The organism is Streptomyces ureilyticus, assembly GCF_011045025.1.
Taxonomy (GTDB): domain Bacteria; phylum Actinomycetota; class Actinomycetes; order Streptomycetales; family Streptomycetaceae; genus Streptomyces; species Streptomyces ureilyticus.
The window spans coordinates 1-46,876 of the sequence record NZ_JAAKZX010000063.1 but is presented as its reverse complement, the minus strand read 5'-3'; the positions used below and the strand labels follow the sequence as shown (position 1 = coordinate 46,876).

The window sequence follows — 46,876 nt, the reverse complement described above, 5'->3', positions numbered from 1 at the left end:
CCCCATGACCGGCACCACCGCGACCGTGAACGCCGACGAGAAGCTCAGCTGGCTCATCGAGGGCCTGCTGGAACGCACTTCAGGTGCCCGGCACGCGCTCGTGCTCTCCCGCGACGGGCTGAAGCTGTGCCGTACGGGAGGGCTCACCTCGGACCAGGCCGACCAGCTTGCCGCGATCGCCGCCGGGATCCAGTCGCTGACCCACGGGGCGTCCGTGGAGTTCGGGGACGGCAGCGGGGGCATTCGGTCGGCGATGGCCGAGTTCTACGGCGGGGTTCTGTTCATCGTCGAGGCGGGCGCGGGCGTACACCTCGCCGTGGTCACCGACGAGGAGGCGGACGCCGGGGCCGTCGGGCACAACATGAGCGAGTTCGTGGAACAGCTCGGCGGACACCTGAACGCGCTGCCGCGTACGTCATGAGCCGCCCGGGCAGGGACGACGCGCCCGACCGGCTCTACACGCTCACCGGCGGACGCAGCCGGTCCGCGCCCGACACCCCCTTCGACCTGGTCACGCTGATCGTCGCCGAGTGCGATCCGGTGCCGGGCATGCAGTCCGAGTACGCGGAGATCCTGCGGCTGTGCGAGCGGCCGACGGCGGTCGTGGAACTCGCCGCCGTGCTGCGGCTGCCGGTGAGCATCACCCGGATCCTGCTCTCCGACCTCCTCGCCGCGGGCCGCGTCCGGGCCCGTCATCCGCGCCGGGGCGATACGGGCGACGCCCCCGATCCCGACGTACTGGAGCAGGTGCTCGTTGGCCTCCGAAATCTCTGAGACGACTGAAACGGCTACGACGCGACCCGTTGCCCTCGGCGGGCCCAGGTTCCAGGCCGAACCCGCCGCGCTGTACCGGGAGTTGCGGCGTGAGCACGGTGCCGTGGCGCCGGTGGTCCTCGACGGGGACGTACCGGCGTGGCTCGTCCTCGGCTATCGCGAGCTGCACCAGGTCACCGGCGATCCGGTGCTGTTCAGCCGGGACTCCGGCCTGTGGAGCCAGTGGCCGCACATCCCCGACGACTGGCCGCTGCTGCCGATGATCGGCCGTGGGCAGCCGTCGATCCTCTACACGGTCGGCGAGCGGCACCGCGAGCGCGCCGCGATGATCAGCGACGCGCTCGACGCCGTCGACGCCTTCGAACTCCGCGGCCACACCGAGAAGTTCGCCGACGAGCTGATCGACGCGATCTGCGCCAAGGGCGAGACGGACCTCGTCGCGGACTACGCGATGCTGCTGCCCGTGCGCGTACTGGCGACCCTGTACGGGTTCGCCGAGGAGCAGGGCCCGGGTCTGGTCACCGCCCTCAACGACATGATCAACGGGCGCGAGAACGCCCTCGCGGGGCAGCGGCATCTCGCCACATCCATGGCGCGCCTGGTCGCGGACCGGGCGGCGCGGCCCGCGGACGACGTGGTGAGCCGCATGCTCGCCACGGGACATGCAAAAGAAGCCTCCGGCTTCACGTACGAGGAGATCACTCAGGACCTGATGGTGATGATGGCCGCGGGTCATCAGCCGACGGCGGACTGGATCGGCAACTCGTTGCGGCTGATGCTGACGGACGACCGGTTCGCGGCCTCGCTGTTCGGCGGCCAACACAGTGTCGCGGAGGCCATGAACGAGGTGCTGTGGGAGGACACGCCCACGCAGAACGTGGCCGGTCGCTGGGCCTCCCGCGACACCCAGCTCGGCGGTCGCCGGATCCGCGCGGGCGATCTGCTGCTGCTCGGCCTCCAGGCCGCCAACAGCGACCCGCAGGTACGCGTCGACGGCTCCGCCCTCACCGGCGGCAACAGCGCCCACTTCTCCTTCGGCCACGGCGAGCACCGCTGCCCGTTCCCGGCCCGGGAGGTCGCGGAGGTCATCGCGCGTACGGGCATCGAGGTGATCCTCGACCGGCTGCCCGACCTCGACCTGGCCGTACCGGCCGACTCGCTCACGCGCCGCCCGTCGCCGTGGCTGCGGGGGCTGACGGAACTGCCGGTGAGGTTCACACCGAGTCCTGCCCTGGGCGGCGGCGCGCGCTGAACGCCACAGTCCAGCGGCAAGCGCCGTACCTCTGACGGCCACGCAAGCGCCGCACGCCGTACTACGTCCGACCGCCACGCAAGCGCCGTACGACAGACCGCCATACAAGCGCCGTACGACCGACCTTGGAGGCCCCTGCCCATGACCACCGAGACGAGCCCGGCCGCCCCGGCCCGTATCGCCCTCGATCCCTTCGTCACCGATCTCGACGGCGAGAGTGCCCGGCTGCGTGCCGCGGGGCCGCTCGCCGCCGTGGAGTTGCCGGGCGGGGTGCCGGTGTGGGCGGTCACGCATCACGCCGAGGCCAGGCAACTGCTCACCGATCCCCGGCTGGTGAAGGACATCAACGTCTGGGGCGCCTGGCGGCGCGGCGAGATCCCGCCGGACTGGCCGCTGATCGGGCTGGCGAACCCCGGCCGTTCGATGCTCACCGTGGACGGTGCGGAGCATCGCCGGATGCGTACGCTCGTCGCGCAGGCGCTCACGCCTCGGCGCGTGGAGCGGATGCGGGAGCGGATCACCAAGCTGACGTCCGGTCTCCTCGACGCGCTGCCCCAGGGCGCGGGGGCCCCCGAGGTCGTCGACCTGAAGGCGGCGTTCGCGTATCCGCTCCCCATGTACGTCATCGCGGACCTCATGGGTATCGACGAGGCCCAACTCCCCCGCCTCAAGGAGCTGTTCGAGAAATTCTTCTCGACCCAGACGCCGCCCGAGGAGGTCATCGCCACGCTGACCGAGCTGGCGGGGATCATGGCGGAGACGGTCGCGGCGAAGCGCTCCGCTCCCGGCGACGACCTCACCAGCGCGCTGATCCTCGCCTCCGAGGACGGTGACCGTCTCACCGACGAGGAGATCGTCTCGACGCTCCAGTTGATGGTGGCGGCCGGTCACGAGACGACGATCTCCCTCATCGTCAACGCGGTCGTGAACCTGTCCACGCATCCCGAGCAGCGCGAGCTGGTGCTGGCCGGGGCGGCCGGCTGGTCATCGGTGATCGAGGAGACCCTGCGCTGGTCGACGCCCACGTCCCACGTCCTGATCCGGTTCGCGACGGAGGACGTCCCGGTCGGCGACAAGGTGCTCCCGGCAGGGGACGCCCTGATCGTCTCGTACGCCGCGATCGGCCGCGACGAGAAGGCCCATGGCCCGACGGCCGGCGACTTCGACATCACGCGCGTCCCGGAGAACCGCCACATCTCCTTCGGCCACGGCCCTCACGTCTGCCCCGGCGCGGCCCTGTCCCGCCTGGAGGCGGCGGTCGCGCTGCCCGCGCTGTACGAACGCTTCCCGGAGCTGGACCTGGCGGTCCCGGCGTCGGAGCTCCGCCACAAGCCGGTGGTGACGCAGAACGATTTGTTCGAGCTGCCGGTGCGGTTGGGGGTTTGAGGGGATACGGGGCCTGGCCTCGGCGGGCCTTTCCGCCGAGCAGTCCCCGCAGCCCGCGCAGCCCTCCGACGAGGCCGGGGCCTGTTGGCCCGCCTCGGTCACGCGGAGGCCGAGTTCGGCGTCGAGACGCGTCTCCGCCGCCGGGGTGGGGTCGTCACCATTCCGCTCGCGCAACATCGCGCGGGTCCGCTCGGCGCGCTCCGCCCGCTCGGCGGGAGTGAGAGCGCCCCGGCGAACGCCTGATCCTCGGCGGAACCGTAAGCCGCTAAGTGGCTTTACGCTCCTGGCTTAGTCCACTACTCTGTACGTCGAAGTGCAGCATGCTGAACAGTCTCGTCTTGGATGGCCCTCGTGAATCTCCCCCGCGCAGACCGTTCCCCGTCGGCCGACGCGACCGCGGCCGTGGGTGCCGCGACGCAGCCGGAAGCAGTCGCGGCACCCGGAGACGGACCGGGCCCGAGGCGTGGCTGGGGCTCCCTCGGCCCCGTCGGCCTGGTGCTGGCCGGGGGAGTGTCCGTTCAATTCGGTGGGGCGCTTGCCGTGAGTCTGATGTCGCGGGCCGGGGCGCTCGGGGTGGTGAGCCTGCGGCTCGTCATCGCCGCCGTCGTGCTGCTCGTCATCTGCCGGCCGCGGCTGCGCGGGCATTCGCGGGCCGACTGGGGGACCGTCGTCCTCTTCGGGGTCACCTTGGCCGCCATGAACGGGCTCTTCTACCAGGCGGCCGCCCGCATCCCGCTCGGCCCCGCCGTCACCCTCGAAGTGCTCGGCCCCCTCGCGCTCTCCGTCCTGGCCTCACGTCGCGCGATCAACTTCGTCTGGGCCGGCCTCGCCCTCGCCGGTGTCTTCCTGCTCGGCGGCGGGGGCTTCGGCTCGCTCGATCCGGTCGGCGTCGCGTTCGCCCTGTCCGCCGGAGCCATGTGGGCGGCGTACATCATCTTCAGCGCGCGTACGGGCCGCCGGTTCCCGCAGGCCGACGGGCTCGCGCTGGCCATGGTGGTCGGCGCGGTGCTGTTCCTCCCGCTGGGCATCGCCGAGTCGGGAGCGAAGCTCCTGGACCCGACCATCATCGCCCTGGGCGCCGCCGTCGCCGTCCTCTCCTCCGTCCTCCCGTACACCCTCGAACTCCTCGCCCTGCGCCGCCTCCCCGCCTCCACCTTCGCGATCATGATGAGCCTCGAACCGGCCGTCGCCGCGATCGCCGGTTTCCTCGTCCTCAGCCAGACCCTCACCCTGACGGAGTCCCTCGCGATCGGCCTGGTCATCGCGGCGAGCATGGGCGCGGTACGGACGCAGGTCGGGCGGGGGAAGGCCCGGAACGTCGCTTGAGTTGTCACACGAAACCGGCGCCTGCGACGTGTCGGGGCGGCTTCCGCGCCGCTTGACAGGCCGCAGGCCTCGATAGGGGCGCGGGGCAGAACCACCCCTCCCGCGGAGCGCCCCGCTGGGAAAAATTTCCAAGCATGCTTGCTTGTTTTTCCTGCGGCTGCCATGCTCCGGAACACACCACGCCCGTACTCGACGACCTGCGCGAGGAGAGCGACGAACTCGACCGGATCGTAAGGGAGTTGAGCGAGGAGGAGTGGGCGCGTGCGACGCCCGCGCCCGGCTGGAGCGTCGCCCACCAGATCGCACACCTCGCCTGGACCGACCGGGCCGCGCAGCTCGCGGTGCACGACCCGGAGGCCTTCGCGACGGAGGTGCAGAAGGCCTTCGGCTCCTCGGACACCTTCGTGGACGAGGGAGCCGAGGAGGACGCCGGACTCCCGCCCGCCGAGCTCCTGGCCCGCTGGCGGCAGAGCCGCGCGCTCCTCCAGGTCGCGCTGCGAGCGGCACCGCCAGGCGCGCGCTTCGCCTGGTTCGGGCCGCCGATGTCCACCGCCTCCATGGCCACCGGCCGGATCATGGAAACCTGGGCCCACGGGCAGGACATCGCCGACGCGCTCGGCCTCGCACGCACCCCCACCAACCGGCTCCGCCACGTCGTACGCATCGGCGTCCGGGCCCGCGATTTCGCCTTCTCCGTACGGGGGTTGAGCGCGCCGCAAGACGAGTTCCGCGTCGAGCTCGCGGCGCCCTCGGGGGACGACGTCTGGACGTACGGCCCCGAGGACGCACCCCAGCGCGTCACCGGACCCGCGCTCGACTTCTGCCTGCTGGTCACCCGGCGGGCCCACCGCACCGACCTCGACGTGCAGGCCGAAGGGCCGGACGCCGACCGGTGGCTGGACATCGCCCAGGCCTTCGCGGGACCGCCGGGCGCGGGACGCGAGCCGAAGGGGGCCACCGGGTGAGCCCGGAAGGGATCGCGGAAACGAGCCCGAAAAAGGCCCCGCCCCTCCGCATCGGCAACGCCTCCGGCTTCTACGGCGACCGCTTCGACGCGATGCGCGAGATGCTCACCGGCGGCCCCCTGGACGTCCTCACCGGCGACTACCTCGCCGAACTCACCATGCTCATCCTGGGCCGGGATCGCCAGAAAGACCCCCGCGCCGGATACGCCCGCACCTTCCTGCGCCAGCTGGAGGAGTGCCTCGGGCTCGCACACGAGCGAGGCGTACGCATCGTCGCCAACGCCGGTGGCCTCAACCCGGCCGGACTCGCCGACGCCGTAAGGGAGTTGGCCGGGCGTCTCGGCATCCCGTGCCGCGTCGCCCACGTCGAGGGCGACGACCTCACCGCAGCCCACCCGGGCAGCCTCGCCGCGCACGCCTACCTCGGTGGCTTCGGTATCGCCGCCTGTCTGCGCGCGGGCGCGGACATCGTCGTCACCGGCCGCGTCACCGACGCCGCGCTGGTCACCGGGCCCGCCGCCGCCCACTTCGGCTGGCGGCAGGACGACCATGACCGGCTCGCGGGCGCCGTCGTCGCAGGGCACATCCTGGAGTGCGGAACCCAGGCCACCGGCGGCAACTACGCCCACTTCACCGACCACCCCCGGAGCACCTTCCTCCACCCCGGCTTCCCGCTCGCCGAACTCCACGAGGACGGCTCCAGCGTCATCACCAAGCACGACGGCACCGGCGGCGTCGTGGACATCGGCACGGTCACCGCGCAGCTCCTGTACGAGACGGGCGCCGTCCGGTACGCGGGACCGGATGTCACCGCCCGGCTCGACTCCGTACGGCTCACTCAGGAGGGCCCGGATCGCGTACGCGTCGACGTCGTACGCGGCGAGCCCCCGCCGCCCACCCTCAAAGTCGGCCTCAACCGGCTCGGCGGCTTCCGCAACGAAGTCGTCTTCGTCCTCACCGGACTGGAGAACGAGCAGAAGGCGGCCCTCGTACGGGACCAGATGGAAGCCGCGCTTGCGAACGCCAAGTCCCGCCCCAGCGACGTGACTTGGGAGCTGGCCCGCACCGACCGGACCGACGCCCCGACCGAGGAGACCGCGAGCGCGCTGCTCCGGCTCGTGGTGCGGGACGCCGATCCCGAGGTGGTGGGGCGCGCCCTGAGCGGGGCCGCGGTCGAGCTCGCGCTAGCCAGTTACCCGGGATTCCACGTCACGGCGCCACCCGGGAAGGGCAGCCCGTACGGGGTGTTCGAGGCCGCGTACGTCGAGCAGGGCGCCGTCCCGCACACGGCCGTGCTGCCCGACGGCAGCCGCGTACGCATCGATCCGCCGGCCCGGACGCGCGCGCTCGCGGACCTGGACGAACAGCCGGTGCTGCCCGAGCCGCTGCCCGACGGCCGGGTGCGACGGGCGCCGCTCGGGTGCGTCGTCGGCGCCCGTAGCGGCGACAAGGGCGGCGACGCGAACGTCGGCCTCTGGGCGCCCACGCACGACGCGTGGCGCTGGCTCGCGCACACCCTCACCGTCGACCGCTTCCGCGAACTCCTCCCGGAAACCGCCGGCTTGACGGTCGTACGGCACGTACTGCCCAACCTCCGCGCCCTGAACTTCGTCGTCGAGGGACTCCTCGGCGAGGGCGTCGCCTCGCAAGCTCGCTTCGACCCGCAGGCCAAGGCCTTCGGCGAATGGCTCCGCTCCCGTCACCTGGACATCCCGGAGGTACTGCTGTGACCGTCCTGGCGACCGCGCTCGACACCACAGGCCCCGACTACACGGCCCACCGCGAAGCCATGCTCGCCAAGCTCGCCGACCTCGACGCCGAGCACGCGAAGGCCCTCGCGGGCGGCGGCGAGAAGTACGTCACCCGGCACCGCGAACGCGGCAAGCTGCTCGCCCGCGAACGCATCGAGCTGCTCCTCGACCCGGACACGCCGTTCCTGGAACTCAGCCCACTCGCGGGGTGGGGGAGCGAGTACACCGTCGGCGCCTCGCTCGTCACCGGGATCGGCGTCGTCGAGGGCGTGGAGTGCCTGATCACCGCGAACGACCCGACCGTACGCGGCGGAGCCAGCAACCCCTGGAGCCTGAAAAAGGCGCTGCGGGCCAACGACATCGCCCTCGCCAACCGGCTGCCGTGCATCAGCCTGGTCGAGTCCGGTGGCGCCGATCTGCCCTCCCAGAAGGAAATCTTCATCCCTGGGGGCGCGATTTTCCGCGACCTCACCCGGCTGTCCGCCGCCGGGATCCCGACCGTGGCGGTCGTCTTCGGCAACTCGACTGCCGGAGGCGCGTACATCCCCGGTATGTCCGACCACGTGATCATGGTCAAGGAGCGGGCGAAGGTGTTCCTCGGCGGGCCGCCCCTGGTGAAGATGGCCACCGGCGAGGAGAGCGACGACGAGTCCCTGGGCGGCGCCGAGATGCACGCGCGCGTGTCGGGTCTCGCGGACCACTTCGCGGTCGACGAGCCGGACGCGCTCCGCCAGGCACGCCGGGTGATCGCCCGCCTCAACCACCGCAAGGCGTACGGCGATCCTGGGCCCGCCGCGCCCCCCAAGTACGACGCGGACGAGCTCCTGGGCATCGTCCCTGGAGACCTGAAGGTGCCCTTCGACCCGCGCGAGGTCATCGCCCGTATCGTCGACGGCTCCGACTTCGACGCGTTCAAGCCGCTCTACGGGACGAGCCTCACCACCGGGTGGGCCACGCTCCACGGCTATCCGGTGGGTGTGCTGGCCAACGCGCAAGGGGTGCTGTTCAGCGAGGAGTCCCAGAAGGCGGCCCAGTTCATCCAGCTCGCCAACCAGCGCGACATTCCGCTGCTGTTCCTGCACAACACCACCGGCTACATGGTCGGCAAGGAGTACGAACAGGGCGGCATCATCAAGCACGGCGCGATGATGATCAACGCGGTGTCCAACTCGACGGTGCCGCACCTCTCCGTGCTCATGGGGGCCTCGTACGGGGCCGGTCACTACGGGATGTGCGGGCGGGCGTACGACCCGCGTTTCCTGTTCGCCTGGCCCAGCGCCAAGTCGGCCGTCATGGGGCCTCAGCAGCTCGCGGGTGTCCTGTCGATCGTGGCCCGGCAGTCGGCCGCCGCCAAGGGGCAGCCGTACGACGAGGAGGGCGACGCGGCGCTGCGTGCCATGGTGGAGCAGCAGATCGAAGCCGAGTCCCTGCCGATGTTCCTGTCCGGGCGGCTGTACGACGACGGGGTCATCGACCCGCGCGACACCCGCACCGTCCTCGGCCTGTGCCTGTCCGCGATCCACACGGCGCCCTATGAGGGCGTACGCGGTGGCTTCGGCGTCTTCCGGATGTGAGGGAGGGAATCGCGTGATTTCCCGTGTGCTGGTCGCCAATCGGGGCGAGATCGCCTGCCGCGTCTTCCGCACCTGCCGTGAGTTGGGAATCCAAACGGTCGCCGTGTACTCGGACGCCGACGAAAACGCCCTCCACGCGCGCGTGGCCGACGCGGCCGTACGGCTGCCCGGTGCGGCGCCATCGGATACGTACCTCCGCGGCGAACTGATCGTGAAGGCTGCCCTGAACGCGGGCGCGGACGCCGTGCACCCCGGCTACGGCTTCCTCTCCGAGAACGCCGACTTCGCCCGAGCCGTCCTCGACGCGGGCCTCGTCTGGATCGGCCCACCGCCCGAGGCGATCGAGGCGATGGCCTCCAAAACGCGCGCCAAGGAGCTGATGGGGCTCGTCTCGCTGACCGACGCCAAGGACGTCAAGGAGGACGACCTGCCCGTCCTGGTGAAGGCCGCCGCGGGCGGAGGCGGGCGCGGCATGCGTGTCGTGCGCCGACTGGCCGATCTGGGAGACGAGTTGGCGGCAGCGCGGGCCGAGGCCCTGAGCGCCTTCGGAGACGGCGAGGTCTTCGTCGAGCCCTACGTGGAGGGCGGTCGGCATGTCGAGGTGCAGATCCTGGCCGACACGCACGGCACGGTATGGCCGCTCGGCACCCGCGACTGCTCCCTCCAGCGCCGCCACCAGAAGGTGATCGAGGAGGCTCCGGCCCCAGGTTTGACATCCGAACTGACCGACTCCTTGCACGCGATGGCCGTACGAGCGGCCCGTGCCGTCGATTACGTGGGCGCGGGCACGGTGGAATTCCTCGTAGCCGACGGCAAGGCGCACTTCCTGGAAATGAACACCCGGCTGCAGGTCGAGCACCCCGTCACGGAGGCGGTGTTCGGCATCGACCTCGTGGCCCTCCAGCTCCGGATCGCCGAGGGCGCCGCCCTGGACGACAGCCCGCCACTCCCGTCCGGCCACGCGATCGAGGCCCGCCTGTACGCCGAGGACGCGGCGAACGGCTGGACCCCACAGACCGGCACCCTGCACCGCCTCACCCTCCCCGGCATCCGCCTGGACACGGGCTACGAGGACGGCGACACGATCGGCGTCCACTACGACCCGATGCTCGCCAAAGCCGTCGCACACGCCCCCACGCGCGCGGAGGCCCTGCGCAAGCTGGCGGGCGCCCTGGAGAGGGCGACGATCCACGGCCCGGTCACCAACAGAGACCTCCTCGTACGCTCGCTCAGGCACCCGGAGTTCACGTCGGGCCGCATGGACACGGGCTTCTACGACCGGCACCTGGGCGAACTGACCGAGCCCGCATGCGACCCACTCGCCCACCCGTCTCCCACCACCGCCCTCAACGGAGTCGCTGCGCGACCACCTCTAGTTGCCTTGGCCGCCGCCCTCGCCGATGCGCAAGGCCGCTCCCGCTTCGGCGGCTGGCGCAACCTGCCGTCACAGCCGCAGACCAAGCGCTACCTGATGGACGGCACCGAGCACGAGGTCCGCTACCACCACACCCGCGACGGCCTGACCGCCGACGGGGCACGCGTCCTGTACACGGCTGCCGACCTGGTCGTACTCGAAGTGGCCGGCGTACGACGGAACTTCGAGGTCAGCCGCTACGGCGACGAGATGTACGTGAACACCACCGCCCTCAGGGCCCTGCCCCGCTTCCCCGACCCCACGGCCCAGCAGGAGCCAGGCTCCCTGCTGGCACCGATGCCGGGAACGGTCGTACGGGTCGCGGAGGGGCTGGCCGAGGGGTCCTTTGTGCGGGCAGGGGAGCCCCTCATCTGGCTGGAGGCGATGAAGATGGAGCACAAGATCTCGGCCCCGGTCTCGGGCACGCTGAGCGCCCTGCACGCGTCGCCAGGCCAGCAGGTAGAGCCCGGCACCTTGCTAGCGGTGGTCCAGGACAACGAACCCCCTTCCCCCTGAGGAGCCCCATGTCCCCCGTCGTGGAAACCGAAGAACACGCAGCCCTCCGAGCAGCAGTCGCAGCCCTGGGCAAACGCCACGGCCGCAACCACACCCCCGAAGACCTCTGGTCCGAGACAGCCAAACTCGGCTACCTAGGAGTCAACCTTCCCGAGGAATACGGCGGCGGAGGCGGCGGCATATCCGAACTCTCCATAGTCCTGGAGGAGTTGGGAGCCGCAGGCTGCCCCCTCCTCATGATGATCGTGTCGCCGGCGATCTGCGGCACGGTGATCGCCCGCTTCGGCACAACAGAGCAGAAGCAGGAATGGCTACCAGGCCTCGCAGACGGCACCCGCCTCATGGCCTTCGGCATCACCGAACCGGACGCCGGCTCCAACAGCCACCGCCTCACCACCACAGCCCGCCGGGACGGCAACGGCACCGACTGGCGCCTCACCGGCCGCAAAGTCTTCATCTCCGGAGTGGACAAGGCCGACGCCACCCTCATCGTCGGCCGCACGGAGGACGCACGCACCGGCAGGCTCAAGCCCTGCCTGTTCATCGTCCCGCGCGAAGCGGCCGGCTTCGAGCACCGCCGCATCGACATGGAACTCCACACCACGGAGTACCAGTTCGAGCTCACCCTCGACGACGTACGACTGCCCGCGGACGCCCTCGTCGGCGACGAGGACGCCGGCCTGCTTCAGCTCTTCGCCGGGCTCAACCCGGAGCGCATCATGACCGCCGCGTTCGCGATCGGCATGGGCCGCTACGCGCTCTCCAGGGCGATCGAATACGCCCGCGAGCGCACCGTATGGAAGGAACCCATCGGCGCCCACCAGGCCATCGCGCACCCCCTCGCCCAGGCGCACATCGACCTCGAACTCGCCCGCCTGATGATGCAGAAGGCCGCCGCCCTGTACGACGCGGGCGACGACACCGCCGCCGGGGAGGCCGCCAACATGGCGAAATACGCGGCAGGCGAGGCCTGCGTGAAAGCCGTCGACCAGGCCGTGCACACCCTCGGCGGCAACGGCCTGACCAGCGAGTTCGGCCTCGCCTCACTCATCACGGCGTCCCGCGTGGCCCGGATCGCCCCCGTCAGCCGGGAGATGATCCTCAACTACGTCTCCCACCAGACCCTGGGCCTGCCCAAGTCGTACTGACCAGCACCCGCTGTGACAGGTACGCGAGGAGGAACCATGTTCCGCAGCGAACCGAGGGAGTACGCATGACCCTGGTGCGCCGGTCGCACGAGCGCGGCATCACCACCCTCACCCTCGACTCACCGGCCAACCGCAACGCCCTGTCCATCGCCCTCGTGGCCGAACTGGCGGACGCGCTGAAACAGTGCGGCAAGGACGGCGACGTACGCGCCGTCGTCCTCACTCACACCGGGAACACGTTCTGCGCGGGCGCCGACCTTCGCCATCCCCCGCAGCCGATGACGCTGGTCCGGCTGCTGAGGCAGATCATCGAGCTGCGCAAACCCGTCGTGGCCCGGACCACCGGGCACGTACGGGCGGGCGGCCTCGGCCTGCTCGGCGCCTGCGACATCGCGGTCGCCTCCGCCGAGGCCACCTTCGCCTTCACGGAGGTACGCATCGGCGTCGCGCCCGCCGTCATCTCGCTGCCGCTCCTGCCCCGCACCGACCCGCGCGCCCTCAGCCGTTACTGCCTCACCGGCGAGGACTTCGGATCGGCCGAAGCGGCACGCATCGGCCTGCTGACGGCGGCCGGCGGCGACGTCGACGAGGTGCTCGAACCCATCCTCGACGGCCTGCGCAGAGCCTCCCCCCAAGGCCTGCGGGAGACGAAGCGGCTGCTCACGGCTAAGGTGCTGAAGTCCTTCCACCAGGACGCCGGCGAGCTGGCCGGGCTCTCGGCCCGCCTGTTCGCCTCCGCCGACGCCCGCGAGGGCATAACGTCCCTCCTCGAACGACGGGATCCCCCATGGGTGCTGTGAACGCCGGGCTCGCGGACCCCAAGCAGGACCGCGCCCCGAAGCAGGACCGCAGCCGCGCCACCCGGCAGCGGCTGCTGGAAGCCGCCGTGGCCTGCCTCGCCGAACACGGCTGGGCGGGCTCCACGGTCTCCGTCGTCGCCGAATGCGCAGGGGTCTCCCGCGGCGCCGCCCAGCACCACTTCCCGACCCGCGAAGACCTCTTCACGGCAGCCGTCGAGTACGTCGCCGAACAGCGCTCCACCGCCCTGCGCGACCTCTTCCCCGACGGCCCCACGGACCGCCGCGCCGTCGTCCGCGCCCTGGTCGACCTCTACACGGGCCCACTCTTCCGCGCAGCCCTCCACCTCTGGGTCGCCGCCTCCAACGAAGTCCAACTCCGCCCGCGCGTCACGGAGCTGGAGGCCCGCGTAGGCCGCGAGACCCACCACATCGCCGTGGAGGTTCTGGGCGCGGACGAATCCCGCCCCGGCGTCCGCGAAACCGTCCAGGGCTTCCTCGACATGGCCCGAGGCCTCGGCCTCGCCAACCTGCTCACGGACGACGCGACGAGGCGGGAACGGATCGTCGCACAGTGGGCGGAGATCCTGGACGACGTACTGGACTGACCGACCGCGGACGGGACGGGACGGTATCGACCGGTCACGGACTGAGTCGCCTGCTCAGGGACTGAGCCGCTCCACCCGCCACCCGCCCCCGGGCGTCGCGACATACCGCAGCCGGTCGTGCAGCCGGTTCTCCCGCCCCTGCCAGAACTCGACCGCCTGCGGCTCGACACGGAAGCCGCCCCAGTTCGGCGGCACCGGAACCTGCTCGCCCTCCGGGTAACGCGCCGCCAACTCCGCGTACGCCACGTCGAGTTCGACCCGTGAGGCGACCACCGTGGACTGCGCGCTAGCCCATGCGCCGAGCTGGGAGCCGTGCGGGCGGGTCCGGAAGTACGCGGCCGTCTCGTCACGCCCCGTACGCCGTGCGACACCGCTGACGACGACTTGGCGGGCCAGCGCGTGCCACGGGAACAGCAGCGAGACGTACGCGTTCTCCGCCAGGTCGCGCGCTTTACGGGACTCGTAGTTCGTGTAGAAGACGAAACCCCGCTCGTCGAACTGCTTCAGCAGCACCGTCCGCGAACTCGGCCGGCCCGCCGCGTCCACCGTGGACACGACCATGGCATTCGGCTCGTACACCGCGCCCTGCCCCGCGCCCTGCCCCGCGGCCTTCGCCGCCTGCCGGAACCAGCGCGCGAACTGCTCCACCGGGTGCTCGGCCAGCTCGGTCTCGTCGAGTCCTTCGGCCCGGTACTGCTTGCGCATCAAGGCCGGGTCGAGGACGGGGTCATGGTCATGGTCGGTCACGCGGTCATCTTGCCGTATCCCGATCGCCCCAAACAGCGAGGTTCCTGCCGGGCGTGTGCTTCATCACACGTGGCACTGAGTGCCGCGAACTCTCCCCAAAGGTGGCACCGAGGGATATCGTCCTGTGGTCGAAACGGGTGACAGCCCGCCGTAGCGGGCATCACCCGGGTAGCACGTACGTACGGACCGCGAGTCCAGCCGCGACCGCGGAACCGCACGTCGGCACCCGCCCAGCATGAACGTACGCACAAGCCGCAAAGCAACACCTGCACCGCAAACCCCAAACGCAACCCCCACAACGCACCCATCCGTCGCCCACATCATGAGGAGCCGCCTGATGTCCGACTTCGTACCCGGACTCGAGGGAGTCATCGCTTTCGAGACGGAGATCGCCGAACCGGACAAGGAAGGCGGCGCCCTGCGATACCGGGGCGTCGACATCGAGGACCTGGTCGGCCACGTCTCCTTCGGCAACGTCTGGGGCCTCCTCGTCGACGGCGCCTTCAACCCCGGCCTGCCGCCCGCCGAGCCCTTCCCGATCCCCGTCCACTCCGGCGACATCCGCGTGGACGTCCAGTCGGCACTCGCCATGCTGGCCCCGGTCTGGGGCCTGAAACCCCTGCTGGACATCGACGAACAGCAGGCCCGCGAGGACCTCGCCCGCGCCGCCGTCATGGCCCTGTCCTACGTCGCCCAGTCCGCCCGCGGCCCGGGCCTGCCCATGGTCCCGCAGAGCGAGATCGACAAGGCCCAGTCCGTCGTCGAACGCTTCATGATCCGCTGGCGCGGCGAACCCGACCCCAAGCACGTCGCCGCGGTCGACGCGTACTGGACGTCGGCGGCCGAGCACGGCATGAACGCCTCCACCTTCACCGCCCGCGTCATCGCCTCCACCGGCGCAGACGTGGCAGCGGCCCTCTCGGGCGCGGTCGGCGCCATGTCCGGCCCCCTCCACGGCGGCGCCCCCTCCCGCGTACTCGGCATGATCGAAGAGATCGAACGCACCGGGGACGCCGAAGCCTACGTACGCCAGGCCCTCGACAAGGGCGAACGCCTCATGGGCTTCGGCCACCGCGTCTACCGCGCCGAAGACCCCCGAGCCCGAGTCCTCCGCCGCACCGCCCGCGAACTCGGCGCCCCCCGCTTCGAAATCGCCGAAGCCCTCGAAAAGGCCGCCCTCGCGGAACTCCACGCCCGCCGCCCCGACCGAGTCCTGGCGACGAACGTCGAGTTCTGGGCCGCCATCATCCTCGACTTCGCCGAGGTCCCGGCCCACATGTTCACCTCGATGTTCACCTGCGCCCGCACGGCCGGCTGGTCAGCCCACATCCTGGAACAAAAGCGCACGGGCCGCCTCGTACGGCCGTCGGCCCGCTACGTGGGTCCCGGCACGCGCGACCCGCGCGAAATCGAGGGCTACGGGGACATCGCCCACTGAGCGCACGCGTACCTGGAGCGCTGGAACGCAGACGACCCGCGAGCTCTGGTCCCCTCCGAGGAGGGAGCCGGCCGGACTTACCGGCGAGCTCGCGGGTCGGGTGACTGCTTGAGATTGGGCCGGCTGCGCGTGTCTAACCCGCGCTGGTCCGGCACCGCACTGGATGTGGTGACGGGCCGCTAGCCCGCAGCCACCTCGCTTGTCCGGGTTTCATTCATGTACCCGATCACCTCCTTTCGGCGTGGGGCACACATTAGGAACCGCTCGGACTTCGTTCAACCGGTTTTTGGGTACGCCACGAATCTGCGGACTCCGGGAGGCGGGCAGCGCATGCGCGTGGTGACGTGGAATCTGTGGTGGCGGTTCGGGCCGTGGGAGCGGCGGCGGAAGGCGATCTTGGCGGTGCTGCGGGACTTGCGGCCGGATGTGGTCGGGCTGCAGGAGGTGTGGGCCTGCGGCGGGGAGAACCTGGCGGAGTGGCTGGCGGACGAGTTGGGGCTGCACTGGACGTGGGCCGCTTCGGAGGCCCCGGAGTCGTGGCAGCGGAGGCTCGGGGACTCGACGGTCGACTTGGGCAATGCCGTGCTCAGCCGGTGGCCCGTCGTGGACCGGGCGGTGGCGCGGTTACCGAAGCCTGACGGGGAGGACGACGGGCGGCTGGCGCTGTATACGCGTCTGGACGCGCCGGGCCATCCGGTGCCGTTCTTCACGACGCACCTGACCTCCCTCACTCACGCTTCAGCAGTGCGGTGCGAACAGGTCCGTGTTCTCGCCGGCTTCGTCGCGGATCATCGTCACGGGACCGCGTTTCCACCGGTCGTCACCGGCGATTTCAACGCCTGGCCCGACTCGGACGAAATCCGGCTGTTCGGCGGCTACAAAACGGCACCGGCCGTCCCCGGTCAGGTGTTCCTCGACGCCTGGGAGTACGCGGCTCCAGGGGCCCCGGCGGCCACTTGGGTCGCGGCCAATCCCTACATCAAGCCCGGCAATCCCGACGTCCGCCTCGACTACATCCACGTCGGACCGCCGGGCCCGAACGGCCTCGGCCACGTCCGCTCGGTGCACCGCGCGGGCGACGGCCCCGTCGACGGCGTATGGCCGTCCGACCACGCGGCGGTCGTCGCGGACTTGGCGGCGGTCCCGGCCGGCTGACCGGCACAGGGCTTGCGGGACCTGTGAGGTGCATTTCCGGCGTGCAACGATTTTCTTCAATCTTGTGGGAACCCGGTGTGTGCTGCGTCACGTTCGAGTTGAATGATTCCTAGTGAGTGATTCGCAGTGAGGGAACTGACGCGCGGGCGAGCCGCGCAGGACACGCCGACACGGCCTGCAGGGGGTGCCAGGTGAGTGCTTCCCGGCGTAGTGGGACCACGGACGAGCTGGGGCCGCAGGAGCCCGAGCGGGACGGGTCCGATCTGCTTGCCGCTTTGCTGGATGGGATGGACGCGGCGTTGTGCGCTTTTGACGCCGACGGTGTCGTGACCCATTGGAACCGTGAGGCGGAGCGGATTCTCGGGTGGAGCGCGGAGGAAGCGGTCGGGCGGCGCGGGTTCGCCGGGTGGGCCGTGCGGACCGCGGACGCCGAGGAGGTCGAGAGCCGGCTGATGTCGGCGATGCACGCCCCGGGCCGGCAGGTGCACGAGTTCGCGCTGCTCACCAAGGACGGCGGACGGGTCCTCGTACGCACCCAGTCCGCGGCCGTGCGCGGGCCGAACGGGAAGCCCGCAGGGGTCTACTGCGCCTTCAGTGAGGTGCACGCACAGATTGATCTGGAGCGGTCGATCGCCCTGAGCGAGGCGCTGCTCGAGGACGCGTCATGGGGCGTCGTACTCGTCGACGCCGATCTGCGGCCTGCCGTGGTCAACGCGCACGCGGCTCGTGCGCTCGGCATAGGGCGTACGGCCGTACTGGGGCGCCCGCTGGGCGAGTTGCTCGCGCAGGGGGTCGAGGAGCTGGAGAGCGCGCTCACGCATGTGCTCGCCGAGGGGGCGCCGCCCGCGCCCGCCGAGATGTGGGTGACCGTGCGCACGCCGGAGGGCGAGAAGCGGCGGTGCTGGCGGAGCGGCTTCCTGCGGCTGTCCTCGCCGCTCGCGGAAGAGCCCGTACCCCTTGGTGTCGGCTGGCTCTTCCAGGATGTGACCGAGAGCAAGCAGAGCGAGCAGGAGGCCTCGCAGCTGCGGTTCCGGGCCAACCAGCTGCACCGCGCCGCGCGCGCGGCGGCCGAGTGCGAGGAGCCGGCCGAGGCCGCGGTCGTCCACCTGGACTTCTCGCTGGCCGGGTTCGCCGACCACGCGCTGATCGACCGGGTCGCGGGCGGCTCCGTACGGGACGGCGAGGAGCCGGTACGTCTCGTACGGGCCGCTGCCACGCCCTCGGGCGCTCCCGGCCCGAGCCTGCCCGCCGACGGGCGCGCCGGGCTGCCCGCGCGGTACGCCGAAGGGCATCCCGCCTTCCAGTGCGTGGAGCGGATCGGTTCCGTACGGGCCAGTGCGGGCGCGTCGGATCCCGAGCAGATCCGTGAGTGGGCCGTGGCCCGGCAGTGGCCGGCCGACGCGGTGCACGCTCTGTGCGCGGTGCTGCGCAGCAGGGGCCGGACCCTGGGCGTCGTGACGTTCCTGAGGGGCGCCAGCCGTACGCAGTTCGAGCGGACCGACGCGATGTACGCCGAGGATGTCGCGGTACGGATCGCCGCGCTGCTGGACCTGGCGGATGAGCACCTCGCGGAGGGGCGGGAGCGGGGCTGAGCCGCGCCGCCGACACCTCACCGCCGGTACCGGTTCACCGCAGATAGAAGATCCGCTTCACCGCAGATAGAAGATCCGCTTCACCGGAGATAGAAGATCCGGTCCGCGTACTCCTCGAAGACGCGGGCGTTCCATTCGTGGCCCCCGTCCACGTTCCCCGAGCGCAGGAGCGGGGGCTCGATGCCGCGGTCCGCGAGAGCGCCCGCGGTCGTGGCCATGACCGCCTGGAGGAGCGCCGACGTGACGACGCCGGAGGCGGGGGCGAAGGGGGCGGGGACGGTGTCGAGGGTGAGTTCCGCGTCGCCGACCGGGATCTTCGAGTCGAGGACGAGGTCGCAGTGGTCCTTCAGGTACGTACCCGAGGCGTGCCGGGACTTCGTCTCGGAGGCGTACGCGACCGACGTGATCCCGATGACCTTGAGGCCCAGGGCGCGGGCGTGCATGGCCATCTCGATGGGCAGGGCGTTGCGTCCGGAGAGGGAGATGATCACGAGGAGGTCTCCCGCACGGGCGGGGCTGGAGTCGAGGACGGCGGTGGCGAGGCCTTCGACGCGTTCCAGGGCGGAGCCGAGTGTGGCCGGTACGACGTCCACGCCGACGGCGCCCGGTACGGCGAGCAGGTTCATGAGTGCGAGGCCGCCCGCCCGGTAGACGATCTCCTGCGCGGCGAGCGAGGAGTGTCCGGCGCCGAAGGCGAACAGCCGTCCCTCGGCGGCGACCGTGTCGGCGATCAGCGTCCCGGCGGCCGCGATGCCCTCGGCCTCCTCGTCCCGCAACCGCTCCAGCAGCCCGATCGCGGCGTCGAAGAACCGCCCGCCCAGCTCGCTCCCACTGATCGTCACCGGCGAAGCCCCTTCGAAGTCGCGTCGCTGAGCGCGCGCCGGGGGAGCCACTGAACCGCCGCCCCGCCACGGCCGTACTCCCGGTCGTGCCGCGGATCACGTTGCGGTCTGGACCAGTGTGCTGTCAATACGGCGACTGGGGCGGGCGCGGAGGCAGTCTTCTACCCGCCGCGCAGACATCCGTAACCCTCTGCTTTCGCCCGCACGACACGGTTGTCAGCGGGATGAGTCAGAATTGACGTCAGGGCCAGCGCACACGCCGGTGAGCCACTCAGCCTCCGGCAGATCACATCGAGGGGCACGTATGTCCGGACTGATCGACACCACGGAGATGTATCTCCGCACCATCCTCGAGCTGGAGGAGGAAGGTGTGGTCCCCATGCGCGCCCGTATCGCCGAGCGGCTCGACCAGAGCGGGCCGACGGTCAGCCAGACGGTGGCGCGGATGGAGCGCGACGGCCTGGTGGCGGTCGCCAGCGACCGGCATCTGGAGCTCACGGACGAGGGCCGCCGGCTGGCCACGCGCGTGATGCGCAAGCACCGTCTCGCGGAGTGCCTGCTCGTCGACGTGATCGGTCTGGAGTGGGAGCAGGTACACGCCGAGGCCTGCCGCTGGGAGCACGTGATGAGTGAGGCGGTCGAGCGCCGCGTCCTGGAGCTGCTGCGCCACCCGACCGAGTCGCCGTACGGGAATCCGATCCCGGGCCTGGAGGAGCTGGGCGAGAAGGACGGCGCCGACCCGTTCCTGGACGAGGGCATGGTCTCGCTGGCCGACCTCGACCCCGGGACCGAAGGCAAGACGGTCGTCGTACGCCGCATCGGCGAGCCCATCCAGACGGACGCCCAGCTGATGTACACGCTGCGGCGGGCCGGTGTGCAGCCCGGTTCGGTGGTCAGCGTGACGGAGTCCGCGGGCGGCGTCCTGGTGGGCAGCGGCGGCGAGGCGGCCGAGCTGGAGGCGGACACCGCTTCACATGTTTTCGTAGCGAAGCGCTGACGGCGAGTGATCGGGCGGGTTAGGGTTCCAACCTCCTCGCAGGGTCGGCCGAAGGGGCGACTCCGGCGTGGGGAGGTTGCCCTGGGCGTCGATCGGCGGGGGGTGGGGGCCCGTCGGTTCACTCCTGCCACAGTGCTGGCCGGACGCACCACTCTCATCGAAGCCATCGATGACCCGACCTGACACGCACGCCAACTCGCCTTTCTTTGCGGGCAGTTGACTGTTCCTGAACGCAGCGCATTCACGGGTTGCGTGTAAGTCTGTCTCTGGGAGGAGGGGGAGGCATATGCGCCACGGAATGTTCGAGGGCCCCGGCGCCCTGCGGCGCCGGGGCCTGACCTCCCCTGTGCTGACCCGGAGCCCCGAGCTCCCAGGGTCATCCCCTGCGGACCGATTTCCCCGAGCGGCCCGCCTCCCGCAGAAGATCTCCCCTCGGCAGCGGCGATCAATCCCTGAACGAGGTCACTCAAACGAGGGGTGTTAGCGTGCATGGAGCGCATTTTCGAACGCGTATTCGATAGCGTGGTGACGGAACCACCGCACGGGACGCAGGAACAAGCAACGCGCACAACCAGCGAGCACCAGCACCAGGAGCAGCGGAACGACGAGCCAGTACGGGAGCGGCGGCCGACTCGTGTGGGACGAGGAAGCCGAGTGGATCAAGGGGGGTGCCAACGTATGGTGCGGCGCATCGACGTGACCGGAGCAGGCGGCGTAAGCCTCGCCGCCTGGGAGTTCGCCGATCCTCCCAAGACCGGGGAGGTCGACCGGACGCCGGGCGTGCTGTTACTGCACGGCCTGATGGGCCGTGCCTCACACTGGGCGTCCACCGCCCGCTGGCTCTCCGAGCGGCATCGCGCCGTCGCCCTCGACCAGCGCGGCCACGGCCAGAGCGACAAGCCCCCCGAGGGTCCGTACACACGTGAGGCATACGTCGACGACGCCGAGGCCGCGCTCGAACAGCTCGGTCTCGCCCCGGCCGTCCTCATCGGCCACTCCATGGGCGCACTGACCGCCTGGCAGCTCGCCGCGAAGCGCCCCGACCTCGTCCGCGGCCTGATCATCTGCGACATGCGGGCCTCCGCACTCGGCGCGGCCTCACAGCGCGAATGGGAGGCGTGGTTCAAGTCCTGGCCCGTCCCCTTCGCCACCCTCGCCGACGTCCGCAAGTGGTTCGGCGAGGACGACCCCTGGGTGGAGCGCCCCAACCCCTCCCGCGGCGAGTTCTACGCCGAAGTCATGGCCGAGTCCGACGACGGCTGGCGCCCCGTCTTCGACCCCGCCCAGATGCTCAAGTCCCGCGAGACCTGGGTCTACGACGCACACTGGGAGGAACTGGCCCAGGTCCGCTGCCCCGCCCTCGTCGTCCGCGGCCTCGACGGCGAACTTGGCCGCGCCGAGTCCCAGGAGATGGTCCGCGTCCTCCCCCACGGCCAGTACGCGGAGGTCGCCGACGCCGGGCACCTTGTGCACTACGACCAGCCGGACGCTTGGCGAGCGGCGATCGAGCCGTTTTTGGACGGCGTGCTCACCGGGTGAGACGACGGGGGCTCAGGGGTGAGACCTCGGGCTCACCCCTGGACCGTCCCTGCATCACCGATGGACCGTCCCTGCCTCACCCCTGGCGCGCCCCTGCCTCACCCCTTGCTGACCGCCGCCAGAATCTCCGGCAGCCGCGCCGCCGTCCGCGGTGCGGAGAGTCGCAGCCCCAGCAGCGTGAGACCCGCGCCGTACGCGGTCCCCAGCGGCAGCAGCAGCCATGTCCAGTCCTCTCCGCCCGCCGACACATGCAGCCAGATCGTGAGCGCGATGACCGGCGCGCACAGCAGGGCCGCCGCGAGCATGCCGCCGAAGATGGAGATCCAGGCGATGCCCGCCTGACCGGGGGCGGCGTTCTTGTAGCCCTCCTGCGGGATCGAGTACGGGTAGCGCGCGGAGGACCAGGCGCCGGTGGCCAGCATCGCGCCGAGCAGTGCGAAGGACAGGCCCAGGGCTTCGGGCAGGGCGGGCCAGTCGCCGAGCATCGCCGTGGTCAGGACGGTCACGAATGTCGCGTACGGGAGTGTGATCAGCAGGAGCGCCAAGGCCCGGCCCCGCAGCTCGACATACGCGTCCCGCGTGGAGGAGATGGTCAGGGCGACCATCCAGAACGCGGACGTGTCCTGCCCGAACTGGTTGTACATCAGGACGCCGAGCATCCCGGCGGCGAAGCAGGCGAGGTAGATCGAGCCGGTGCCCTGCAGCGCGTTGAACACCGGCACGATCAGCCCGATCGCGAGGTAGGTCACCCACGCGGCCTTCGTCTTCGGATCGCGCCACACATACCGCAGGCTGCGCTCCATGACCGTGCCCGTGCGCCCGGCGGGCAGCAGCCGGGACAGGCCGGACGAGCGGCCCGCCGTGTCCCGTGTGGGCTCGGCGGCCTGCAGCGTGGAGCCGTCCGGCGAGGTCATCAGCCGCGTCAGGCTCCGCTGCCAGAGCGCCAGCAAGCCTGCCAAGGCCCCGGCGCTCAGGGCGAGTTGGGCGACTCCAGTGGCGTACGAACCCTCGTTCACCGAGTCCACAGCGCCGATCGCCGAGGCGGGCGGCACCCAGCGCAGCACCTCGGCCGCCGGGTCCAGCGTCGACAGGCCCGAGGAGCCGAGCTTCTGCGCCCCGAAGTTGACGAGCTGCGCGCCCACGGCGATGACCAGGCCGCTCAGTACGGCGAGATCGCGGCCCCTACGGCTGCTCAGCAGCCGGATGTTGGCCGCCGCGACGGCACGCGCGAGCGCCACACAGACCAGCAGCGCGAGGACGATCGCGACGACCCCGGTGACGTACGCGGCCATGCCGTGCGCCATCGCGATCACGGAACCGGCGAACATGCACAGCGTGAACAGCGGCCCGATCCCGACCAGCGAGGCCACCAGGAGGGCCCGCACGAGAGGGCGTGGGTGCAGCGGCAGCATCACCAGGCGGGTGGGGTCGAGGGTCTCGTCACCGCCGGGGAAGAACAGGGGCATCACGGCCCAGCCGAGCGCCAGGACGGCGGTGAGCAGCACGGTGACGCTCGCCGCGTGCGCATTGCCGCGCAGCGCGATCAGCCCGATGAGCTGGAGCGCGGCGAAGAGCAGGACGAAGACGATCGACGCGACGTACGCGGCCCGGCGCCCGGCCGACTGCCGCAGACCGTTGCGCAGCAGGGACAGCTTCAGGCGTACGACGACGGGGGTGACCGATTCGGCAGCGGTGACGGTGCTCATCGGGCGCCGCCGCCCAGCCAGTCGAGGTCGGAGCCGGTGTCGCGGCCGTTCGCCCCGACGAGTTCGAGGAACGCCTGCTGAAGGGAGCGTTCCGTGCCGCGCACTTCGGCGAGCGTGCCGTGGGCGCGGATGCGGCCCGCGGCCATCACGGCGACCCAGTCGCACAGCGACTCGACCAGCTCCATGACGTGGGAGGAGAAGACGACGGTGGCGCCGGAGGCGGTGTAACGCTCCAGGACGCCGCGGATCGTCTGCGCGGAGACGGGGTCGACGCCCTCGAACGGCTCGTCCAGGAAGAGGACTTCGGGGTTGTGGAGGAGGGCGGAGGCGAGGGCGATCTTCTTCCGCATCCCGGTCGAGTAGTCGACGACCAGCTTGTGCTGGGCGCCGGCCAGGTCGAGTACGTCCAGGAGCTGGGTGGCCCGCTTGTCGACCTCGGCACCGGGCAGCCCCCGCAACCGCCCGGTGTACGCGAGGAGTTCCCGCCCCGACAGCCGCTCGAACAGCCGCAGCCCCTCGGGCAGCACCCCGATACGGGCCTTGACCTGAGCCGGATCACGCCACACGTCATGCCCGACGACCTCGACGGACCCGTGGTCGGGCCGCAGCAGCCCGGTCACCATCGACAACGTCGTGGTCTTCCCGGCCCCATTAGGCCCGACCAGCCCGACAAACCGCCCCGCGGGCAACTCCAGATCAACCCCCGCAACGGCAACCTGCTCCCCGAACCGCTTCCACAACCCCTGCACGCGTACGGCGACTTGACCCGCCGTGGTTCCCTCGGTCATGGGGGGCACGATACGGGGCGGGGTCCCGTAAGCCGCCTACGCGCGGAGCGACCGCCGTACGTCCCGCCCACACGCGTAAGCGATCGGCGAGATCAACTCCTCCGCGTCGGGCAACCAACGGTTGGCGGGCGTGGGCCGACAGGCCCACTGAACCCGCCCGTGCGCCCCGAACCGCGTAGGCGGCGCAGCCACATACGCCCCCTCCTCGAGCACATCCAGATCCAGCGACGCAAGCGGCCACCCCAACTTCCGTACAAGATCGGGCACCTTCACACTCGCCCCCGGCAGCACGAAGAACTGCACCCGCCGATCCGGCGTACACGTCACCGGCCCCAGCGACAGCTCCATCCGCTTCATCCGGGCCAGCGCGAGAAACCCCGCGGTCTCCGGAACGGAAATCGCGTCGAACGTACGGCCCGTGGGCAGCAGAATCGACGCGGTCGGCTGCTTCGCCCAGAGCTGGCGCGCAACGGTCGCACTGCCCGTCGCCTGCGTCGGCCAGTCCTCCCGCGCCGGATGCGCGCCGGGTGCGCCGCAGGCGGGCTCGCCGCACGAGCAGCGCTGCACCCCGTCGACGGCTTCCAGCCAAGTGCCGGGAAACACGTCCCAGTGGCGCTCTTCGGCGTAGCGCACGGCGATGTCCTGCAGAGTCTCCCCGCGCTGCTTGGGGATCCGCGCGGTTTCGGTGCTCGTGATCGTCTCTTCCATGCTCAACTCAACTGCCTCACCTATTTGGCGTTACGGCCCCGGCGTGCGCGGTGGGGGAGCACCGTTTTCGCATGTGGGGCGCATGGATGCATGGGTGGGGGCGCGCACGGGCAACGACAGCGGGGGCTGGGTAGCCAGGTGTGGGGGACGGCACCAGCCATTACCCCGGCAATCCTCATATGTCCCGCATCTTCGGTATGTCGGCGGGGCATTGATCTTCGAGGCCGGAACTTTTCGCTCCTTTCACGGGAGCCGGAGGTTCGGCCGCTGAGGACACGTCTACTCGGTGCGTGGGCAGGCACCGCAGCCACAGGGGGTACGCCATGGCCGCAAGGCCGCTCGTCGCAAGGCAGCCGAACGAACGGCTGCAGGCGCTCATCCAGGAAGCGGGCTGCTCGAACGCCGGGCTGGCCCGCCGGGTCAACATGTGCGGCGCGGAACACGGTCTCGATCTGCGCTACGACAAAACGTCCGTAGCGCGCTGGTTGCGCGGTCAGCAGCCGCGCGGGCGGGCGCCGGCCATCATCGCCGAGGCGCTGGGCCGCAAGCTGGGCCGGACAGTCACGGTCGACGAGATCGGGATGGCGAACGGCAAGAACCTCGCCTCCGGGGTGGGCCTGCAGTTCTCGCCGACCGTCCTCGGCGCCATAGAGCAGGTCTGCGAGCTGTGGCGCAGCGATGTGGGGCGGCGGGACTTCCTGTCCGGTTCGTCCGTCGCCGCCTCCGCGCTCGTCGAGCCGAGCCGCGACTGGCTGATCTCCTCGCCGGACGCACAGGTGTCGCGCTCCGGGGGGCCGCGGGTCGGGTCGGCGGACGTGGCGGCCGTGAAGGCGATGACCCAGGCGCTGGTGGATCTGGACCACCAGTACGGCAGCGGGCATGTGCGCCCGGTGGTCGTGCACTACCTGAACAGCGTGGTCTCCGGGCTGCTGGCGGGTTCGTACCGGGAAGCCGTCGGGCGTGAACTGTTCGCGGCGGTCGCGCGGTTGACGGAGCTGGCGGGCTATATGGCCGTCGACACCGGACAGCCGGGGCTCGCGCAGCGCTACTACATCCAGGCGCTGCGGCTCGCGCAGGCGGCGGGGGACCGAGGATATGGCGGGTACGTTCTTGCCGCGTCCATGAGCCACCTGGCCGCGCAGCTCGGGAATCCGCGGGAGATCGCGCAGTTGGCGCGCGCGGCGCAGGAGGGGGCGCGCGGGCGGGTGACGCCGCGCGCGGAGGCGATGTTCCACGCCGCGGAGGCGCGCGGGCACGCGCTCATGGGTGACGCGCGGGCGGCCCAGGTGGCGTCGGGGCGGGCGGTCAACGCGATGGAGGCGGCCGACGACGCCTCCGGGGACGATCCGCGGTGGATCGCGCACTTCGACGAGGCATATCTGGCCGATGAGTTGGCGCATTGTCATCGGGACCTCGGGCAGGCGCAGGCGGCCGCGCGGTGCGCGGAGGAGTCCCTCGCCGGGCATCCTCAGTCGCGCGCCCGGCGCCGCGCGATCGGGTTCGTCCTGCTGGCCACCGCGCAGGTGCAGCAGCGTGACGTGGAACAGGCCTGCCATACGGGAATGAAGGCGGTCGAACTCCTCGACACGCTCCGCTCCAACCGTGGCGCCGAGTACCTGGAGGACTTCCAGCAGCGGCTGGCGCCGTACCAGGACGAGCCTGCGGTACGGGAGTTCGGGGCGCGGCTGGATCTGCAGGCCGCTGCGTAACAGGGCCATTAACAGCGTCCCGCGCGGCGATTCTGTTACACGTGCGCGGTGGGGCCAGAGTCACGTCCTGAGCTGCGTGGCATCGGATTGTGGGGACCCGGTAGCGTGAACCGACGATTCCGTAGGTCCCCCATTCGTAGGAGTCCCGGTGACGCAGAACGGACAGGGCGAGGAGCCCTCGCCGCGACCAGCGCGCGAAGGCATCGTGCTGCCGTCCGACGGCAGCGCCCCCCTCCTGCCGGGCACCCCACCGGACCACACGACACCGGCAGGCGGCCAGTCCTGGGACCAGCCCTGGGGCCCCGGCCGCCCACCGCAGACTCCACCGGGCCAGGACCAGGGCGGCCACACGGAGGGTTGGTCGGCCCCGGCACAGGACGGTCACGCACCGGCTCCGGGCTGGGGCACACCGCCCGACCCCACGTCGGGGTGGAACGGCGATCAGGGGTCGGGGTACGGGGCGCAGGGCTCCGCCCAGGGGGAAGGGTACGGAGTTCCGGGGTCCGGCCAGACGTCACAGTACGGAGCGCAGGGCTCGGCCCCGGCACCGCAGTACGGCGCGCAGGGACCCGACCAGGCGCCGCAGTACGGAGCGCAGGGCTCCGCCCCGGCACCGCAGTACGGGACGCAGAGCGCCGACGCCCCGCCCCAGTGGGGCACTCCGTCGGCACCGGGCGAAGGGGGCCACCAGCCCCCTCCGGCCGGCGCACCGGCTCCCCAGGCGGGGCAGTCGGCTGACACGGGAGGGCTCCCGCCGGAGGGCGCGACCCCGTCGCCACAGGGGGCGGAGGGGTACGGCGCACCGCAGCGGACGGACGGATTCGGGGCACCGCGGACGCCGGGTGGTTTCGCAGGGCAGCAGCCCGAGGCCGGATACGGCGCTTCGCAGGCGCCTGTTGGCCCCGGGGGTTCGCAGGCACCGGACGCGCACGGCACGCCGCAGGCCCATGGCCAGGCGGCGTCTCTGCCTCCGGCCGAGAACCCGGCAGCGCAGACGCCAGCCGGCCCGGCAGGGGTGCAGGCGCCGGGCGGCTACGTAGCCTCACCGGACTTCGCCGGCCAGTCGGCGCCGCCCGGATCCGGCGGGCACGGCGCCCCGCAAGGGCCTGCCGAGCCGTCCGCGTCACAGACGCCCGATGGCTACGGTGCCTCGCAGCCACAGCCGGGCCAGGCGCCGCCGCTTCCCTCGGCCCAGCATCCGGCACCGCAGGGGCCCGTCGGCTCCACCGCTCAGCAGGTGCCCGGCACCCCCGCAGGCTCCCCGGCACCAGCCGCGTACGACCCCTCGCAGGCCTCAGCCGGTCAAGCGGCACCCCTTCCCCCCGCCGAGCTCCCGGCGCGAGCGCAGGGCGGGCACTCGGCGCCCCTGCCCCCCGCAGCCGGTGCTGACGAAGGCGCCACCCAGTACCTGCCGCCGGTCGCATCCGGAGCGTCCGGGACGCCCGGTGATGAGGGCGTCACCCAGTACATCCCTCCGGTGAGCCCGGGTGCTCTGCCGCCGGAGGCCCCGGCAGCCTCCGATGCCGAGGCGACGCGGTTCCTCGGCCGGGTTCGGCAGGGTGGTCCGGGGCCGATGCCCGCCGTAGGCGCCACGGCCGCAGGGGCGGGCGCCGGACCCATGCCTCCGGCCGCCGACGCCGACCCGGACGCTCAGGCCACGCAGTACATTCCGCCGGTTCCCGCGCAGCCCGGCGGGGGAGGCGCGGCGTACGGCATACGGCCGGGTGCGCCGGGTGACCGGCAGCCGCCGGTCGAGTTCGACAACCTCTTCCGGGAGGCCTCGGACGGTCCGGACGCCACGCAGCAGTTGCCGCAGGTCGACCTGCCGGGGGCGCCCGGCGGACGGGCCGCCGCCCGGCGCGAGCGCGGATCGGCGGACAGCGGCCGCGGCCATGGCAACGGCAACCGCGGCAGCAGCCGGGGCCGCATCCCCCTGATCGCTGCCGTGGGCGTCGGCATCGCCGTGCTCGGCATCGGCGCCGGCGCCATGCTCAGCGACAGCGGAGGCGACGACGGCGGCGACAAGAACAAGACCGTGGCAGCCACCGCCCCCACCGCGGAGGAATCCGCGTCCGCCTCCGCCGACCCGGCCAAGGCACAGGCCGTGGCCCTCGACAAGCTCCTGGCGGACAGCAACGACAGCCGTGACGCGGTGATCAGGGCCGTATCCGCCGTACGGGGTTGCACCAACCTCGGCCAGGCCGCCACCGACCTGCGTAACGCCGCCGAGCAGCGCAACGGACTCGTCACCCGTCTCGCGGGCCTCTCCGTCGACAAACTGCCGAACCACGCCCAGCTGACCGCCGCGCTCAACAGCGCCTGGAAGGCCTCCGCCGCGGCGGACAACCACTACGCGGCCTGGGCCGACCAGGTCGCCGCCAAGAAGGGCTGCCCCAAGGGCAAGGCCCGCACCACACCCCAGACCCGGGCGGGCAACCGCGAATCCGGCACCGCAACCACCCAGAAGGCGAAGGCCGCTCCGCTGTGGAACGCCATCGCCCAGACCTACGGCTTGACGGAACGCCAGCCCACGCAGCTCTGACCTCCGGCGGTGGGGCGGGGGCGCCTACGGGGATGGTGGGTTCGATTCGCGGGCGACTGCGGGCCGCGCGAGCAACTACAACGCACCCGCACCCAAAAACGAACCCACCCGCTCAACCAGCGGAGCTACCCACGTTCTCGAGGATCCGCGACACATTCGTGAACCCCTTCCGAGCCGCCACCAGTTGCCCCTCCCGTACCACCTGGAAGGTCACGTTCGAGTTGATCACCCGCGGGAACCCGCTGGCCGCGATCAGATCCGAGAAGGCCCAGCTCAGCGTCGGCGTCAGCCCGCCCGTCTCGATCTTCAGGCCGTCGTCGAGCGCCCGCCGCACCGTGCGCGCGGACACCTCGCCTTCGTCCAGCGACTCGACGGTCTGCTTCAGGACCTCGTAGGCGATCCACGTGGTCTGCACGCCCGCGTCCGAGGCGTCGATCCGGTTGTCGCCGAAGGCTTCCTTCTGGATCACGTCGCGCATCGCGTCCCACCGCGGGTCGCTCGACGCGGGGTACCAGCCGGTGACGTACGACCCCTCGTACGTACGGCCCGTGGCGTTGATCACCGACTGGTCGACGCTGCCGAGCACGGTCGCGGTCCGCACCGCCGGGTAGTCGTCGGTGATACGCCGGAAGGAGTCCATGAAGGTGTTCGTGCGGTCGCCGAGCGCGGGCACCACGCACCCCTTGTTGCCCGTGGGGTCGGACGTGGCCCGCTCGATCGCCTGCCTGGCGTGCCGCGAGTACTCCGTGGCGTCGTCGGCGGCCCGCAGGTCGCCGGCCTCCGCGTGCTTCCCGGCGGTGAGCCCGGAGTCGAGCAGTACCGGCAGCCCGTCACCGGCGATCGTGTCGGGGCGTACGAGGGAGACGGGGCCGCAGCTCTTGGCGAGCTCCCGGCCGAGGCCGGCCAGCAGCGCGGGCTGGCCGCCGTTGACGGGATAGGAGAGCGGACTGGTGAACTCGTCGTCGGTGAGGCCGTATCCGCCGATGAACGGGATGCCGGCCGCCTCCAGCGGGGAGAGGAAGGAACGGCCGTACTGGCTGTACGAGCCCACGACCGCGGCGACGTCCTCCTTGACCGCGCGCCGGGCGCACTCGGCGGCGCGCACCGAGTCGTTCTGCTCGTTGCAGGTGATGACGTTCAGCTCGCGGCCGTTGATGCCGCCGCCCTTGTTGACCCAGCGCGCATAGGCCTTCGCCATGGCGGGCATACCGGGCTTGTTCGTCGCCTTGGTCTTCTCCGGCGCCATGGTCATGACGGTGACGGTGTCGCCTCCGGAGCCCCCCGTGACCCCGGAGACCACCCCGCACCCAACGGCGAGGGAGGCACACGCCACCAGGGCGCCCGCGGACAGCATGCTGGCCTTGATGCGTCGGGAGCTGAGACGGTGGGGGGTGCTACGCCTGCCGGTCATGAGCATGCACGATTCCGCCACATTCCAAATGTCCGAGTGATCTTGCCTCAACGTTCGGTTACGCGAAGGTGAATAGCGGGGGTCCGCGAGGACAGTTTCGGGCGGGAACGTACGATCGGTGACCGTGCAAGGTTCGGAGAAGTCTTCCCGTCATGGCCGCCGCTCATCCACCATGGGCGGCATGGCACTCAACGACATGCCGTGGTGGCGCTGGCGCAGCAATGTGCGCTCCGCGCTGCACATGCTCTCCGACCCCGGCTTCCAGCAGAACGTCTGGCTCGCGGGCGTGGACGGGTACGGCGACGTCACGGACGCCGTGTACCGCCTCGTCGAGGACACCTGGCTGGACAACTGGTCCGCCGAGAAATACGTCGGCACGATCTTCCGGGACTCGCAGGAGGCGGCGCTCGTCGACAGCGCCGTACTGCGCGTGCTGCGGATCATGCACCAGGTGGGTCCGGACGCGCCCGTCTCCGCGTACCTCGACCACCAGGCGTGGCCGGAGGCCGTACGGGCCGCCCGGGACGCGCATGTGCGGATGGCGGCGAGCGACGGGGAGGACCCGGACGCACCGCCGCGCACGCTCGAGGTCCTCCGGATCATGACCCGGTCCGCCTGACCGTACGTACGCAGCACGTACGTAGATGCGCCCGCACCTCCGGCCGTATCTCCGCACCCCCGGGCCGCACGTCCGTGAAGTGGGACGAGTGCTCATCGTGTCGTACCGATATGGGACCCTGGCAGGCATGACCGAGCCCGCCGCCGACCAGGCCGACCAGTACGTGCTGACCCTCTCCTGCCCGGACAAGAAGGGGATCGTGCACGCCGTGTCGAGCTACCTCTTCATGACCGGGTGCAACATCGAGGACAGCCAGCAGTTCGGCGACCACGACACGGGACTGTTCTTCATGCGGGTCCACTTCTCCGCGGAGCCTCCGGTCAGTCTGGACAAGCTGCGCGCCAGCTTCGCCGCGATCGGTGACTCCTGCCAGATGGACTGGCAGCTGGACCGCGCCGAGCAAAAGATGCGCGTCGTCCTCATGGTCAGCAAGTTCGGCCACTGCCTGAACGACCTGCTGTTCCGCGCCCGGATCGGCGCGCTGCCCGTCGAGATCGCCGCCGTGGTGTCCAACCACACCGACTTCGCCGAACTCGTCGCCTCGTACGACATCCCCTTCCATCACCTCCCGGTCACCAGGGACACGAAGGAGCAGGCCGAGGCGCAGTTCCTGGAGCTCGTGCGCGAGGAGAGGGTGGAGCTGGTCGTCCTCGCCCGCTATATGCAGGTGCTCTCCGACGACCTGTGCAAGCAGTTGAGCGGCCGGATCATCAACATCCACCACTCCTTCCTGCCGAGCTTCAAGGGCGCGAAGCCCTACCACCAGGCGCACGCGCGCGGCGTGAAGCTGATCGGCGCGACCGCGCACTATGTGACGGCCGACCTCGACGAGGGCCCGATCATCGAGCAGGAGGTCGAGCGCGTGGGCCACGAGGTCACGCCGGAGCAACTCGTCGCCGTGGGGCGCGATGTGGAGTGCCAGGCGCTGGCACGGGCGGTCAAGTGGCACGCGGAACGCCGGATCCTCCTGAACGGACGGCGCACGGTCGTCTTCGCCTGACCGAACGTGCCCCGAGCCGCGGGCGGGGAACCTGGAAGGGGCCCTACATCCGGCTCAGCGAAGCCGCCGCGAACAGTACGTCCCTGATCGCCTCCCGGTCGCCGTTCTGCCCGGCAGCCGCCTCCAGCGGTGAGACATGGCCGGCCGCCAGTCGGCAGAACTCGACGCCGTCCAGCGCCACATGGGCCACTTCGAGGTCGGCGGACGCCAGCGCGCCGGGGGAGTCGAGCGGGATGAGCCACTCGCCGCCACCGGAGCCCTCGATCTCCAGGCGCAGGCTGCGGCCCGGCGCACCGGCCGGCACGAGATGCCGCGCGCGGCCGGGCCCCGCGAGGCCCGCTTGACGGCGGGCGGCCAGCGTGTGGGACAGCTTGCGGGCGCCGAGTTCGATGATCCGGTGCAGCTGCCGAGGGGCGGGCGGCTCGTACGGATAGTCCACGGCGTCCGCGATGTCCCCGGCGTGCATCCAGCACTCGAAGGCCCGGTCCAGCATCGCGTCCCGCAGCGGCAGCTCGAAGTCGCCGTACGGCACGGACAGTTGCCCGGAACGTCCGCCCGCGAACGACACCGTACGCACGAGGTTGTGACTCTGCTCGCGCCAGGGTCCCCGTACGGACCGGGTGTGCGGGAAGTGCGCCTCGCGCCAGAAGGCCTCGGTGCGGCCCGCCGGGGTCTGCGCGTGCGCGGTGATGTCGCCGAGCGGGTCGTCGAGACCGAGGGCGACGGCGACGAGGCCGTCGACGGCCAGCAGGTGGGCGATGACCTTGGCGACGGTCGTACGCCGGCTCGTGGCCTTGTCGCGCTCGAACCAGTGCAGCCGTACGGGCGCGTGCCACTCGGCGTCGCCGAAGTCCTGGAGCAGCGCGTCGAGCCGGGCGGCCTCCGCGTCGTACGGGACCGCCCAGTCCGGCACCGGGATGCGGGGCGGGCGTCGCTCGAGGCAGCCTTCGAGGACCCGGCAGCGCAGCCGCGGGTCCAAGTCGAGGCTCTCCGGCTTGTGCAGCAGCCCGACGGCCTCGCGCAGCCGCAGCGCCTCGTCGGCGCAGGCCCCGCAGAGGCCGAGGTGATCCTCCACGGCTGCCGTCTCCTCCGGGGAGCACGCGGCCAGCGCCCAGGCGCCGAGCAGCGACTGCAACACCCGGTGCTCGAGCAGCAGCGGCGCCGGCGGCGGATCGGGCAGCGGCAGCCCGGTGTCCTCCACGGAGGAACGCGGCATGGGGATGGGCAGCGGCCCTCCGGGCTCTTGACGGCTGCCGGGTCCCTTGGAGTCGCCCCCCGGCCTTTGCGGTCCGTGCCCACCGTCCCGGCCAGGTGATCCGCCCGCGCTGCCCCCGCCGTCCGGGCCGGCTGGTCCGTCCACGCCGTCCACGCCGTCCTGGCCGGGCGGGCCGTTGCCCTGGGCACCCACAGGACCGCGGTGCTCCCCCTCCGATTCCGCGTGCTCCCCGTGCGCGGCCTGCGCGTCGCCCTTCTCTTCTCCGTCGTCCCCGTCGTACGCCCCGAAGTGGTCCGCGTCGCTCACCGTCCACCCCCGTCGTCGGGCGCCTCGGACGGTCCGCTGTCGTGGGCGGTGGCCAGCAGCTGGAGGCCGAGACGGAGCCGGCGGCGGGCCTCGTCCTCGGTGACGTCCAGGTCGGCGGCGGCCTGGCGGTAGTCGCGGCGCTGTACGTACGCCAGGTCCAGGGCCGCGCGCAGCGGGGCGGGCATCGCCGTGACGATGTAGTCGGCGCGGGCGGCCACCGAGGCGCGGCGCACCCTGCGCTCCACCTCCTCCGCGCTGCCCGGGCCGCCCTCGGCCAGCGCGGCGGCCTCGGTCTGCCGCAGGCGCCGCACGGCGAGCCGGTGGGTCAGCGTGGCGATCCAGGAGCGGAGGGGGCCCTGCCTGGGGTCGTACGCGTCCGGGTTCTCCCAGGCGTGGGCGAACACCTCGCGGGTGATGCTGTCGGCGGCGTGTTCGTCACTGAGCACGCGATAGGCAAGTGCGTGCACAAGTGAAGAGAAACGGTCGTAAAGCTCACCGAGTGCGGCAGCCTCCCCCCGTGCGAGCCGCTGCTGCATCTTGCGGTCCCAGCGGGGCGGCGCGTCCCTGTCGGCCATGCGGCCCCCTCACCCCCGGTCGTGCCCGGCACCTGTCCCTTGTTCACCGGATTCCCGTCGGACCTCGTCGGATCCTCGTTCCCGGCATCTTCCCGAATGTAGCCGTCGGCCCTGACGGCGCACGTCCCTTTACGGCAATGCGCGCTCCTGAGAGAGCCGCGGATGGTAGTGCTCTCCTCACGCTGTGCATGCGCCTACCCTTTCTGCTTCTGATCAGACAGGATCGAAGTAGACCGCGTACGACCGAATCGGGGACGCCTGGGGCGCAATTCAATTCAGGATCCGGGTGTTTCACGGAGCGAAGGTGGGGCAGCCGCGCACCCAGGGAAGTGTAGGAAACACTTCCGCTTCCGTCCCCCTGGCCTCTGAGGGCCTGTCGGGATCTACGGGGTCTACAGGGACCTTTCGGGGCCCGGTCCAGGGCCCGGTTCGAGGTCAGCATCGTCGAGGGAGAGGCAGGCGCGTGACGCTCAGGGTGACCGACGGCGAGCAGGGCGGCTGGGCCGTGCTCCAGGTGTCCGGCGAGATGGATCTGGTGACGTCACCGGTACTTCGACAGCGGGTGCACGACGCCGTGGCCGACGGCCGCCGCAGCCTCGTGGTCGACCTTTCCGGAGTGCTGTTCTGCGATTCCAGCGGCGTCGGCGTACTGATAGCCACCCGCCGGCTGATCCGCTCCTGCCAGGGCGAGCTCCGTCTCATCCTCCCCGCTCAGGGAGCCGTGGACGGTTCGCACGTCAACCGCGTCCTGGGCGCCCTCGGCGTCCGCCGCCTCTTCGATGTCTACCCGGACGTCGACGCGGCCGTGGACGACGAGTCGAGCCCCCTGTCGGCCTGAGCACCTTCGGACCGATCCCCGAGGACGCTTTCTGTCGGCGTGATCTTCGTCACGCGCAAACGCCGACTGCCCCTGAAATATCGCCCTTGCGACTTCGCCACGGCGTTGTCGCGGAATTCCCCCGTCCTTGGCACAAGCGTCGTTTTCCGCTCCCCAGGAGCGCCCGGCGTCGTACGCTCCCTGCCAGACGCACCCCATCTGATGTGTAAGGCGGCCTGAAAAAACATGGTCAGCACCGAGTACGAGCGACGGATCGCCGCCCGGTTCGCCACCTTCGACCAGGACGGCAACGGCTATATCGACCGCGAGGACTTCAGCGGCGCGGCCAAGAAGCTGCTCGCCGAGTTCGATACGACGGCCCGGTCCGACAGAGGGCAGGCCCTCTACATCGGCGCGGAGGCCTTCTGGCAGGGCATGGCCGGGATAGCCGACCGGGACGGCGACCAGCGGATCACCCGCGAGGAGTTCGTGAACGGCGCCGTCAAGCGGCTGCGCGACAACCCGGACCGGTTCGCCGACATCGCCCGCCCGTTCCTCCACGCGGCACTCGCCGTGGCCGACAGCGACCAGGACGGCGCGATGACGGTCGACGAGACCGCGCGCGTCCTCAAGGTCCTCGGAGTACCCGACGACATCGCCACCACCGCGGCCGGCGCCCTCGACGCGGACGCCGACGGCCGCATCACCGAGCCGGAGATCGTGACCGCTTTCGCCCGCTACTTCACGGTGCCGGAGTAGTTTTCGACGCCTTCGTAGAGGCCGTATTACCTGATGCGGCCCCTGTAGACCCCGAAAAACGCTCCCTCAGCTTGTACTTGAGGACCTTCCGCAGCGTCTCATTGCGCGGAAGGGCGTCCACCACCTCCAACTGCTCTGGCAGCTTGTGCACGGACAGCCCTTCCGCGCGGAGATACGAAGTCACCGTCTCCAGTGTCAACGCCGAAGCCCCCGACGGCTGTTCGACCGCCTCGATCACGGCACAGACCCGTTCCCCGCGCTCGGCGTCCGGCAGCCCGATCACCGCGGCGTCGCCGACGTCCGGATGCCGGTGCAGCAAATCCTCGATCTCCTTGGCCGAGATGTTCTCGCCTTTGCGGATGATGACGTCCTTCAGGCGCCCGGTGAGCACCAGATGGCCCTTCTCCGTGAGCCGCCCAAGGTCCCCGGTGATGAGAAAACCGTCCTCGTCGAAGGCCTCGGCGGTCTGCGCCGGGTCCAGATACCCCTGGCAGACGGCCTCCCCGCGCAGCCGCACCTCCCCGTCCACGATCCGTATCTCCATGCCCTCTGGAGGCCGCCCCTCGGTCGTCGCGAGGTCCTCCGGGGTGTCGTCCGGCGACCCCATCGTGATCATCGGTACCTCGGTCATGCCGTACCCGTGCGTGAGCTGGACCCCCAACTCGCGTACGACGGCATGGTGCAGCTCGGGCGGCTTCGGCGCCCCACCGCCCGCGAGCAGCCGCAGCGTCGGGATGACCGGAGTGCCGGTCTGCTTGCGCTGCTCGGCGAGGAACATCGAGTAGAACGCCGTCGAGCCGCCCGCCACCGTCACTCCGTGCTTGCGATACCCCTCGAGCGCCTCGGGCAGCGCGAACTTCTCGAAGAGCACCGCCGGGAACCCGTACAGCAGCAGCATCACCAGATAGTCCGGGCCGCCGATGTGCGCGAAGGGGAACGCGATCGAGCCGACGTCGTCCGCCGACAGGTGCAGCGCGTGCGCGAGACACGACCCGCCCGCGATCAGTGACCGGTCCGTGTGCAGCACGCCCTTGGGGTCGGAGGTGGTGCCCGAGGTCCAGTAGATCCATCGCACCTCGCCGCCGTCGGAGGGCGGCGGGGGCAGGACGTCCGGATCGCCGTCGGGCAGGGAGTCGTACGCCTCGAAGACGCCGCGCGCCCCGATGCGGTGCGCCATCTCCGTGTGGTCGAAGCCGCGCCACTGGCCCGGCACGGCGAAGTACGCGGCCTCGGACTCCCGTAGCGCGAAAGCGACTTCACGGTCCCGGTAGAAGGGGATGACCGGCGTCTGTACGGCCCCGAGCCGCGCCAGGGCCATGGCCAGCAGCACCGTCTCGATCCGCGTGGGCAGCTGCCAGGCGACGACCGAGCCGGGGCGCACCCCCATGCCGTACAGGCCGGCAGCCGCCCGCTCAGCTCCCGAACGCAGCTCCTCGAAGGTGAGGGTGCGGTCGTCCTGGAGGAGGACGGGACGGCCGGGCGTGAGCGCGGCACGGCGTTCGACGAGCTCCCAGAAGGTGCGCGAGGTACCGAGAGCGTGTGCGGTATCAGTCACGACGGCTCCCCAAGAGGCCTAAAACTGACGACTAGTCAGATCGGTAGCCAGGAGCGTAGGCCGCGCCGCCTTGTCGGTCCAGGGGTGCGGAGCTAGCCTTCTTTCTGACGGTCCATCAGATACGGGCCCTCGTACCCGCCCGCCGAAGGGGACTGAACCCATGACCGAACTGCCTCGGATCATCAGCGTCGACGACCACGTCATCGAGCCCGCGCACCTCTTCGAGACCTGGCTGCCGAAGAAGTACCAGGACCGCGGGCCGAAGCCGCTGACCGCCGGCATCGGGGAACTCGCGTACGTGGGCGGCAAGTACCAGATCACGATGGACCCGGACGGGCCGCCGACCGACTGGTGGATCTACGAGGACCTCAAGTTCCCGTACAAGCGCAATATCGCCGCCGTCGGCTTCAGCCGCGACGAGATGACGCTGGAGGGCATCACGCGCGCGGAGATGCGGCCGGGCTGCTGGGACCCGGTGGAGCGCCTCAAGGACATGGAGGCGAACCACGTCGAGGCCAGCCTGTGCTTCCCCACCTTCCCGCGCTTCTGCGGGCAGACCTTCGCCGAGGCGCACGACAAGGAAGTGGCGCTGGCCTGTGTGCGCGCGTACAACGACTTCATGGTCGAGGAGTGGTGCGGCGGCAGCGGCGGCCGGCTCATCCCGCTGTGCATCATCCCCCTGTGGGACATCGACCTCGCGGTTGCCGAGATCCAGCGGAACGCGGCGCGCGGCGTCAAGGCGGTGACCTTCTCCGAGATCCCCACCTACCTGGGGCTGCCGTCCATCCACTCCGGCTACTGGGACCCGTTCTTCGCGATCTGCCAGGAGACCGGAACGGTCGTCAACATGCACATCGGGTCGTCCTCGCAGATGCCCGCCGCCTCCCCGGACGCGCCCCCCGCCGTCCAGGCCTCGCTCAGCTTCAACAACGCGATGGCCTCGATGATGGACTTCCTGTTCAGCGGCGTCCTGGTGAAGTTCCCGCAGCTCAAGCTCGCCTACTCCGAAGGGCAGATGGGCTGGATCCCGTACGCCCTGGAGCGCGCCGACGACGTCTGGGAGGAGCACCGCGCCTGGGGCGGGGTGCGCGACCTGATCCCCGAGCCCCCGTCGACGTACTACTACCGGCAGATCTTCTGCTGCTTCTTCCGCGACAAGCACGGCGTCGCCTCGCTGGACGTGGTCGGCCGCGACAACGCGACCTTCGAGACCGACTATCCGCACGTCGACTCGACCTTCCCGCATACCAAGGATGTCGCCCTCGACCATGTGAAGGGCCTCGACGACGAGACGGTCTACAAGCTGATGCGCGGCAACGCGATCCGCATGCTGGACCTGGACTTCGACAAGTAGACGAGCGGACGCGTCATGGACCTCGCGTACACGCCCGAAGAGGAGGAGTTCCGCGCCCGGCTGCGTGAGTGGCTGGGCAAGGTGCTCCCCACGCTGCCCCCGAAGCCGTCCCCCGACGACTGGCCGGCCCGGCGCGCGTACGACCTCGGCTGGCAGCGCATGCTGTACGACGCCGGGTACGCGGGCCTGCACTGGCCCGTCGACGCGGGCGGCCAAGGAGCCACCCCGACCCAGCATCTGATCTTCCTGGAGGAGACGGAAAAGGCGGGCGCCCCCTACGTAGGGGCCAATTTCGTCGGCCTGTTGCACGCCGGGCCGACGATCGCGGCCGAGGGCACCGCCGAGCAGCGGGCGCGCTGGCTGCCGCCCGTGCTGCGCGGCGAGGAGGTGTGGTGCCAGGGGTTCAGCGAGCCGGACGCCGGCTCGGACCTCGCGGCGTTGCGCACGCGCGCGTGGCGGGACGGCGACGACTACGTAGTGAGTGGGTCCAAAATCTGGACTTCCCATGCGGAAGTCGCCGACTGGTGCGAGCTGTTGGTGCGTACGGATCCCCAGGCGCCCAAACACCGGGGCATCTCCTGGCTCGCGATGCCGATGGACGCCCCAGGGATCACGGTCCGCCCCTTGCGTACGCTCGCGGGCTCCACCGAGTTCGCGGAGGTCTTCCTCGACGAGGTGCGAGTGCCGGTGGCCAACCGGGTGGGCCCGGAGAACGACGGCTGGCGCGTGACCATGGTGACCCTCTCCTTCGAACGCGGCACCGCTTTCGTCGGCGAGGTCGTGGCCTGCCGTCGCGTACTGGGCGAACTGGCCCGCGAGGCACGCAAGAACGGCCGCTGGGACGATCCGGTACTGCGACGCCGACTCGGTCGGCTGAACGCCGAGTTCCGCGCCCTGTGGCGGCTCACGCAGTGGAACGTCGGTGAATCCATGGGGGTCCCCCCGGTCGAGCGAAGTCGAGACTGGGGGAGGACGGGTGGTGTACCCGGCATCGGGGGTTCGGTTTTCAAACTGAGGTACTCACACGCGCGGCAGGAGCTGTACGACACCGCCGCCGACGTCCTCGGCCCCGAGTCGCTCGACCTGGCCGCCGAATGGACCCTGGACCGGCTGTCATCCCTCTCGTACACCATCGCGGCCGGCACCTCACAGATCCAGCGGAACATCGTGGCCGAACGGATCCTGGGCCTCCCGAAGGGGCGGTGACCTCCCGACATGCGCTTCCAACTCACCGAGGACCAGCGGGCGTTGCAAGCAGGCGTACGCGAGCTCCTCACCCGCCGCTTCGGCCGCGAACAGCTCCGGGCCGCGCTGGACACCCCGGGCCTCGACCGCACCCTGTGGCGCGAGCTGGGCGAGGCGGGCTTCTTCGCGCTGCGGCTCCCCGAGGCGGACGGCGGTGTCGGACTCGGCCTGCCGGAGGCGGTCCTGGCCTTCGAGGAGGCGGGCCGCGCCCTGCTGCCCGGCCCGCTGGTGGCCACCCACCTCGCGGCCGGCGAGGTCCCCGGAGCCGCCACCGGCGAGCGTGTCGTCGCGGCTGTGGACGGCGCCCTCGTGGAGTGGCTGGACGAGGCCGACGTCGTACGCGGGGACGTGACGGGAGCGGTCGCGATGCGCTCGGCGGACCCGCTGACACCCCTCCACAGGGTGCCGCGGGCCGCCCCCGCCGACCCCGTCGCAGCCCTGCTCAGCGCCGCCGAGCAACTCGGCTCGGCAGTACGTACCTGCGAATTGGCCGTGCAACACGCCCGGGCGCGCGAGCAGTTCGGGCAGCCGATCGGGGCCTTCCAGGCGGTCAAGCACCTGTGCGCGGAGATGCTGGTACGCGTGGAGGTGGCCCGCGTCGCGGTGTACGCGGCCGCCGTCACGGCCGACCCGCTCGACATCGCCGCGGCCGGACTGCTCGCCGACGAGGCCGCCGAACGGGGCGCCCGCGACTGCCTCCAGGTGCACGGCGGCATGGGCTTCACATGGGAGTCCGACGTGCACCTTCATCTCAAACGGGCCTGGATGCGGGCCAGGCGGGGCCGCGGCGCGGCGGACGCCGAGGAGGCGCTCGCGGAGGATCTGCTGTCCCCGGCGGCACGGTAGGCGAGTCCCTTGAACGGCCGCCGCGCGAGCCCTTTGTCGCCGATCGTGGCACCCCGAAACGGACGGATGCCGCGGAATGTGGCAGACCGGAATTACCGTGCGTCGATATCGGGTTGTGTCCGAGGTGTGACTCGTCACGGCCTGGAGTCAGCGGTGAGCTCCGGTACCTTGTGTGGGATGCGAGTGGTTCTGAGGCCGAGCCATCCCGGTGTTGCCCTTGAGGTGGCTCCGGACCCGGCGATGCGCCGCCCTCGCAGGGCGGGATCAAGCCCCGGTCCAGCCCGTTCGACTCCCCGTGACGAGCGTCGCACAGTATGCCGTACGCATACTCCTTCGCGCTGGAATATGCCCGAAGCGCTTGTTGGGGTGACTGTACGTCAACCATGCTGTCACGTAAGGGAGTCACGGTCCGTGACCCCTGTCTTGCCCATGATCGTGGCCCTCGGTCACGAGGCGATGTGTCCGCCGGTTCGGATGGTGTGAACGGTGCAGGTGCTTCAAGTGCAGCTGGAGATCCGGCCCGACCCCTCAGAGGTGGCGCGGGCCCGGAGATGGGTCCGTTCGCGGATTGCCGGGTCGGCCATAAGGGTCGACGAGCCACTGGCCGAGACCCTGATCCTGCTCGTCTCCGAACTGGTCACCAATGCCGTGGTCCACACCGGCAGTCCGGCCGTACTGCGTCTGTGCCTGCCGGGTGCGGCGCCCGACACGGGGGCGGGGGACGGCACTTCGGCCGAGGTCGCCGAAGCCGCCACCGTCCGCCTGGAGGTGGCCGACACCAGCGCCCGCCCACCACGCCCTCGCTGCGCCGACGGCGACGAGACGGGCGGCCGAGGCCTGGCACTGGTCGACGGCCTGGCCGACCGCTGGGGCTGGAGCCCCGAGGGCGCAGGCAAACGCATCTGGTGCGAGGTGGACCGCAGTTCGACCCACGGCACGGCCACGACAGCATGCGAGACGGCTCCTACGACGTGCGAGGGCGGCACAGCGGCGTACAGGGGTGGCGCGACGTCGTACGAGGACTTGGCGTACGAGGCGGTCTGAGTACCGCGCCTGAGGGGGGCGCAGGCCCCTTCAGGCGCGCAGGGCTGTGACATGTGCGGCTCCGCCGCGGCGCGCGAGCAACCACAATGAACCCGCACGTTCAAAACGCGCACCCAGCGGAGCGTCACCGTGGCGGAGTGCGCCGGTCAATGCTTCCAGAGTCACCGGCCAGGTGTTGACGTGACGTGTCCGTTTGATCACGCTTATGGTCAGCGATTCGCCGTGAGGGGACGACGAGGGTTCCGGTGACGGGAACCCTCGACGAGCGCGGATCGTGATTCGGCGTCGGGCTCCTACAGGGCCACGGGGTGTCCTCGCTCGAACGAGGGTCGTCCGAGGGGCAGGGCGGGTACGCCGGAGCCGGATGGCGGCGCGCAGTGCCGTGCTCGGGGCAGCGGAGCGCGCCGCCAGCCGATCAGTGCGACACCGGATCGGTGCGAACTCGGTGGATGGGAAGTTCAGAGGATGGCGACCGGCGCCACAGGAGTTCCCGTGCCGCCGACGAACGGTTCGGGCATCGCCGACAGCAGGAACGTATAGCGGGATTCTTGTCCACAGGCTGTGGACAACTTTTCGAGATTCCAGTTCTGCCCCTGGAGCATGCCCATCTCGACGAGATCAAGGGCATGGACAGGCAACCACAACCCCTCTATTTCCGGCGGAAACACCTCAAAGGTGAGGGTGTCATTCGCGACCGCCGCGACATCGCGCGCGTGAAACCACTCCGGAGTACGGACGGACAGCCCGGGCGAGGGGTATGCGTACGCGTGCTTGTCGCCCGCCAGGTAGAGCTGAACCTGTCCGGTGCGTACGAGAACGATGTCACCGCGGCGGACCCGGGCGCCCGCCAACTCCTCGGCCGCCTCCAGGTCTTCCGGTGTCACCGCGTGATCGCCCGCCAGGCGATCCGTCCCGCGCGCGCGGGCCACGTCCAGCAGGACGCCGCGCGAGACGATGTGCCGAGGCTTGTCGATACCGCTGAACTCCGCGCCCGCGTGCGCCGTGACGGTGTCGGCCGGACGGCCGTTGTAGATCTTCCCCGAGTGCGAGACATGGGTGAGTGCGTCCCAGTGGGTCGCCGCCTGCAGCCCCATCGTCACGGCGTCGTCGCTGCAGGCGACCGTGCCGGGACCGAAGATCTCCTGGTTGATCTGCACCATGGTGTGCAGCGGGTTGACGCGCCCCGGGATCATCCCGGTCTGCACACCGTCCTGCTGGAGGGGGAGTGCGAGCGGGACGCGCCGTCCGGTGCGCACGGTCGCGGCGGCCTCGCGTACGACCTCGTCGGTGATCAGGTTCAGCGTGCCGATCTCGTCGTCGGCGCCCCAACGGCCCCAGTTGTTCACGCGCTTGGCGATGTCATGGAACTCGGCCGGCAGTGACATCGGGGCCTCCCGGGGCTTGTCGCCAGGTATCTGACGGGTCGTAGAATCACACTGAATCCAAATCTAACGGTCCGTCAGAAACTGCGGGACGGGAAGGGGCCGGTGTGGGGAACTTCTTGGCAGACAAGGTCGTCGCCGTGACCGGAGCGGGGCGGGGCATCGGACGCGCCGTCGCGCTCGCGGCAGCCGCCGAGGGAGCGCGGGTCGTCGTCAACGACTACGGCGTCTCCGTGGACGGCGGTTCACCGACGAGCGAAGTCGCCGATGCCGTGGTGAAGGAGATCCTGGCGGCCGGAGGTGACGCGGTCGCCGTCGCCGACGACATCTCGACGATGGCGGGCGGACAGCGCGTCGTCGACACCGCGCTGTCGTCGTACGGGCGGCTCGACGGCGTCGTCTGCGTGGCCGGGATCCTGCGCGAACGGATGCTGTTCAACATGTCCGAGGACGAGTGGGACCCCGTCCTCGCCACCCACCTGAAGGGCACGTTCACGGTCTTCCGGGCCGCCTCCGCGGTGATGCGGAAACAGGGTTCGGGCGCGCTGATCGGCTTCACCAGCGGCAACCACCAAGGGTCCGTCTCCCAGGCCAACTACAGCGCGGCGAAGGGCGGGATCATCTCGCTGGTACGGAGCGCCGCACTCGGCCTGCACAAGTACGGGGTGACCGCCAACGCGGTGGCACCTGTCGCGCGTACGCGCATGTCGGCGAACGTACCCATGGAGCTCAAGGAGATCGGCGAACCCGAGGACGTGGCCGCACTGGTCGTCTACCTGCTGTCGGCCCGGGCCCGCGACGAGGGCATCACCGGTCAGGTCTACACGATCGCCGGGCCCAAGATCGCGGTGTGGGCACAGCCGAGGGAGCTGCGGGCGGCATACGCGGAGGGCACGCCCTGGACTCCGGAGCGGATCGCGGACTTTCTGCCGGGGACGGTGGGGGTGGATCCGATGCCGATGCTGGAGCAGTTGGAGGCGATGGCCAGGGCGGCTTCGGAGAAGACACGGCCGAACGCGTAGGACGGCCGGGGATGGGAGGGAAGCATGGAGTTCGGGTTCGGCGCCGAGGACGAAGCCTTCCGAAGTGAGGTACGAGCCTGGCTGCGTACGCACCTCGTCGGTGACCCGCCCCGCCGGGAGTGGGAGCGGGAGCTCGGGCGGGACGGGTGGATCGGGCTCGGATGGGGTGCCGGCGGATACGGCAATCGCACGGCGAGTCTCGTCCAACAGGTCGTCTGGGCCGAGGAGTACGCCCGCTCCCGCGCGCCCGCCCGGTCGGGGCACATCGGCGAGAACCTGCTGGCCCCGACGCTCCTCGCGCACGGTTCCGAGGAACAGAAGAGCCGCTTTCTGCCGCCGGTCGCCCGTGGTGAGGAACTGTGGTGCCAGGGGTACAGCGAGCCGGGGGCGGGCTCGGATCTCGCCGGGGTGCGCACCGCTGCCGTACGCGACGGGGCTTCGTACCGGGTGACCGGCCAGAAGATCTGGACCTCCCTCGCCCATGAGGCGGACTGGTGCTTCGTGCTGGCCCGTACCGAGCCGGGATCGCGGCGGCACCACGGGCTGAGCTTTCTGCTGGTTCCGATGGATCAGCCGGGGCGGATCGAGGTGCGGCCGATCCGGCAGATGACCGGGACCAGCGAGTTCAACGAGGTCTTCTTCGACGGGGCGCACGCGCGCGTGGAGCACGTTGTCGGCGGTGAGGGGCAGGGCTGGCGGGTCGCCATGGGGCTGCTCGGCTTCGAGCGGGGGGTCTCGACGCTGGCCCAGCAGGTGGGCTTCGCGCAGGAGTTGGGGCGGATCCTGGAGAAGGCGATCGCCACGGGCGCGGCGGACGATCCCGTCGTACGCGATCGTCTGGTGCGGCAGTGGGCCGAGCTGCGGACCATGCGGTGGAACGCGTTGCGGACTCTGGGCAGTTGGGGGCCAGGGGCTGCTGCGGACGCCGGGGCTCCCAGTGTCGCCAAGCTGCTGTGGGGTCGCTGGCATCAGCGGCTCGGGGAGCTGGCGATGCAGGTACGGGGCGCCGAGGCGACGGTCGGGCCTGCGGACTGGGCGCCTTCAGCACCGTACGAACTGGACGCCCTGCAACACCTGTTCCTGTTCAGCCGGGCCGACACCATCTACGGCGGCTCGGACGAGATCCAGCGCACCATCATCGCCGAGCGGGTGCTCGGCCTGCCGAGGGAACCGAAGGGCTGAGGTGGCCATATGCGGGGCGTGATCTTCGACGGGAAGCAGGCTCAGGTCGCGGACGACCTGGAGATACGGGACGTGGGGCCGGGTGAGGTGCAAGTGGCGATCTCGGCGGCCGGGCTGTGCCACAGCGACCTCTCGGTGGTGGACGGGACCATTCCGTTCCCCGTTCCCGTGGTGCTCGGGCATGAGGGCGCGGGTGTGGTCGAGGCGGTGGGCGCGGGTGTCACGCATGTCCGGCCCGGCGACCATGTCTCGCTCTCCACGCTCGCGAACTGTGGTGCCTGCGCGGAGTGCGACCGAGGCCGGCCGACGATGTGCCGCAAGGCGATCGGGCGGCCGAAGCAGCCGTTCACGCGGGACGGCCGGCCGGTGTACCAGTTCGCGTCCAACTCGGCCTTCGCGGAACGCACCGTGGTGAAGGCCGTCCAGGCGGTCCGCATCCCCGACGACATCCCGCTGTCCTCCGCCGCCCTGATCGGCTGCGGGGTGCTCACGGGCGTGGGCGCGGTGCTGAACCGCGCGCGCGTGGACCACGGGGACAGCGTGGTGGTGATCGGTACGGGCGGGATCGGGCTGAACGTGCTCCAGGGTGCCCGTATCGCGGGCGCGTCCACGATCGTCGCCGTGGACGCGAACCCGGCGAAGGAGGCGGCGGCGCGGCAGTTCGGCGCGACGCACTTCCTCACGTCGACGGAGGGTGTGCGGGACATCCTCCCGACGGGCGCGGACCACGCCTTCGAGTGCGTGGGCCGAGTCGAACTCATCCGCCAGGCCATCGACCTGCTCGACCGCCACGGCCAGGCAATCCTGCTCGGCGTCCCGCCCGCGACCGCGGAGGCGTCCTTCCTCGTCTCCTCGATGTACCTGGACAAGTCGATCCTGGGCTGCCGCTACGGCTCCTCGCGCCCACAACGCGACATCGCCCTGTACGCCCAGCTGTACCGCGAAGGCCGCCTGCTGCTGGACGAGCTGGTGACGGCGACGTACGCGATCGAGGACTTCGAGAAGGCTAAGGCGGACGCGGAGGCGGGGCGGGTGGCGCGGGGGGTGCTGACGTTCTGAGGGCCGGGCTGCGCGGTCTCGCCAAGTGCCCTGTTGCCCGGCGAGGCGTCAGTTCTCCGTGTGTTCGCTGCCTTCTGCGCGGGCTGCGCGGGCTGCGCGGGCGCGCTGCGCGCGGAGCTCCACGGCGTCGAGGAACAGGCCGATCGCGGTCTCGAACTGGTCCTCTTCGTCGATTTCCGCGAGATAGGGGGCGACCTGTGCCAGGTTCGG

General features: G+C 70.8%; 40 protein-coding genes. 30 read left to right on the top strand and 10 right to left on the bottom strand.

Going from position 1 to position 46,876, the window contains the following annotated elements; genetic code table 11:
- Nucleotides 1–4 precede the first annotated feature (4 nt).
- The 12 genes from G6048_RS20895 (at nt 5) to G6048_RS20840 (ending at nt 13,511) form a co-directional block, all read left to right on the top strand.
- Entirely contained in the window at nt 5–421 is a 417-nt protein-coding gene (locus tag G6048_RS20895) for a roadblock/LC7 domain-containing protein (RefSeq protein ID WP_165341097.1), read from the top strand.
- Nucleotides 418–774 (top strand): DUF742 domain-containing protein, encoded by a 357-nt coding sequence (locus G6048_RS20890; protein WP_165341092.1) that lies wholly within the window; start codon nt 418–420, stop codon nt 772–774. Before G6048_RS20895 ends, G6048_RS20890 begins: the two co-directional genes overlap by 4 nt.
- The gene (locus tag G6048_RS20885) at nt 755–2,026 is read left to right on the top strand and encodes a cytochrome P450 (RefSeq protein ID WP_206341846.1); all 1,272 of its coding nucleotides are present in this window, start codon (nt 755–757) and stop codon (nt 2,024–2,026) included. The genes G6048_RS20890 and G6048_RS20885 overlap by 20 nt, the downstream gene beginning before the upstream one ends.
- A 141-nt stretch (nt 2,027–2,167) precedes the next feature.
- On the top strand, nt 2,168–3,412 hold the full coding sequence (locus G6048_RS20880; RefSeq protein ID WP_165341091.1) for a cytochrome P450 family protein: 1,245 nt from the start codon (nt 2,168–2,170) through the stop codon (nt 3,410–3,412).
- A gap of 342 nt (nt 3,413–3,754) precedes the next feature.
- Nucleotides 3,755–4,738: an EamA family transporter gene (locus tag G6048_RS20875; RefSeq protein ID WP_165341090.1), complete on the top strand. Its 984-nt coding sequence runs from the start codon at nt 3,755–3,757 to the stop codon at nt 4,736–4,738.
- 134 nt (nt 4,739–4,872) lie between these two features.
- A complete protein-coding gene (locus G6048_RS20870) occupies nt 4,873–5,703 on the top strand; it encodes a TIGR03084 family metal-binding protein (RefSeq protein WP_165341089.1) in 831 nt (276 codons plus the stop codon).
- Nucleotides 5,700–7,433 carry an acyclic terpene utilization AtuA family protein gene (locus tag G6048_RS20865; protein ID WP_328826524.1) on the top strand — a complete coding sequence of 578 codons (1,734 nt, stop codon included), beginning with the start codon at nt 5,700–5,702 and terminating at the stop codon, nt 7,431–7,433. The genes G6048_RS20870 and G6048_RS20865 overlap by 4 nt, the downstream gene beginning before the upstream one ends.
- Entirely contained in the window at nt 7,430–9,028 is a 1,599-nt protein-coding gene (locus G6048_RS20860) for an acyl-CoA carboxylase subunit beta (protein ID WP_165341087.1), read from the top strand. The genes G6048_RS20865 and G6048_RS20860 overlap by 4 nt, the downstream gene beginning before the upstream one ends.
- A 13-nt stretch (nt 9,029–9,041) precedes the next feature.
- Nucleotides 9,042–10,958, top strand: a complete 1,917-nt coding sequence (locus G6048_RS20855; protein WP_165341086.1) for an acetyl/propionyl/methylcrotonyl-CoA carboxylase subunit alpha — start codon at nt 9,042–9,044, stop codon at nt 10,956–10,958.
- Nucleotides 10,959–10,966: 8 nt separating this feature from the next.
- Nucleotides 10,967–12,106, top strand: coding sequence for an acyl-CoA dehydrogenase family protein (locus tag G6048_RS20850; RefSeq protein ID WP_165341085.1), 1,140 nt, complete (start codon nt 10,967–10,969; stop codon nt 12,104–12,106).
- A 65-nt stretch (nt 12,107–12,171) separates the two neighbouring features.
- Nucleotides 12,172–12,906 carry an enoyl-CoA hydratase family protein gene (locus G6048_RS20845; protein ID WP_165341084.1) on the top strand — a complete coding sequence of 245 codons (735 nt, stop codon included), beginning with the start codon at nt 12,172–12,174 and terminating at the stop codon, nt 12,904–12,906.
- Entirely contained in the window at nt 12,894–13,511 is a 618-nt protein-coding gene (locus tag G6048_RS20840) for a TetR/AcrR family transcriptional regulator (protein ID WP_165341083.1), read from the top strand. Before G6048_RS20845 ends, G6048_RS20840 begins: the two co-directional genes overlap by 13 nt.
- 54 nt (nt 13,512–13,565) lie before the next feature.
- On the opposite strand, the gene pdxH is transcribed toward G6048_RS20840, so the two are convergent.
- On the bottom strand, nt 13,566–14,258 hold the full coding sequence (gene pdxH / locus G6048_RS20835) for a pyridoxamine 5'-phosphate oxidase (RefSeq protein ID WP_165341082.1): 693 nt from the start codon (nt 14,256–14,258) through the stop codon (nt 13,566–13,568).
- 337 nt (nt 14,259–14,595) lie between these two features.
- On the opposite strand from pdxH, the gene G6048_RS20830 reads away from it, so the two are divergent.
- The 3 genes from G6048_RS20830 (at nt 14,596) to G6048_RS20820 (ending at nt 18,443) form a co-directional block, all read left to right on the top strand.
- Complete coding sequence (locus tag G6048_RS20830) at nt 14,596–15,696, top strand: citrate synthase 2 (RefSeq protein WP_165341081.1); 1,101 nt, start codon at nt 14,596–14,598, stop codon at nt 15,694–15,696.
- Nucleotides 15,697–16,026: 330 nt separating this feature from the next.
- Nucleotides 16,027–16,851 carry an endonuclease/exonuclease/phosphatase family protein gene (locus G6048_RS20825; RefSeq protein WP_165341080.1) on the top strand — a complete coding sequence of 275 codons (825 nt, stop codon included), beginning with the start codon at nt 16,027–16,029 and terminating at the stop codon, nt 16,849–16,851.
- A 191-nt stretch (nt 16,852–17,042) separates the two neighbouring features.
- On the top strand, nt 17,043–18,443 hold the full coding sequence (locus G6048_RS20820; RefSeq protein ID WP_165341079.1) for a PAS domain-containing protein: 1,401 nt from the start codon (nt 17,043–17,045) through the stop codon (nt 18,441–18,443).
- An 80-nt stretch (nt 18,444–18,523) separates the two neighbouring features.
- On the opposite strand, the gene G6048_RS20815 is transcribed toward G6048_RS20820, so the two are convergent.
- Complete coding sequence (locus G6048_RS20815; protein ID WP_165341095.1) at nt 18,524–19,279, bottom strand: SIS domain-containing protein; 756 nt, start codon at nt 19,277–19,279, stop codon at nt 18,524–18,526.
- Nucleotides 19,280–19,589: 310 nt separating this feature from the next.
- Here G6048_RS20815 and G6048_RS20810 point away from each other — a divergent pair, with 310 nt between their 5' ends.
- Entirely contained in the window at nt 19,590–20,282 is a 693-nt protein-coding gene (locus G6048_RS20810; RefSeq protein WP_165341078.1) for a metal-dependent transcriptional regulator, read from the top strand.
- A gap of 678 nt (nt 20,283–20,960) precedes the next feature.
- Entirely contained in the window at nt 20,961–21,821 is an 861-nt protein-coding gene (locus G6048_RS20805; protein ID WP_165341077.1) for an alpha/beta fold hydrolase, read from the top strand.
- Nucleotides 21,822–21,919: 98 nt separating this feature from the next.
- Here G6048_RS20805 and G6048_RS20800 read toward each other — a convergent pair whose 3' ends face one another.
- Genes G6048_RS20800 through G6048_RS20790 form a run of 3 tightly spaced genes read right to left on the bottom strand, consistent with a single transcriptional unit; the run spans nt 21,920 to nt 25,023 of the window.
- Complete coding sequence (locus G6048_RS20800) at nt 21,920–23,527, bottom strand: transporter (RefSeq protein ID WP_165341076.1); 1,608 nt, start codon at nt 23,525–23,527, stop codon at nt 21,920–21,922.
- Nucleotides 23,524–24,315: an ABC transporter ATP-binding protein gene (locus G6048_RS20795; protein WP_165341075.1), complete on the bottom strand. Its 792-nt coding sequence runs from the start codon at nt 24,313–24,315 to the stop codon at nt 23,524–23,526. The genes G6048_RS20800 and G6048_RS20795 overlap by 4 nt, the downstream gene beginning before the upstream one ends.
- Nucleotides 24,316–24,351: 36 nt before the next feature.
- On the bottom strand, nt 24,352–25,023 hold the full coding sequence (locus G6048_RS20790; protein ID WP_165341074.1) for a bifunctional DNA primase/polymerase: 672 nt from the start codon (nt 25,021–25,023) through the stop codon (nt 24,352–24,354).
- Nucleotides 25,024–25,346: 323 nt separating this feature from the next.
- On the opposite strand from G6048_RS20790, the gene G6048_RS20785 reads away from it, so the two are divergent.
- Together G6048_RS20785 and G6048_RS51880 are read left to right on the top strand one after the other, a co-directional pair.
- On the top strand, nt 25,347–26,732 hold the full coding sequence (locus G6048_RS20785) for a transcriptional regulator (protein WP_165341073.1): 1,386 nt from the start codon (nt 25,347–25,349) through the stop codon (nt 26,730–26,732).
- 148 nt (nt 26,733–26,880) lie between these two features.
- Nucleotides 26,881–29,274: a hypothetical protein gene (locus G6048_RS51880; protein ID WP_206341843.1), complete on the top strand. Its 2,394-nt coding sequence runs from the start codon at nt 26,881–26,883 to the stop codon at nt 29,272–29,274.
- A gap of 112 nt (nt 29,275–29,386) precedes the next feature.
- On the opposite strand, the gene G6048_RS20775 is transcribed toward G6048_RS51880, so the two are convergent.
- A complete protein-coding gene (locus G6048_RS20775) occupies nt 29,387–30,685 on the bottom strand; it encodes an ABC transporter substrate-binding protein (protein WP_165341072.1) in 1,299 nt (432 codons plus the stop codon).
- A 118-nt stretch (nt 30,686–30,803) separates the two neighbouring features.
- On the opposite strand from G6048_RS20775, the gene G6048_RS20770 reads away from it, so the two are divergent.
- Both G6048_RS20770 and purU read left to right on the top strand, forming a co-directional pair.
- Nucleotides 30,804–31,304, top strand: coding sequence for an SCO4402 family protein (locus G6048_RS20770; protein ID WP_165341071.1), 501 nt, complete (start codon nt 30,804–30,806; stop codon nt 31,302–31,304).
- 127 nt (nt 31,305–31,431) lie between these two features.
- The gene (gene purU, locus G6048_RS20765) at nt 31,432–32,304 is read left to right on the top strand and encodes a formyltetrahydrofolate deformylase (protein WP_165341070.1); all 873 of its coding nucleotides are present in this window, start codon (nt 31,432–31,434) and stop codon (nt 32,302–32,304) included.
- Nucleotides 32,305–32,347: 43 nt separating this feature from the next.
- Here purU and G6048_RS20760 read toward each other — a convergent pair whose 3' ends face one another.
- Together G6048_RS20760 and G6048_RS20755 are read right to left on the bottom strand one after the other, a co-directional pair.
- Nucleotides 32,348–33,664 carry a zf-HC2 domain-containing protein gene (locus tag G6048_RS20760; RefSeq protein ID WP_408056150.1) on the bottom strand — a complete coding sequence of 439 codons (1,317 nt, stop codon included), beginning with the start codon at nt 33,662–33,664 and terminating at the stop codon, nt 32,348–32,350.
- Nucleotides 33,665–33,822: 158 nt separating this feature from the next.
- Complete coding sequence (locus G6048_RS20755) at nt 33,823–34,401, bottom strand: RNA polymerase sigma factor (RefSeq protein ID WP_165341069.1); 579 nt, start codon at nt 34,399–34,401, stop codon at nt 33,823–33,825.
- A gap of 463 nt (nt 34,402–34,864) precedes the next feature.
- Here G6048_RS20755 and G6048_RS20750 point away from each other — a divergent pair, with 463 nt between their 5' ends.
- Entirely contained in the window at nt 34,865–35,239 is a 375-nt protein-coding gene (locus G6048_RS20750; RefSeq protein ID WP_165341068.1) for an STAS domain-containing protein, read from the top strand.
- A gap of 225 nt (nt 35,240–35,464) precedes the next feature.
- Nucleotides 35,465–35,977 (top strand): EF-hand domain-containing protein, encoded by a 513-nt coding sequence (locus G6048_RS20745; protein WP_165341067.1) that lies wholly within the window; start codon nt 35,465–35,467, stop codon nt 35,975–35,977.
- Here the strand turns inward: G6048_RS20745 and G6048_RS20740 are convergent.
- Complete coding sequence (locus G6048_RS20740) at nt 35,961–37,532, bottom strand: class I adenylate-forming enzyme family protein (protein ID WP_165341066.1); 1,572 nt, start codon at nt 37,530–37,532, stop codon at nt 35,961–35,963. The genes G6048_RS20745 and G6048_RS20740 overlap by 17 nt on opposite strands.
- A gap of 160 nt (nt 37,533–37,692) precedes the next feature.
- Between G6048_RS20740 and G6048_RS20735 the strand changes: the two genes are divergently transcribed.
- The 4 genes from G6048_RS20735 (at nt 37,693) to G6048_RS20720 (ending at nt 42,021) form a co-directional block, all read left to right on the top strand.
- Nucleotides 37,693–38,886, top strand: coding sequence for an amidohydrolase family protein (locus G6048_RS20735; protein ID WP_165341065.1), 1,194 nt, complete (start codon nt 37,693–37,695; stop codon nt 38,884–38,886).
- Nucleotides 38,887–38,901: 15 nt separating this feature from the next.
- Nucleotides 38,902–40,092 carry an acyl-CoA dehydrogenase gene (locus G6048_RS20730; RefSeq protein WP_165341064.1) on the top strand — a complete coding sequence of 397 codons (1,191 nt, stop codon included), beginning with the start codon at nt 38,902–38,904 and terminating at the stop codon, nt 40,090–40,092.
- Nucleotides 40,093–40,101: 9 nt separating this feature from the next.
- Complete coding sequence (locus G6048_RS20725) at nt 40,102–40,977, top strand: acyl-CoA dehydrogenase family protein (protein WP_165341063.1); 876 nt, start codon at nt 40,102–40,104, stop codon at nt 40,975–40,977.
- A gap of 486 nt (nt 40,978–41,463) precedes the next feature.
- Nucleotides 41,464–42,021, top strand: coding sequence for an ATP-binding protein (locus G6048_RS20720; RefSeq protein WP_408056149.1), 558 nt, complete (start codon nt 41,464–41,466; stop codon nt 42,019–42,021).
- 458 nt (nt 42,022–42,479) lie between these two features.
- On the opposite strand, the gene G6048_RS20715 is transcribed toward G6048_RS20720, so the two are convergent.
- A complete protein-coding gene (locus G6048_RS20715; RefSeq protein WP_165341062.1) occupies nt 42,480–43,406 on the bottom strand; it encodes a cyclase family protein in 927 nt (308 codons plus the stop codon).
- Between the two features lie 104 nt (nt 43,407–43,510).
- Between G6048_RS20715 and G6048_RS20710 the strand changes: the two genes are divergently transcribed.
- The 3 genes from G6048_RS20710 to G6048_RS20700 are packed head-to-tail and all read left to right on the top strand — an operon-like array spanning nt 43,511 to nt 46,666.
- Nucleotides 43,511–44,425 (top strand): SDR family oxidoreductase, encoded by a 915-nt coding sequence (locus G6048_RS20710; protein WP_165341061.1) that lies wholly within the window; start codon nt 43,511–43,513, stop codon nt 44,423–44,425.
- Nucleotides 44,426–44,449: 24 nt separating this feature from the next.
- On the top strand, nt 44,450–45,607 hold the full coding sequence (locus G6048_RS20705) for an acyl-CoA dehydrogenase family protein (RefSeq protein ID WP_165341060.1): 1,158 nt from the start codon (nt 44,450–44,452) through the stop codon (nt 45,605–45,607).
- Between the two features lie 9 nt (nt 45,608–45,616).
- Nucleotides 45,617–46,666: a Zn-dependent alcohol dehydrogenase gene (locus G6048_RS20700; RefSeq protein WP_165341059.1), complete on the top strand. Its 1,050-nt coding sequence runs from the start codon at nt 45,617–45,619 to the stop codon at nt 46,664–46,666.
- The last annotated feature ends 210 nt before the right edge of the window (nt 46,667–46,876 follow it).

Bases quoted from the DNA above. Each gene is read 5' to 3' on its own strand.
- G6048_RS20895 (WP_165341097.1), top strand. From the start codon at position 5: ATGACCGGCACCACCGCGACCGTGAACGCCGACGAGAAGCTCAGCTGG.
- G6048_RS20890 (WP_165341092.1), top strand. From the start codon at position 418: ATGAGCCGCCCGGGCAGGGACGACGCGCCCGACCGGCTCTACACGCTC.
- G6048_RS20880 (WP_165341091.1), top strand. From the start codon at position 2,168: ATGACCACCGAGACGAGCCCGGCCGCCCCGGCCCGTATCGCCCTCGAT.
- G6048_RS20875 (WP_165341090.1), top strand. From the start codon at position 3,755: ATGGCCCTCGTGAATCTCCCCCGCGCAGACCGTTCCCCGTCGGCCGAC.
- G6048_RS20870 (WP_165341089.1), top strand. From the start codon at position 4,873: ATGCTTGCTTGTTTTTCCTGCGGCTGCCATGCTCCGGAACACACCACG.
- G6048_RS20850 (WP_165341085.1), top strand. From the start codon at position 10,967: ATGTCCCCCGTCGTGGAAACCGAAGAACACGCAGCCCTCCGAGCAGCA.
- G6048_RS20845 (WP_165341084.1), top strand. From the start codon at position 12,172: ATGACCCTGGTGCGCCGGTCGCACGAGCGCGGCATCACCACCCTCACC.
- G6048_RS20840 (WP_165341083.1), top strand. From the start codon at position 12,894: ATGGGTGCTGTGAACGCCGGGCTCGCGGACCCCAAGCAGGACCGCGCC.
- G6048_RS20830 (WP_165341081.1), top strand. From the start codon at position 14,596: ATGTCCGACTTCGTACCCGGACTCGAGGGAGTCATCGCTTTCGAGACG.
- G6048_RS20825 (WP_165341080.1), top strand. From the start codon at position 16,027: ATGCGCGTGGTGACGTGGAATCTGTGGTGGCGGTTCGGGCCGTGGGAG.
- G6048_RS20810 (WP_165341078.1), top strand. From the start codon at position 19,590: ATGTCCGGACTGATCGACACCACGGAGATGTATCTCCGCACCATCCTC.
- G6048_RS20805 (WP_165341077.1), top strand. From the start codon at position 20,961: ATGGTGCGGCGCATCGACGTGACCGGAGCAGGCGGCGTAAGCCTCGCC.
- G6048_RS20800 (WP_165341076.1), bottom strand. From the start codon at position 23,527: ATGAGCACCGTCACCGCTGCCGAATCGGTCACCCCCGTCGTCGTACGC.
- G6048_RS20795 (WP_165341075.1), bottom strand. From the start codon at position 24,315: ATGACCGAGGGAACCACGGCGGGTCAAGTCGCCGTACGCGTGCAGGGG.
- G6048_RS20790 (WP_165341074.1), bottom strand. From the start codon at position 25,023: ATGGAAGAGACGATCACGAGCACCGAAACCGCGCGGATCCCCAAGCAG.
- G6048_RS20785 (WP_165341073.1), top strand. From the start codon at position 25,347: ATGGCCGCAAGGCCGCTCGTCGCAAGGCAGCCGAACGAACGGCTGCAG.
- G6048_RS20775 (WP_165341072.1), bottom strand. From the start codon at position 30,685: ATGACCGGCAGGCGTAGCACCCCCCACCGTCTCAGCTCCCGACGCATC.
- purU (WP_165341070.1), top strand. From the start codon at position 31,432: ATGACCGAGCCCGCCGCCGACCAGGCCGACCAGTACGTGCTGACCCTC.
- G6048_RS20755 (WP_165341069.1), bottom strand. From the start codon at position 34,401: ATGGCCGACAGGGACGCGCCGCCCCGCTGGGACCGCAAGATGCAGCAG.
- G6048_RS20745 (WP_165341067.1), top strand. From the start codon at position 35,465: ATGGTCAGCACCGAGTACGAGCGACGGATCGCCGCCCGGTTCGCCACC.
- G6048_RS20735 (WP_165341065.1), top strand. From the start codon at position 37,693: ATGACCGAACTGCCTCGGATCATCAGCGTCGACGACCACGTCATCGAG.
- G6048_RS20730 (WP_165341064.1), top strand. From the start codon at position 38,902: ATGGACCTCGCGTACACGCCCGAAGAGGAGGAGTTCCGCGCCCGGCTG.
- G6048_RS20725 (WP_165341063.1), top strand. From the start codon at position 40,102: ATGCGCTTCCAACTCACCGAGGACCAGCGGGCGTTGCAAGCAGGCGTA.
- G6048_RS20715 (WP_165341062.1), bottom strand. From the start codon at position 43,406: ATGTCACTGCCGGCCGAGTTCCATGACATCGCCAAGCGCGTGAACAAC.
- G6048_RS20705 (WP_165341060.1), top strand. From the start codon at position 44,450: ATGGAGTTCGGGTTCGGCGCCGAGGACGAAGCCTTCCGAAGTGAGGTA.
- G6048_RS20700 (WP_165341059.1), top strand. From the start codon at position 45,617: ATGCGGGGCGTGATCTTCGACGGGAAGCAGGCTCAGGTCGCGGACGAC.